Source organism: Proteus appendicitidis, assembly GCF_030271835.1.
Classification (GTDB): Bacteria; Pseudomonadota; Gammaproteobacteria; order Enterobacterales; family Enterobacteriaceae; genus Proteus; species Proteus appendicitidis.
In genome coordinates this window covers 2,185,761-2,243,431 of sequence record NZ_CP127389.1, presented here as the reverse complement: position 1 = coordinate 2,243,431, position 57,671 = coordinate 2,185,761, and the positions used below count along the sequence as shown (strand labels likewise).

The following is a 57,671-nucleotide window of genomic DNA, read 5'->3' as shown; positions in this document are numbered from 1 at the left end:
AAATTGCTAATGGTATTCAACATGTTAGAACCCATGTGGACGTTTCTGATGCATCACTCACAGCATTAAAAGCCATGCTGGAAGTGAAAGAAGAAATTAAACCTTGGGTTGATTTGCAAATTGTTGCTTTTCCGCAAGAAGGCATTTTATCTTATCCTAATGGTGACGCTTTATTAGAAGAAGCATTAAAATTAGGTGCGGATGTTGTTGGTGCTATTCCACACTTTGAATTTACGCGTGAATATGGTGTTGAATCACTGCATAAAACCTTTGCATTAGCACAAAAATACGATCGTTTAATAGATGTTCATTGTGATGAAATTGATGATGAACAATCTCGTTTTGTTGAAACTGTTGCCGCTTTAGCACATAAAGAAAATATGGGTTCAAGAGTGACAGCAAGTCATACAACCGCAATGCATTCTTATAATGGGGCTTATACTTCACGTTTATTCCGTTTATTAAGAATGTCGGGTATTAACTTTGTGGCAAACCCTTTGGTTAATATTCACTTGCAAGGTCGTTTTGATACTTATCCAAAGCGTCGTGGTATTACTCGTGTAAAAGAGATGCTAGAAAGCAATATTAATGTTTGTTTTGGTCATGATGATGTTTTTGATCCTTGGTATCCATTAGGCACAGCAAATATGCTCCAAGTTCTACATATGGGGCTGCATGTTTGCCAATTAATGGGTTATGGTCAAATTGATAATGGGTTACAGTTAATTAGCTATAACAGTGCGAAAACATTGGCTTTAACGGACTATGGTGTCGAAATAGGAAATAGTGCAAACTTTATTATTCTGCCTGCGGATAATGGATTTGATGCTTTACGTCGTCAAGTGCCTGTGCGTTATTCAATTCGTCACGGTAAAGTGATTGCACAAACAGAGCCTGCGAAAACAGCAATTATGTTAGATAAACCGACACCAGTTAATTATAAATAATCTAACAAGTTAGATCCTCGAATAACAGATAAAACGGATAAGTTGATTAATCACTTATCCGTTATTTTTTTATAAAGATTTAACACCTGTTTTCTTTTTATTTTGCTAAATATTTTGCCAGATAAATAAAAATTCGCTTATTCGCATTTGTGTAAAAATAAACCATTGCAGATTTACTCGATTCAACTAGAATAACGCACGGTTAGACCCTCTCCGTATTACTGCGGCTGCTATCCCTTTAATCTGAGAGGTTTTTTATGTCTATACAAAGAGATCGTGGTTGGCGCCAATGTGTTAACCGCAAAAATAAACATCAAGAAATGGGTTGTTCACGAGAGATGTTTAAACCAGAAAAAAAATGGTCTAATTTATATACTCGATCACTAAAAATGACCAGAGCTGAGCAACTTGGAATTGAATACCCAAGAATTTCTCGTAGTCAGCGTCGATTAAATGCGTTATCTGATAGTGAGTAATAATGAATATCTTATTTATTTGCAGTAAAAATCAATGGCGAAGCCCGACCGCAGAACTGTTGTTTGCAGATAGAGAAGGCATTAATACACTTTCAGCGGGTACGCGCAAAGATGCGCAATGTGTGGTTGATAATGAATTACTAAAATGGGCTGATTTAGTGCTTGTCATGGAATCTAAACATTTAAATCGATTATCTGCACATTTTCCGGCAGCCATGCGCTATAAAAAAGCCCATGTATTAGGAATATCTGATAATTATCGCTTTAATGATCCGGCATTAATTGAACTCCTCGAACAGAAAGTTCGGCCTTATTTACCAATGGAAGCACAGCTTCAAACTAAATAATGTTTTGATCTTGATAAAAAAACGCTCAGCCTAAAATAAGACTGGGCGTTTTTTATATCTGAAAATTTTATATATGGATAAATATCAGAAGAACGGATTAGATTTTCATTATCGGCTATTTTTTCTGATCAGCGCCGCTAATTGTGCAAGTTCTTCATCACTAGCACGTTCAGAATCATGCGATGAAAGATAACCCGGATATTTATCAAAGAAAATTTTCTGTTTATTTTCAATAGGCGCCCATTTTGTCATATCACCAGTACCGTGCATCGGACTAAGTTTGCTATGAACATGATCAACGCCAAATCCTTCAAAAAACATTCCTGAACGAGAAACATCAGGAAATGTTTTATCTAAGATTTTTGCCACTTTTTTTGTCGCAATCACTAATAAAGCTAAGGCTTCATCACTAAGATCAAAAGCGTAACTTGGATAGTGTTTTTTAGGAATAACAACGGTAAAGCCTTTGGTATTTGGAAATATAGACAGAAATGCAAGGTGGTGCTCGTCTTCCCAAATTTTATGGCAAGGTGCCTTTCCAGCAACGATTTGACAGAAAATACAATTATCCATAGTAACCTCTAGCCAAAAATGAGCTGATATCTCAGCAAAATTAATGCTAAAAAGATAGCTTTATGTGTAATTTTTTTCAAAACTTAACCAAGTAATGATAATAAAAATCAAAATGATAAGAATAAAAGGAAAGGGGGGAAGAAAGAAGATATTAAAAAGAAAAACCCTTAGCGAGTAACGAAACTTACTAAGGGTTCGGAATAGCTGCAAATTACAGAAGGTTTCTTTCCGCTAAATCAAGCGCAAAGTAAGACAGAATTAAATCTGCACCTGCGCGTTTTATTGAGCCTAAAGTTTCCATTACCACACGATCTTCATCGATTGCACCAGCTAATGCTGCAAATTTAATTTGAGCATATTCACCGCTGATTTGATAAGCGGCTAAAGGTAATAAAGTGCGTTCACGTACATCACGAATAATATCTAAATAAGCACCCGCTGGTTTTACCATCAGCATATCAGCGCCTTCTTGCTCATCAATTAATGATTCACGGATCGCTTCACGGCGGTTCATTGGATTCATTTGATAAGTTTTACGATCACCAATTAAGCGAGAGCCTGCTGCATCACGGAAAGGACCATATAAGGCAGAAGCAAATTTAGTCGAATAAGAAACAATACCGGTGTCGCTAAATCCTGCTTTATCAAGAGCGGCACGAATAGCGGCAACTTGACCGTCCATTGCTGCTGATGGCGCAATAAAATCAGCACCCGCTTGTGCAGCAGCAACCGCTTGAAGCCCTAAATTATAGATAGTTTCGTCATTATCAACATGTTCACCATGTAAAACACCACAGTGACCATGCGATGTGTATTCACAAAAACAGGTATCAGACATGACAATCATTTCTGGTACTGCATCTTTACAAATACGAGACATGCGAGAAACTAAGCCATCACTTTTCCAAGCATCACTTCCTGTTTCATCAAGGTGATGGGATACCCCAAAAGTCATGACAGTTTTAATGCCAGCCTTTGCAATACGTTCAATTTCATAAGCAAGACGTTTTTCAGGAATACGAACGACACCTGGCATGCTTTTAATCGGTTGGTAATCATCAAGCCCTTCTTCTACAAAGATAGGCAGAGCGAGATCATTTTTAGTCAGTGTTGTTTCTTGAAAGAGCGCGCGCAGGTTTTCGGACTGGCGTAGTCTTCTTAAACGCTGGATGGATTGTTCGTTGCTCACAATATCTCCTTTTTATGGCCAGTACTAACAAGTATTTACCGAGGTAGTATAAACCTTAATATCAATAGATAGAATACACGTCATACTTCAAACTGTAGCGTTGTTGGCTATGTTCATTCATTACTCGTCATACTTCAAATTGTAGCGTTGTTGGCTATGTTCATTCATTACTCGTCATACTTCAAACTGTAGCGTTGTTGGCTATGTTCATTCGCACTAGTCACATACTTATGTATGCTCCTAGCGACTCATTCACTTGTCGCCTAGCTACATTTTGAATTATTTAGAGTATAGGAAGTTAGTTATAGAATAGAAGAATAGAAGAATAGAAGAATAGGTGAGGGGGAAAGAAAAAAGAGCAGGATAATTTCTACTCTTTAAATTGATTGCTACTCATTTTTTAATGAGAAGATTATTTTTTTGTCTCTTCTTCTAATGCAGCGACCATTTGAATTTTACAAGCCGCAACAATTTGAGTTAAACCGTCTTGGAATTCTGCGCGAGAGCCAATTTCAGATTTGGCTTCACGTAAAGAATTAACAACTTCAATAGCACCTTCAGTGAATTGCGCTTCAGTTGCTTCTAGTTTTGCAAAATCAAATTTCTTCGCACTCAGAGAGGCCATTGCATCTTTAGCAATTTTCTCTGCTGGCTCTTTTGTATCATAAGCTTTAATTGAGATATCTTTAAAGGTATCGCAGTAATCATCAGCCATTTTTGTTGGGTTTGCGAACGCAACAGCAGGTAATAATAGCAGAGATAAGAGAAGTGGTTTCATTTTAGCCTCATGTTTATTTTTTAGTACATACTTATTGTAGTGTAACATATAAACAGGAGTGACGATAAATCAGAATAAGTGTAAAAATATAAATGGTTAATGTTTTTAACCCTATTGGTTTTAACTATTTTCGTTATAATTGCGTTTAGGGACAATAAGCTAGCAACTTTTGTCTTAATAAATTTTACAATTCACAATAAATAAAATAACTAAAAATATAATAATATTAGGATTTATCTTTATTTACATTTCAAATGGTCAGTTTTTATTTGTGTTAAAAATAATAAAATGTATGTTTTAAATATAAAGTTCAGAATAAAAAATAGTTAAATGATCATTAGCTATCATTAAGGTGATTTTAACACATTGTATTTAATAGGTTAATTTGTGCTCATGCGGGCAATGATAGCAAAGACTCTAATTTTATTATTTAATCTAAATAACATTAAAAATATTAAACAAAAAGAATGTTTGATGGTAACTATTAGTTAAAAACACCCAAAGAAAACAAACTCATTATCATTTGAGTAATATAAAAATAATTTGAATAGAAATATTGAAGTGGGTAAAAGAGAAAAAAATCCCCTCTACAAGGATAGAGGGGTAGCTAAATGAATAAAGAATGGTTTATTTCGAGATTGAGTATATAGGAAATTTGAAATCAAATTTTGTTTATTTGTGCAGCACAAAAAGGTTAGAAAACAGAATAAAAATATGTGCAAATACTCAATTCGAAAATAAACGGATTATTGACGATAGGCTGTCTTAATTTGGCTAATCGTATTACGGAATGTCTCTGCTTGTTTTTCGTCATCAACTTCTGCAATAGCACGTTCAATATTTAAAATAACACGCCCAGCATCTGCTTGACCTAATGCTTTTAACATATAGGTGACTAGTGTTTTTAAGCAAGCCACTTCTTCTGCCAATGTTTCTACATCTGCTTGTGTTTTAAACTTTTCGTTCATTATCTACGTTCCTTTGTCTTTAATTTATAAATCATATCAAGCTAGGTCATAAGAATAGCAAAGTCTCAGCGAGGTATGAATAGTGATAATGAAAGCATTTTATCATATCGAAATTGTTAGCATGATAAAGAGACAAAATAGCCAGTGATCCCATTTGTTTGTTGAAATCACGCTATACTTTGAACGTTATGCATTGAACGTTAATACAAACAAAATGTGGTAAAGCAACCATTGTGAGCAATAAGAAAAAATGCAGAAAAAGAAGGGAGAATAAGAATAATATGAATGAAGAACAACTATTACATGCCATCACTCATTATCCCGCACTTTATCAGCGCAAATCAGGAAATACACATAAGGGAACATTCGGCACATTAGGTCTTGTAGGTAGCTCAGAAGGAATGAGCGGTGCTATTGTATTAGCAGGTAAAAGTGCATTAAAAGCAGGGTGTGGGAAGGTATTTCTTGGTTTTGCTCAGTCACAACTTCCTATTCCTTTTATTGATAGTGCGCCAGAGCTTATGCTTAAAACAGCACAAACATTGATAAATCAGCAAGATATTTCTGCTTGGGCGATTGGGTGTGGATTGGGATTATCTGCAAATTCTGAAGAAATCTTATCAACAGTTTTAGTACAGCGTAATGAAAATAGACCTTATGTTTTTGATGCGGATGCATTAGTACTCATGGCCAATTTTAAATCAGAACTCTCACTTAATCAGCACTGTGTATTAACCCCACATCCTAAAGAAGCGTCTATTTTGCTTAATTGCACGCTAAATGATATTCAAAATAATAGAGAAGAAGCAGCGAAAGAAATTGCGAAGATTTATCATTGTTGGGCAATTATTAAAGGTCAACATACCGTAGTGACTTCTCCGAAAGGCGAAATCACAATTAATACAACCGGTAATAGTGGATTATCAACAGCAGGGAGTGGTGATGTGCTAACAGGCGTTATGGGCAGTTTTTTAGCACAAGGAATGTCAATGTCGGATGCGGTGAAAAGTGCCGTTTGGATACACGGAATGTCGGCAGATCTCTTAGTTAAAAAAGGTATTGGACCAATAGGATTAACTGCATCAGAATTGATTGATGCTATCCGAAATATTCGCAATCAAATATGGACGTTAACACAGCAACATAATGCAAACTATTTTGAATAATCACTTTTATTTTTTAGCTTAACGTATTAATAATTAAAGTAGGTTTATATTAAGATTAGGTTGTTTTTAGTTAATTCACTCACAGTAATCTTTGGGTTATTGCGATAAGATTAAGGCAAATGGAGAGTTGAGAGGAGTTATTATGTATAAAACGATTTTAGTGCCTATTGATATTGTGGAAGAAGAGTTAACCAGTAAAGCGGTACGACATGCTGTGTATTTAGCAAAAGAAACAGGAGCTAACTTACACTTAATTCATGTTCTTCCTATCTCTTCAGCAATCATTAATGCTTATTCATTGGGTTATCCAGAAATTAAAGATAAAGCGACAGTAAAAGCAGAAAATGATATGCAAATGTTGGTAGATTCGGTGGATTTGCCTGCTGAAAAGGTCGCTTATACGGTTACTTTTGGCTCCCCTCGTGATGAAATTTTAGTCACAGCAAAAGATATTCAAGCAGACTTAATTGTGATTGGTTCACGTAGACCTAATATTAGCACTCATTTATTAGGCTCTACGGCTGCGGGCGTTGTTCGCTATGCTGAAATTTCAGTGTTAGTTGTTCGTTAATATATTACTAATATGCTATGAGCATTCCTCATAGCATATTTTTTAGTTTTTTTGCGTAGCTTAACTTATTTATTCAATAAGCAGTTTATTGAATAAATAGTCTAGAACGTGGGTAAGAATGGAAAAATTTACCGAAGAACTTTTAAGGCTCGATCATTTTATTCTACGCATCTTACGCTATTATGTAATAGGCTCTATTTTCTTTTTCTTAGGTTTATTACCCGGCGTATTAGGGTTTTATTTAATTGAAGGGCATACCTTTATGGAATCTTCATTAAATGCAATCTCTATGTTAAGTGGTCAACCGGTAGAGCCAGCACCTGCAACCCCAACAGGGCGCTTTTTTATTGCAATCTATGGTTTATTTCTTCAGTGTGTTTTTATTTTATCAATTGGGCTTGTAGTGACACCTTTTATTCATCGACAATTGCATAAATGGCATCTTGAGGAAGATTAAATAAGCAAGCTGTGGGTTCAACGCTACAATAATAAACAGACAATAATCTGATAATGAGGAGTTGCTATGTACAAGACAATTCTAGTACCTGTTGATATTTCAGAAGATGAGTTAACGACTAAAGCCTTACAACACGCTGTTTATATTGCCAAATTAGAAGGTGCAAAACTGCATCTTTTCCATGCTATTCCTGATATTTCACGTTTCTCTATTAGTTATAGTTACCATTATGACATGCTCAGTTCTTTTGCAAATAAAGCACTTGAGCGTGTACAAGAACAACTGCAAGAATTAGCTAATGGTATCGATTTACCAACTGAACAAGTTGAATTTTCAGCCGTATTTGGTTCTGCGAGAGATAAAGTTTTAGAGCTTGCTGAAAAAATTCATGCTGATTTGATTGTAATAGGCTCTCGTCGTCCAAGTATTTCAACACACCTATTAGGCTCCAATGCATCAGGTATTGTCGCTTATGCCAAACAATCCGTATTAGTTGTTCGCTAAAATCTTTATAAATATTAGAAAATAGTATGAAACCCCTAGATATCTATTTAGGGGTTTTTTATTTTTGTATTTAAGCATTGCTATTTTAAATTGATCTGCGCGTGTGATTGCTTATTAATGCGGTTTTATTTTAAATACTCGGATCTTTATTGATTGAGAATGATAGTCATTCTAAAGTGAGGTGATTATTATTAATTAGAGATGAGTATTATGTTGAATAATAAAAATTTTGTTGTTATGGATGTTGAACAATTTCCTGTTATTACGATGAAAATTTTTCCAGAAACATTGGAAGATGCAAATAACTGGATTGCAGAAATGGATGTTGTACTAAACGAAAAAAGAAAATTTGCCTTGGTTTACCCATCTATCAACAAAAAAGATAAAGAGCATAAAAAAGAAGATATGGAGGGGATGAAAGCGGTTAGGCGCTGGCTTAAAGAGGGGAAAGCGCTTCTTAGTGAATATTGCGCTGGCATGATAATGACTGCCGATCCACAAAAAAATGATAAAGAGCAATTAGTACAACTCTCTTCTGTTATTTCTGCTGTTTATGGTGTTTCTGTATTTGTTGCAGAAACGCTGGATGGATCGTATATCCAAGCTGATGAATTAATGAAGTAATTAAATCTTATTAATTTCCTGCATTAAATTAGTTTATAAAGCACTTGTATGAGTGCTTTTTTATTAAAAAAGTGATAGCTATTTGATGATGCGATTTAAAAACAAGAATGGGTATTTATCATTGTATTGTACTTTCCTATGCCAATATTTATGGCTATCCATCGATAAAATTGATCTACTTACTGCCTAAAATATTTTATTTGTTCATAATAGTATTGAAAGATAATAGAGCGAGAAACGAGCTATGCTGATAAACTTTATATTAGCAGTGGCACGTTTTTGATTAAAACTAAGGCATAGTATGGATAATGAGATAATGGCGGAGTGTACAGCCATTTCACAAGATAAACAGCGGGAAATTACCAAGTTATGTATTCAAACTGCGTTGTTGTTATTGCAACATGGCGCAGAAAGTATGTTAGTCGAACAGCTTTCAACCCGTCTAGGTTTAGCTTTAGGTGTACATCAAGTCGAAAGCGCAATTTCTGCTAATGCAGTTGTATTAACCACGATTGTTAACGGGCATTGCCAAACATCAACACGAAAGATAGTCGATCGTGGCATTAATATGCATGTTGTAACCGAAGTTCAGCATATTGTTATTTTGGTTGAACATCATCTTGCAGATATTCATGAAGCCAGAAAACGCTTTGAGCATATAAAACCATTACGTTATCCACGTTGGGCGATTATTTTTATGGTTGCCTTATCTTGTGGTTGTTTCTCTAAATTAAATGGTGGTAATTGGGATGGCTTTTTAGTTTCTGCCATTGGTGGTGGTCTTGGTATGTTTGTACGCCAAGCATTAACACATCGTCAAATGAATCCATTAATTAATTTCTGTATTACGGCATTTGTGGCGACTTCAGTTTCAGGTCTATTATTAAAGCTCTCTTATTTTCAAACGACGGCGACTATTTCGATGGCTGCCAGCGTCTTATTGTTGGTTCCCGGATTTCCTTTAATTAATGCTGTTGCTGATATGTTTAAAGGGCACGTTAATACTGGCTTAGCGCGTTGGGCAATGGCAACAATGTTAACATTGGCAACCTGTTTAGGGGTTATTTTAGCCATGGCGGTATGGGGGTTAAGAGATTGGGCATAATAATGATAATTCTTACCCTAATTGAAGATATGATTTTAGCCGCTATTCCTGCTGTGGGTTTTGCGATGGTATTTAATGTGCCTTCAAGGGCATTAAAATATTGTGCATTATTAGGCGCAATAGGTCACGGCTCTCGTACGGTTTTAGTAATGAGTGGTATGAACATTGAATGGGCAAGTTTTTGTGCCGCGATTTTAGTGGGGTGCATTGGTATTCAATGGTCACGCTGGTGGCTTGCACACCCTAAAGTCTTTACTGTTGCAGCGGTTATTCCGATGTTCCCCGGAATAAATGCATATATAGCGATGATCTCAGTGGTGAAGTTAACGCAAATTGGTTATAGCGCGGAAATTTTTGAAGCTTTAGTTACTAATTTCCTTAAAGCTTCATTTATTGTCGGTGCGCTCTCTATCGGGCTATCCTTGCCGGGATTGTGGTTATATCGCAAGCGTCCGAGTGTATAATGACTTACATCGCGTGTTGCAGAGAGTTTAATGTTATGTCCAGTTCATTTTTATCGGAAATAATAATTTGAATTCGTAATTTATTCTCAGATTCTAAACTGGCATGCGCTTTAACATCTTCGTTATTCGCATGCTTTTTTGTTATCTCGACTAATTCATCCATCAAATTCAGCATATTCTCATTCATTTTTAAATTTCTCCAAATCATTGATGGACTAAACCATAGCAAATCCCTTTTGCGTTAATGTCGAGAATAACGGCTTTTTCTATCACCATTCACGCTTATTGTTTTATTTTTTATACAAAAAATAGCAAGAAAGATTGCCCAAAATAAATAAAAAAAAGGTAAGATTAGGCTAAACAAAAATAAGATTATCAGTTGGTTATTAAAGATAATTCTTATTAGTTTTAATAAAATAAAAAGTAAGGCAGATACCACTTTGAGAAAAATATTACACTATACCGCGGTTGTGTTGGGTTTGTTTTTTATTACGTTAAATGTGCAAGCTCAAGCACCGGAAAATTTTACAAAAGCGAAAGAGATAGCAAAAGAACGTATTTATTATGATCAAAATCAAAACTCACAAGGGACTCTTTATTGTGGCTGTGATTGGAAATGGGTAGGTAAATCGGGGGGACGTGTTGATTTAGCCAGTTGTGGTTATAAAGTTAGAACTCAACAAACAAGAGCGGAACGTATTGAGTGGGAGCATATTGTTCCTGCATGGGTTTTTGGTCATCAACGCCAATGTTGGCAAAATGGTGGCCGAGCTAATTGTGTGAAAAACGATCCTGTATTTGGCAAAATTGAAGCAGATTTACATAATTTAGCTCCATCTATTGGTGAAGTTAATGGTGATCGTAGCAATTTTAGTTTTGGTCAATTACCTGCACAAGCGCCTTACCAATATGGTCAATGCCGTAGCCGTGTTGACTTTGCTTCACGTACCTTTGAACCGCGTAATGAAGTTAAAGGACAAGTAGCAAGGGTTTATTTCTACTTACATGATCGTTATAACCTCTCGATGTCACGCCAGCAGCAACAGTTATTAATGGCTTGGGATAATGCTTATCCACCAACAGCATGGGAAAAAGAGCGTGATAGCCGTATTGCTCGTATTGTTGGATATCACAATCCCTTTGTGACAGGTGAAATGAAATGGCAATTAGGACATAAAAACAGTGGTGCGGGATTATCTGCAACAAATAGTACGCCAGTCACTAAAGCTAAAACTGAAACACCTAAGCAAGCCAATGCATCACAATCTGAATATATTAAAGGTAATGTGAATAGCAAGATCTACCATTTTGCGCATTGCTCAGGTTATAAAACAATGTCAGATAAAAATGCGGTTTTGTTTAAAACAGAGAGTGATGCCATTAAGGCGGGTTACCGTTTAGCTAATAACTGTAAACAGCCTTAATCGTAATTATTTAGATTACATCCAACGACGAACGTGGCGACAATATTGTTGCCACGCTTGTGGAAATAATTCACTTAAGATTTTCTCTTCACGTATTATCGTATAGCGATCAGTAATAAAATAAAACGCAATAGCCGCGCCCAAAAATCCCCAATTACCAAAAATAAAAAATAGCCCGATACTAATATCTAAGAAACCAAGATACATAGGATTGCGACTTATTTTATAAGGGCCATTTGTTACTAATTGTCGTGGTGTGTGATTGGGATTAGGCGATGTTTTTTGTTTAATAAAAAATGAGAGGCAATAAAAAAGCCAGATCCCAGAAGTGGTAATGGTGAGTAAACCGAGGTAAAAAAAGAAGCCCATTTTGAGAGAGCCAGAATGAAGTTCAAAGCCAATAAATGGAATTAGGTTAAGTAGTAACCAATAAATAAAAGGTAATCGCAAGAAATTCATTTACTCCCCCAAAAATAACACTTATTGTTATTTTTATGTTAAGTTCATCTCATTATAAATCATCTCAGTATTGAAAATATTTTTCTTTTGTCATTATACTGTCATAAAGCTTCGTTAATTTTCACTCTAACTCCATGATGGGGAATATGAATGATAGAAGCAATGGAAATATCTCGTTACTCACAGAAAACCGGCAACAACCGTTCATTGATGTTTAATGTTCAGGATTGTGACCGGTTTTTTTGTTTTCTGCGACTAAACAGAGTCTGAAGGGGACTCATCGGTAAGTGAATGGAATACAAACAGAGATGTCGATGACTTTTTGAAGACTAACAAGGGTAAATACCACTATGAGTAGACAAAAAGCAGCAACACGTTTACGCCGAGAAAATAAACGCACCTCACGTAAAGAACAACGTAATGGGGCGCATCGAGATAATGTTATGGTTTTACCGGGATTTGGGGATATCAATACTATTGGTATGGCGAGAGAAAAACGTGATGAACGTGTGTTATCTCCTCGCAATGAAGTACAACGCCAATATATGAATGCAATTAAACATCAAGATCTTATTTTTGCTACAGGAGAAGCGGGCTGTGGTAAAACCTTTCTCAGTACTGCAATGGCAGCCGATGCCTTAATTAACAAAGAAATAGAACGTATCATTGTTACTCGACCTGTGTTGCAGGCGGATGAAGATCTCGGTTTCTTACCTGGTGATATTGCTGAAAAGTTTGCACCCTATTTTCGTCCTGTCTACGACGTATTAGTTAAACGTTTAGGCGCTTCATTCTTACAATATTGTTTACGACCTGAAATCGGTAAAGTCGAAATTGCGCCTTTCGCTTATATGCGAGGTCGTACTTTCGAAAATGCATTTGTTATTTTAGACGAAGCGCAGAATGTTACTGTCAATCAAATGAAATTATTTCTCACCAGAATGGGGGAAAATGTCACCGTTGTGGTTAATGGAGATATTACACAGTGTGATTTACCTGCAAATGTACCGTCTGGATTAGCGGATGGTTTGATTCGATTTAAGGCTAATAATCGAGTGGGTGTGATTAAATTTATGCAAGAAGATTGTGTACGCTCTACATTATGTCAGCATGTATTAGCAGCTTATAACGATTAAATAGGATCTAAGATCGCTATGTAAAATAAACAGGCCACATATTAATGTGGCCTTTATCTTTATTGATTCTTATTTTTAAAATTAAGTTTTTTTGTGAGTTTATTTCTATTTTTTTATTTTTATTAGCTTTGGAATATTTAATTAAAATAAATAATTCCCAAATAAATCAGCTCATTTATAGACACTCCTTTTTTGATTGGTTATTAATAGATTAATTGTTATTGTTTTTTTATTTATGATTTTCTAATTATATGGTAATGCTAAATATTAATACATTTATATATTAACTAAATATAACCATAAATTTAATTTGACTTAAGTCACATATTTAAAAAAGCGGATAAATTCATTTGTTGGTTTTTTAAATTATGACTAATATCAAATTGACTAGGGTCTCCTTTCATCACCTTTAGTTAATGATGGCAATAATAGAAGCTTATTTTTGCTAATTAAATATTTGTCTATTCTTGGGGTTATATATGCTTAAAAATAAACTCCCACTGTCATTATTATCAGTGGCTATATTGTCGACGTCGGCATTTGCTGCAACCAACAGCGCTGGTGGAATAATCTCTTTCTCTGGTGCTATTAGTGATACCACCTGTACAATTAATGGAGGAAACAGTGCGGACTTTTCTATTTTATTAGATCCTATTACCGTAACAGATGCTGGAACAACGGCGAGTACTGTTATTGCCAAAAACCAAAAAGAGTTTGCTTTGACATTCTCTGATTGTGCTCCTGCATCTACGCCAAGTGGAAGTAATTTAAAGATACATTTCTCATCTGCAAATACGATTTCCACCAGTGGATTATATTTAGTCAATGATACCGCGAATGAAAATGATCCATTAGTGGCAAAGAATGTTGGCTTTAGTTTATCAACACCTGCGGCACCAACAGTTGCTATACCATTGAACGCAACTTTTGATACAGGTATTAAAGGCGATAAAACCGCCCCTGATTCAGATACTCTACGTTTAATTGCCAGTTACTATAAAACAAATGCGACAGCCGCTAAAACAGGGCCAGTACACTCTAACGTTATCTATACTGTTTCTTATTTATAATATAAAAAAACCAGACTCAATATTGGGTCTGGTTTTTTAGGATGTTTATAATGAAAAAGTTAATCGTTTTTTTAATGGCATTGATATTACCAACGAGTGTATTTGCTAATATTATTATTAATGGTACACGGGTTATTTATTATGAAGGAACAGATAGTGTTAATCTTCAATTAACCAACAATGGTGATTTAGCTTCACTCGTGCAAAGTTGGATTGATGATGGCGATATAAACTCTACGCCTGAAGATGCAAACTCTCCTTTTTATTTATATCCACCAATTGTAAAAATAGCAGGTAGACAAGGTCAGACATTAAGAATAAAAAATTCCAATGAAAAATCATCAGGAAATGTTGAACAAGTATACTATTTAAATATTCTCGATATCCCAGAAAATGCCGAAGCATTAAAAGGAAAAAGCTATTTACAATTAGCAATGAAAACAAGAATTAAAGTTTTCTATCGTCCAAAAGATTTAACTGATAAACCAGAACTTGTTAATGAGAAAATAACTTATCAATTAAATGGTGATAAAGTTTTAGTTAAAAATAACTCACAGTATCATTTCACGATAGCCTCTATTTCTACACAAGAGACACCCCGTATTACGCTTGTCGATTCTGAAATGATCCCACCGTTATCTTCTCGTGAGTTACCTTTAATTAATAAATTAAAAAGCAATTCCGCTGTTGTTATTTATGTTGATGATTTTGGTGTTTATAAATCACAGAATATTAAACTCTAATAGAGATAACATCGTGAATAATTCAAAATACCTCTCAGTTCTTATCTTTTTAGGAATGCAAAATTATACTCAAAATCTGTATGCAGAGGGATTTGATACATCTTTACTAGTAGGGAAATCAAAGAATGGCGATATTTCACGATTTTATATTGATGATAAAATACCAGAAGGAAAGCAACTTGTTGATGTCTATGTTAATCAGGCATGGAAAGGGCAATTTGAAGTCAATGTGTTAGGAAATAATGCAGGGATTAGTTTTGAATCGGATGATGTAAATAAGTTAGGTTTAAACTTGTCTTTGTCAGCAAAGCAAAAAATAACACAGCAAAAAACAATTTTATCTAATGAACTGGCGACGGGGGTTGCTTCAACATTAGATATTAATAGATTAAGACTAGATATCACAGCACCTCAGATTTCTGTCAAACAATCAGAAGTAGGATATGTTGATCCTAGCTATTGGGAACAAGGTATTTCTGCACTGATTTTATCTTATAATTTAAATTACTATAACTATAAAGAGAAAAAAGGAAATAAGAGTAATAACGAGAGTTTTTTTGCCAATATTAATTCAGGCATTAATTTAGGCACATGGCAATTTCGAGATGAATCAAACTATTCCTATTACTCTCATGGTAAAAGTCAATGGAAAAACAATACCCGTTATATTTATAAAGCATTAAGTCAAATAACTGCGGGATTAACGATAGGTGATTTTTATACGCCAGCCGCACTTTTTACTAGTATTTCATTTAGAGGCGCTTCATTGGCGACTGAAATGGGAATGCTACCTAATTCAAGTCAAGGATTTGCGCCTATTATTCGTGGCGTTGCACAAACAAACGCATTAGTTAGTGTTTATCAAAATGAAAACTTAGTTTTTCAAGAAAATGTGCCCCCTGGTGAATTTTCTTTTCGTGATATTCAGCCAACAGCTGGTGGTGGTGATCTGTTAGTGGTGGTTCAAGAAGCGGATGGCAGAAGAGAGTCATTTACTGTGCCATTTTCAGCCGTTCCCGATATGCTAAAAGAAGGTGTATATCGCTATAACGTGATGGTAGGGGAGTCACGTATTAATAATACCGATTATCGACCTAAATTTGCCCAAGGTGAATTCCATTATGGTGTTAATAACCTTGTTACGCTTTATGCAGGGGGAATTGCCAGCGAAGACTATTATTCGGCATTGATTGGTAGTGGTTGGAATTTCAAATTTGGGGCGATTTCCGCAGATATCACTCATGCAAGTGCAGATCTGCAAACAGGCAAAAAAACAGGGCAAAGTTTTCGTCTTGCATATAGTAAATATATGGATGCCACACTAACTAATTTAACACTGGCGGCTTACCGTTACTCTACCCGTGATTATTATAGCTTTGTGGATTCGATTTACTCTCATGATAATTACCAAGCTTGGAAAGATTATCAAAATGATCTTGCTAAACAGCAGGGAAATAATAATGCCGCTTCGGATTTAGATCTCACAACCTTTGATGCACTACGCGGTTCTAGAGCAAAAAATACGTTTACCATAAATCTTAATCAATATTTAGGTGGGCAGCGTGGTGTTATTTTCCTTTCAGGAACGCATCGAAATTATTGGAATACTGATGAGACTAATCGAGAGTATCAACTAGGTTATTCAAATAACTATAAAGATATTGCTTATAATCTTTCGGTATCGAAATTAAGAAATTACGATAATAAAGAAGAAACTCGTTATTATTTAAACGTCAGTGTGCCCATTTCATTTTTTGATAAAAGAGCAAATATTAATACTTCGGTTTATGTCACTGATTCACACTATCAGCAATCTACATTAAGTATGAGTGGAACAGCAGGTAAAGATGACTTGGTTAATTATACCTTAACAGGCTCTAACCAAACGGGTGGAAATAATTTAGTCGGTGCTAATGTGAGCTATCGCCATCCTTATAGCACTTTATCTGCCTCTTATACTGAAGCAAATAATTATCGCCAAGGTGGGTTGGGAACCCGAGGGACTATCGTTGCTATTCCTAGCCATATTGCGTTTTCTGGGGATACTGGGAAAACTTATACCATTATTGAAGCGCCTATGGCGAATAATATGATGGTCAATGGGAATAAAGCGACATTAACCAATAATCAAGGTGTTGTTTTAGTCGCGAATACGATCCCTTATCGAACGAATACCTATACATTAACAAATACAGAATATCCATCGAATGCAGAAGTTTTAGGAAATATAACGCATGTTACGCCTTATTTAGGTGCTGTTAATCATCTCACATTAACCACGGATCAGCGAAAAACGTTCATTATCAGAGCTTCTTTAGAAAATGATGAAAGCTTACCTTTTGGTACTGAAGTTTTAAATAATAAGAAACAGAGTATCGGTTATGTTGGGCAATCGAGTGTACTTTATTTAAAAAGTGATGCGTTACCTTCTTCTGTCTCGATTAAATTAAATGAAGCAGGAAAAACAGAGTGTGTGATTAATCATTTAGTTAATTCGATGGATAAAAATAGTAATATCTGTCGATAAAGGAAAGTCTTATGAAATCATCTGCCTTTATATTTTTAATGCTATTAGGAACAATAAGCCAGCAGGCAATTGCTAACTGTAAACCCACTAGCACTATTACTGCACCCAACATTAATTTTGATTTATCTGCAGATTTAAATAGTCTTTCAACAACGACCACAAAACCGAGTAGAACAACATTTCCGGGCACATTTACATGCACAGCAAGAGGAATATTATTTCCTAATACAGTGGGTATCGCTTCACCTTTTAATGATGGACGGACAGGGACAATTGGTTTTAATGGTGGTAAGCAGTTTGTCTCTATTACGTTAACGTCATTAGAAAAAGATAATGTAACGAATATTCAAGCGGGAACACATCCTGCTTCAGATTTAGATACTAACTTTACATTGAAATTTACGTTATTAAGTAGCAAACCCTCAAGTAATTACACAGAAGTTAGTGGCAGTACAGCAATTGTTTCACCAGTTATTTTAGCCTCTGATGCATCCAGTTTGGGGCTTGTTCAATGGTTATTGAATATTGTCACTAAATTAATTCAATTTTTATTAACGTGGCAGTGGCCGGTTGATCAAAACGATATTTTCTTACAGCCAATGCAAATTACATATAATCCTGTGATGACAACATGTAATTTTTCTAATGCAGGTTTAATTGTTTCATTGCCGTTAATTAGCGTCAAAGATGCAAAAACGGTAGATAAAGCAGGATATACCCCTTTTACATTAAACTTTACTTGCCAAGACTTTTTGAGCGGTTCAAAAGCATCACGTAACATTAATATGTTTTTATCAAGCCAGAATTTATTGGCAACGGACAAAACTATATTAACCAACACAACAGCACAAGGTGCAGGTGGTGTCGGATTCCGTGTAGTAAAAAGTGATAACACGGCAAGCCCGCTTATTTTATCTGACAATATTAATACACAAGGTAGTGCGACTAGTATTTTTAGTGTTAATCAAGGTGGCAGCATATCCTCTGCATTTTCGATAAATATGGGTGCTTATTATTACCCTTATAATATTAATTCAGTCACTCAAGGAAAAATGACAAGTACAGCAACACTTGTGATGTCTTACGATTAATAAGCCATAAAAAATGGAAGCGAAAATGAAAGGTGTTTTAATTCTATTATTCATGTTAATAACACATTTTACTTATGCAAGTGTGGTACTTGAGCGCACTCGTTTAATATTTCCTACCGACAACTCAATAATATTGTTACAAGTTTTTAATCAAAGTGAGCAGTCAACATTAATACAAAGTTGGGTGGATGAAGGAAATGTTGCTTCCACACCAGAAACAACAACGGCACCCTTTATTGTTATTCCACCTATGGCGAAAATGACTGCAAATGGTGGGTTACAATTAAAAATACAACAATTAGAAAATAGGTTACCTAAAGATAGAGAATCTGTTTTTTATTTAAATGTATTAGATATAGCACCTAAACCAGAAAATAAAGAAAACTTCAGTACGTTGCAATTAGCATTGCAAACACGAATCAAGCTTTTTTATCGTCCAGCGCAACTTAAGTTAACGACAGAGGACGTTTTTAAACAAATAGAAATAACTCATCATGGAGAATATTTAGCAATAAATAACCCTACAGCTTATTACTTTACAATTTCAAAGATGTATTTTGATGATAAAGAAGCACTATTAACAAATGCTATTATGGTGGCTCCTTTTGCAAAACAGCACATTCAATATCAAAAGCAAACTGATATGAACCAAGTAATTACGGTTATCTATATCGATGATGATGGAAATTATCAGCAAGATAAGAAGAATATACATTAATTATATTTGTACAATAAAAAAGGCCGCATACTATTAATGAAATTAATATGCAGCCTGTACAGCCAACGCTTAGTTTTTAATTTATTGCTTAGCTTACGTCTTCGTTATCCATAACATGGTGACGTTCAGCGTGATAGCCTTCTTCGTCATAACCAAAACGCCAATAAGGAATGGCATAAATCAAGCTACGATCGTAACCATTATCACGGCGTATATGACGTCTTAATGCACGAATAATTTTGTCTTCACCTGCAATCCAAAATGCGACATCTTCAGCAGGTAATTCCCACGACATAAATTCATTAATTAAGTTTTGAGTTTGTTCTTCAACAGAACCAATTAACCAGATTATCTCTAAGCCACTAGGACGTTTAATTTCTTGACGATGCGTTTCGTCTTCTACTCGTATAACGACTTTCCCTTGAACATTAGGCTGCATGGTTTCAATTAAAGCCATTAAAGCAGGTAATGAACTTGGATCTGCTGCCATATAGTAATGTGATGCGGGTGCTAATAAAGGATCAGGGCCACCGGGATTAGTGATCCCAATATAGTCGCCTTGTTTAGCATTTAGCGCAAAATGAATAGCAGGGCCTTCATCGTCATGTACTGCAAATTCAATATCTAACTCTTTTTGTTCAGGGCGAATAGCACGAACACTATAAGTACGTACAATCGATCTTGGTTCGCCTTCAGGCCATTTAGGACCTTTTTCAGAAAAGCCCGGCACTGTTGGTTTAACTTGGCCTTCTAAAGGTAAGAATATTTTTAAATGCGCCCCGGCAGTATCTGCTGGATAAGTATCTAAATCATCACTCGTAAAGGTGATACAACGCATTCCCGGTGTAACATCAGTAATACGCTTTACTTGAACTAGGCGAGGAGGCGCTGGTTTATAAATATTTTTTTCTTGAGGTGTTTTTTGGTTACTCACGTTTTTTTACCTGACTCATTTAATTGTTTTATCGACGTAGATATTATCATTTTCAATTAATAATGATAGTCATTATCAACATTAACGTTGGTTTAGTAAAGGAATGCGTATTTTTTACTTATATAATGTGATTAAGTTCAAATTAACAATAAAGAAAAAACTTAAAAATCAATGCAATAAGCTTAATGTAATAACTTAGGATCATTAATCAAAAAAGTCAGAAGTAAATAAAATACTAAATTACAATACTTCATGAGATGAAGAGGTGTTATTTTTTAAAGGAAGGCGTGTTTTTAGATGATTGTAAAAAAGGTAGGAAAATCAATTAATACAGTGAGTAAACTTAATAGTAGGTATACTCACTGTATTGTTATATTAATTCAGCACGAGATTAAGCTTTAGGATCTGGGCCAAATCTGTTGTCACCTCTAGTACCTTCAAGGCACATAAAGACAAAAACAATTAATCCACCAACAGCAGGAATAAATGCAAGTAAGAACATCCAACCTGATTTATCTTGATCGTGGAAACGACGAATAGTCACTGCAAGACTAGGTATGATAATTGCTAAAGAATAAATACCTATAATAATACCTGCAATTGAACCTAGTGAACTCATTTCACCTGTATTCATATCTACTGATGAAATTAAAATAGCGTATAAAACAGCAATAATAATGGTATTTACTAGAGTAAACATCCAATATTCTTTTCTACGAGCACGGCCTGAAAAGTTAGCGTAATTATTTTTAATGACTTCCAAATACCAATTCATGACTTCATCCTTAATTTAGTAGCAACAATACGTAAGCCTAGTGTAAGAGATCTTTCTTAGCAATTAAGATAAATCTAAATTATCAAAACATGTATTTTGAACAGACATCAGCCATATCCACACTTTTAATAGCGTGTGTCTTTATAGAATAATACAGATATGGATCTTCTAGGCGGCGATATCATAATTACTTTGGAAGCCTAATTCAACATTCATTCTATCTTATGTCTAGAGAAGATAGCTTTTTATAGGATTACTTATATTTTTATTTATCGCAATACATGCATAAAAAAGATTTTATCTCTTATGGTTAATCAAAAATGATGTATTTAAAATGATTTTATCAAGTAGTTTGGTTTAAATTTAGTTAATCATGGAAAAGTAAAAATATTTGCTTTTGTATTTTCTTTTTATAACAAAATATTTAGATCAACTTAGCTGTTAAAAGAGCATTCTAATAAGTATAGGTTAAGTTTTAATGCGATTAAACGGTAATCCACTGTCTTAAATAAAGATAAAAGGGCTGAAGATAACGCCAGCCCTTTCTTTACTTTTATTTTATAGCTTACCGTATTCGGCGCTAGTTAATTATATTGCTGTATGTACTTTGCCTTTACTTGACTTTCATTCCGGCTAACGTCATTAAAAAACGGAAGAGGGAAGACACGGCGAATAAGGCTAAAACACTACAAAACCAAATAGTAATCAACCATCCCCATTTTTTTAATAATGAGGGCTTACTTTGTATTTGTGGATCAGTGATAACCTTCTTCATAATTTGTTTTTCCTCTAAAGACGTAATAACTCCAGAATGTGTAAACGAGAATAATTGGAATAATAAACAGTGCGCCAACTAGCATAAATCCTTGGCTTTCTGGTGGTGCAGAGGCTTCTACAAAACTAATTGCCGGTGGAATAATGTTAGGCCAAATGCTAATTCCTAATCCTGCAAAACCTAAGAAAATTAACGCCAGCGCACCAAAGAAAGGAAGGTAATGCCCTTGTTTTTTCACTGAGCGTAAAATTAACCAAGTGCTGTACAACACCAAAAGAGGAACAGGTAAAAAGAAGAACAGGTTTGGTAATGTGAACCAACGTTCAGCAATTGCAGGTTGTGCTAATGGTGTCCATGCACTGACGACTGCAATAACGGCAAGCATAATGAGTGTAAGAGGTTTAGCGACCTTATATAGACTCTGTTGTAAATGACCTTCGGTTTTCATAATCAGCCAGCCACATCCTAATAATGAATAGGCGATAACTAATCCAAATCCACAAAAGAGTGCGAAAGGAGATAACCAGTCAAAATAGCCACCCGCAAAGGCACGATTAACAACTGGCAAGCCTTGTACAACGCTACCTACGACAACACCTTGCATAAAGGTGGCTAAGATAGAGCCAAAGATAAATGCTTTATCCCAAAAACCTTTGTGACTGGCATCGGCTTTAAAACGAAATTCAAAAGCAACGCCACGGAAAATTAATGCGACAAGCATTAATGTTAACGGCATTGCCAAAGCATCAAGAATAACCGAGTAAGCTAATGGGAAGGCACCAAATAATGCGGCGCCACCTAGGACTAACCATGTTTCGTTACCATCCCATACAGGGGCAACAGTATTCATCATTAAGTCACGATCTTGGTCACTTTTAATAAATGGATAAAGCATACCGATACCAAGATCGAAACCATCCATGACAATATACATTAGCGTACTAAATACGATAATGACGAACCAAATAACTGGTAAATCAATTCCCATGATGAACCTCCGGTGTACCTTTACGGATCAGTTTTAACATATAGGCATATCCAACACCGAATACAGAGCCATAAACAACTAAGAAGATCAGCAGGCTTATACTCATATGCATTTCACCATGTGCAGAGACGGCATCTCGTGTTCGCTGTATGCCATAAACAACCCAAGGTTGACGTCCTACTTCTGTTGTAAACCAACCGGCAAGAATAGCGATAAGACCTGAAGGTGCCATTAAAAAAGTTAAGCGTAAGAAAGCTTTAGATTCATAAAGTTTCTTTTTATATCGCAGCCAAGTTCCCCATACACCCACTAAAATCATTAACATACCCAGACCAACCATAACGCGGAAAGACCAGAAAACGATAAGTGAGTTCGGGCGGTCTTCTTTAGGAAACTCTTTTAATGCTGGAATTTGTTTTTCTAAGCTGTGAGTTAAGATCATGCTGCCAAGATAAGGAATTTCTATCTTATATTTCGTTTCTTCAGCATCCATATCAGGCACACCAAAGAGAATTAACGGTGTTGCTTCTCCTGGTTCATTTTCCCAGTGACCTTCAATTGCGGCAATTTTAGCGGGTTGATGTTTTAAGGTATTTAAACCATGGACATCGCCAATGAGTGCTTGAATTGGTGCTAAAATTAAAATCATCCATAAAGACATTGAAAGCATCTTTTTCATTGCAGATGTTTTATGACCTTTGAGCAGATGCCATGAAGCAGATGCAGCAATAAAGAAGGCAGAAGCAAGGAAAGCGGCAACACCCATATGAGCAAGGCGATAAGGGAATGATGGGTTAAAAATAACGGCTATCCAATCTACGGGAACGACTTGGTTATTTATAATTTCAAATCCTTGCGGTGTTTGCATCCAGCTATTTGAAGCCAAGATCCAAAACGTAGACATTAATGTACCTAATGCCACCATACAGGTTGCGAAAAAGTGAAGTTTTTCACCTACTTTATTCCAGCCAAACAGCATCACACCTAAGAAACCCGCTTCTAAAAAGAAAGCGGTAAGTACTTCATAAGTGAGTAGCGGACCTGTAATAGAGCCAGCAAAATCAGAGAAAAAGCTCCAGTTGGTTCCAAATTGATATGCCATGACCAAACCAGAGACAACGCCCATAGCAAAGTTAACAGCGAATATTTTTGACCAAAAATGGAATAACGCTAAATAATCCTTATTGCGGGTTTTTAACCATAAACCTTCCAATACTGCTAAAAAGCTAGCCAGTCCGATAGTAATTGCGGGGAAGATAATATGAAAAGAAACTGTGAACGCAAACTGGATACGCGCCAAGTCAAAGGCACTTAACCCAAGCATAAAAAACCTCGTTTTATTGATATAAACATGTAAATTGCAGGTAAATCGTGTGGATTAGTAGACCATATGACAGTAAGCTATAATAGTGACAATAAGTTTAAAAATGACTATAACAGTTTTGAGGTAAACAGTTTTATATGACTCGATATGAACAGCTTGCAGCGCAAATACGCCAACAAATTGAAGATAATATCTGGCAATCTGGCGACCGTTTACCTTCATTGCGGGATACGGTGAAACAATCAGGTTTAAGTTTGATGACTGTTTTACAATCGTATCAGTTATTAGAAAGCCAAGGATGGATAACAGCGCGACCACAATCAGGTTATTACGTTGCACATCGCAATAACCGTTTCGGTCAGGTGACAGCCAGCAAAGGGCTACACATGAGTGAAAATGTTGAAATAAGCACCTCGATTTTCAACGTACTTCAAGCGTGTAAAGATCCTGAAATTATTCCTTTTGGTTCCGCTTTCCCCGATCCCAGTTTATTTATTCAGCCTAAATTAAGTAGCGCGTTGGCTTCTGCTGCCAGACATTTAGCGCCCCAAAGTTCAGTGATTAATCTACCTCCGGGAAATGAAAAGTTACGCCGTAACATTGCACAACGCTATGCATTACAAGGAATTCATGTCTCTCCAGATGAAATTGTGATTACGGCTGGTGCAATGGAATCACTCAGTTTTAGTTTGCAAGCTGTTACTGAACCGGGTGACTGGGTCGTGATTGAATCACCTGCATTTTATGGTGCATTACAAGCAATTGAGCGTTTACGATTAAAAGCGATTGCCATTAGAACAGATCCAGTAACAGGAATTTGTTTAGATGAACTCGAAAAAGTGGTTGAACAATACGATATTAAAGCTTGTTGGTTGATGAGCCATTGTCAAAATCCATTAGGTGGAACAATGCCTGATGAAAATAAAGTAAGACTGGTGGATATATTAGCGAAGAAGCAGATAACGTTAATTGAAGATGATGTCTATGGCGAACTCTATAACAGCCAGAAAGCACCTATGCCAGTAAAAGGTTTTGATAAAACAAATAGCGTTTTACATTGCGCTTCTTTTTCTAAATGTCTTGCACCGGGATTTCGTGTGGGTTGGGTGGCAGCCGGAAAACACGCAACAAAAATACAGCAGTTACAAATGATGAGTACAGTATCTGCAAGTATGCCAACACAACAAGCTATTGCCGATTATTTGTCACAAGGTGGCTATGATACGCATCTTCGTCGATTAAGATTATTATTAGAACAAAGGCGTTATCGTATGTTACAAGCGATACAAACGCATTTACCTGAAGATGTAAAAGTGAATATTCCATCAGGAGGGTATTTTCTCTGGTTAGAGTTTGAATCAACATTTGATGCGAATAAACTCTATCATTTTGCATTAGAAAGAAGTGTCAGTATTGCACCGGGTTCAATGTTTTCCACCAGCTCTCAATTTAATCATGCATTTCGTTTAAACGCTTCTTTTCAATGGAATAGTCGTACTGAAAAAGGAATGGAAATTATTGGAGAAGGGTGCAGAAAATTACGACGTAAATAGCTGACGCCAGCGCACATTTTTAAAAGTTAGCTATTGATTTATTGACGGTAATCTCCAATGATTGATCCTTAACCTCATTATCAGACTGATAGCCAGATATTGAAGGAGGATACAATGAAGCTACGTTGTTTTGATCAACAAGAGTTACCGTTTATATCATGGAATAATCAAAAAGGCACAACGCAAGAAATTGTGTGTTGGCCGGTTAATAATGATTTTTCATGGCGAGCGTGTTTAACCTCTATCGAAGAGAATAGCTCATTAGGACAGTTTCCTGACATTGAACGGCAAATGGTGCTATTAGAAGGTAATGGCATCAATTTAAATAGCCCCGGTTTTCTTAATCATTCCGTTACCGACTCTTATCAGCCTTTTGATTTTTCAGGTGATATTCATGTTAAATCTGAACTAATTAAAGGTAGCGTAAAGTGCCTAAATATTATGGTGCGTCGTACATGTTGGAAAGCAGAGACGACCTTAGTAACACAACCGCTTATTTTACCTAGTTCTCATGCAGGATTAATTTATGTCACTCAAGGTGAATGGACTTTAATTGGTGCGACTTGCCAGCGTTTATCAAAAGGACAGGGGGCTTGGTGGTTACCTGATATTCGAGAAGGTGAAATAAGACCGTTAACCGCGAATTGTCAATTATTATGGGCAGATATTCGACCACTTAAATAGAGGGCATTCTTGTGGTCAAATTCTGATTAGAATAATAAATAGTGCTTAGGATTAAGGCTAATTTAAAGCCAGATTAATTGCCGCTAATGTGAGTAATCCACCCGCAATGCCATCGTTATAGCGGCGACGTTTTTCACTTAAACCGCCTTTTAAGCCAATATAGGCAAAAAATGTGCCGAGCAAACCATAAATAATTAAGCAAGTCGTGATAAATATCCCAGATAACAGCAATGATTGTGTTGCGATATCATTATGATTATCAATAAAGTTTGGTAAAATAGCGAGATAAACTAATAGCCCTTTAGGATTAAGAAAACTGGTTAAAAAACCTTTACGAAATAAGTGTGAGGTTTTTGAGGCATCGAGGGCTAATTGACCTTTTTTGCAGGCAGATATCAACATTTTGACTGCAAGATAACTGATATAGAACACGCCAACCCATTTAAGTAAATAAAATAAAATGGGTGATGCGGATACTAAGGCAGCAAGCCCTAGCGCGCTTAGTAATGCATGGGTTAAATAGCCTGATATAACGCCAGCGTTAGCAATCCATGCAGATTTCATACCGCCTGATAGCCCTTGGGATGAGATAAAAAGAATATCTGGTCCTGGTGTGCAGATAAGTGGTAGAACCGTTAATGCGAATAATAATAAAGTGTTAAATTCCATCTTTTCACCTGATAGAGATAGTTTAAGAGAAATATCGTTTTTACTGTGAAATTTAGCGGAAAGATTATATGATGTTTTCGAAAAAATCGGGTTGTTTTGTTGCTAACAAAAATAATTAATTGGCAATAAAATTCCACAAATAGAATTAAGGTTAATCTTTGATGTCAATAAAATTAGATAAGATAGATAAACATATTTTGCAGGTGCTTCAACGTGATGGCAAAATCCAAAACATTGAGCTGGCAAAAGAGGTTGGACTCTCACCTTCTCCTTGTCTTCGTCGCGTGCGTTTACTCGAAGAATCTGGTGTGATCACTCGTTATGTTGCTGTATTAGATGGCAGTAAGGTTGATGCAGGGTTATCTTTATTTGCAAGAATTTGGTTTAGAGCGCAAGATGCTGAAACTATTGAAGAATTTGTAAAGGCTATCAAGGTGTTACCTGAAGTGGTTGAGTGTCATTTAATGGCAGGCGAATGCGATGCGTTAATTCGAATTGTGACGAAAGATTTAGCAACGTATCGTCGCTTTCATGCTGATTATTTAACGCAAATTCCAAGCATCCAAAGTATAAAAACAGAAGTACCCATGGAAACGGTAAAAGTGAGTTTTGCTTTACCCCTTTAATATGATAACAACTCTCTTATTTGAGATAACTTAATACATATTACATAGCCCAGTTAGATTAAAAATATAATAAGAATTAAAGCAAAAAAGCTGAGACAAATAAGATTGTACTCAGCTTTTTTATTGTTATTTATATTTGCAATAGCGTGTTATTACTATTTTTTGGGTGATGTGATAAATGGTTTTGTTACAATTTCAGTAGCTTTAACAATAATATCTTTCCGGTATTTTGCATCTTGCTCTTGTTGTGTAAAGTAAACCACTAAAATTAATGGTGCATGGTTTTTAGGCCAAATAACGGCAATATCGTTAGTTGTACCATAATCACCACTGCCGGTTTTATCCCCAATACCCCAGTGTTTTGGTAAACCCGCTTTAATACTGTGATCACCCGTTGTATTGCCTTTTAACCAAGTAACAAGTTGTTGACGTTGAGATTGACCTAGTGCGTCACCCAATGTTAATGCTTGAAGGCTTTTCGCCATGGCAATTGGAGAGGTGGTATCACGAGGATCACCATGAATTGCTGTATTTAATTCAGGCTCTTTACGATCTAGACGATAAGTTACATCATTAATTGAACGTGCAAATTGAGTGACTTTCGAAGGTCCGCCTAAATAATCTAAGATTTTATTCATTGCTGTATTGTCGCTATATTGCAACGTAGCCGCGCTTAATTGCGCCAAAGACATTCCCGTTACTAAATGTTTTTCTGTAATAGGGCTGTAAGCAACTAAGTCGGATTTTTTAATCGTAATATTCTTATCTAATAATCCCGCTTGTCTTTCACTCTCTTTTAAAACAGCCGCAACAGCCATAACCTTACTTGTACTTGCCATCGCAAAGCGTTCTTCACCACGGTATGTTATTTGTGAATTATCTTCCGTGTTGATTAAAGCAACACCTAAACGACCTTGACTATATTTTTCAAGCGTACTTAATTGCTGTTCAATTGTATTATTGGTGTTAGCCCATAACATTGGAGATGCCAATAGATATATTAATGAAACTGCAATCGCGGTTGTTTGGCGAAATGTGGTTTTAAACATAGTCATTGTTGCTCATATTAAGTTAATAAAGAAAAGATCAATATAAATAGACAGTTATTGAGTAGAGATAGCGCTGTTTATTTATGAGCTGCAATATCCTATTTAATTGATTTATTGACAATCGATAATAAATCACCTTAGCCTATAGAAAATCTAATGGCTAAGAATATTATGCGAACCCATCTTCCCCTAAATGCATTGCGTGCATTTGAAGCTTCAGCAAGACACCTTAATTTTACCAAAGCAGCATTAGAGCTGTATGTCACTCAAGGTGCTGTTAGCCAACAAGTAAGAATGTTAGAAGAGCGACTTGGCGTGAGCCTTTTTAAGCGTTTGCCGCGTGGCTTAGAAATGACGGATGATGCCCAGATTTTATTTGCTGTATTAACAACGGCTTTTAGTGATATTGAGCGTGTATTTAAGCAATTTGAACGGGGTGAATATCGCGATGTTGTTTCAATTGCGGCTGTAGGTACATTTGCTGTGGGATGGTTATTACCTAGGTTGGCTGAATTTAGGCAACAATATCCAAGAATAGAAGTAAATTTAAGAACCAATAATAATGTGGTTAATTTGGCTACTGAAGGATTAGATTTTGCTATTCGGTTTGGTGAAGGTTTATGGCCATTGACACATAATAAAGCGTTATTTTCTGCGCCATTAACGGTGTTATGTTCATCAAATACTGCAAAACGTTTACAACATCCAACTGATTTAATAAATGAAAATTTATATCGTTCTTATCGAGAAGATGAGTGGTTACAATGGTTTGAAAAAGCAGAGATGCCGCCGATAAAAATCACGGGATCTATTTTTGACTCTTCGCGTTTAATGATTGAAAGCGCAATTTATGAAGGGGGCGTTGCATTAGCACCTGCAAAAATGTTTTCAAGAGAAATTAAAAATGGCCAGTTGGTACAACCCTTTAAAATAGAAGTCGAATTGGGAAAATATTGGCTAACATATTTAAAATCAAAGCCAATGACAGCCTCAATGGAAATATTCCAACAATGGCTAATGAATGAAGCATTAAAAGAAAACTGTGAATAATATCAAAATAAAAAAGCACTGATTAATTTCAGTGCTATTTGTTATTTTTACTTGCAGTCTGTTTTTTCAATTACAAAGAAAAGTGCTCTTTTACTATTTCTCTGCCTATTTCAATAGATGCGGTTGCAGCAGGTGATGGAGCATTACAAACATGCAGCGAGCGTTTGCCTTTTACAAAATGGAAATCATCGACTAGTTTTCCTTCACGAGTTAATGCTTGAGCACGAACACCAGCAGGCCCCGGATGAATATCTGCTTCACGTAAATCAGGAATGAGTTTTTGTGCATTTGCAGTAAATAATTTACGTGAATATGAGCGGCGAAGCTCTGCCATTCCTTCATCTAAATAATTTCCAGCGATTTTCCAAAATCCTTTATAAGTCAGGACTTCAGCAAGATCTTTTAAGTTAATATCGCTTTTTTTATAGCCTTCACGCTTAAATGCTAATACTGCATTAGGCCCAACATCACGATGCCCGTTATACATACGCGTAAAGTGTACACCTAAGAAGGGAAAATCAGGATTAGGAACAGGGTAGATAAGATGGTTTACTAAGTAGTTTTTATTAGTATTAAGCATAAAATATTCACCACGGAATGGGACTATTTTCATTCCGGTGTCATAACCTGCCATTTTAGCAATACGATCACTAAATAAGCCGGCGCAATTAATTAACCATTTGCCTGTAAATTGATTATTGGATGTGGTGACAGTAACAGTATCATCGGTTTCATTAATTGCTGTAACCGCTTGTCCAAACGCAAACTCACCGCCTCGAGATTGAATTATTTCAACGTGTTTTGCCGCAATTTCAGGGTAATTCACAATACCTGCATCAGGAACTAATAGAGCCGCAATACCATTGACATAAGGCTCTCTGACTTTAAGCTCTGCCTCAGTCATTTTGATAACTTCAAGCCCATTTTCAATGCCACGCTGATAGATATTTTCTAAAGCTTTCAACTCTTTTTCATTGGTAGCGACAATAACTTTGCCACAACGGTCATAATAGAGATTATGTTGTTGGCAAAATGCATATGTCGTCATGTTGCCTTGTTTTGCCAACCTTGCTTTAAGGCTTCCTGGTGTGTAGTAAATACCTGAATGAACAACATTACTGTTATGTCCACTTTGGTGAACCGCAGGGCCTGATTCTTTATCAATCACAAGCAATTTCAATTCAGGCTGACTCTCTTGTAGCGCACTTGCAACCCCTAATCCGACTAATCCCGCACCAATAATAATCACGTCATAAGTCATAATATTATCCATTTTATAAATTTTAAATTAACAGGGTTCTTGTTGTAATCGCTTTAATTTGCCACGCACATTGGTTAAATGAAGACGCATTCTATTGCTTGTTTCATCGTGATCTTGTTGGCGTATTGATTCAACAATTGCCTCATGTTCTGCAATCACTCGCTCAATTTCAGTATCTCGCCCTTTGTTTTTACTTAACGAATACATTAATACGCCAAGATAGAGTTCGTGTAAGTTATCTAAGATCCGGACAAAAAAAGGATTATGAGAGGCAACCATAATAGAACGATGAAATTGATAGTCCTCTTTATGACCAATGCTTTTGTTTTGTCTTGTTGCTAAAACAAAGGCATCGTGGGCAATTTCGATAGCGCGTAATTCTTCTGGTGTTCGACGTAAAGCGGCAATAGCTGCCGCTTCATGTTCAATGACCTCACGCATTTCAAGCAGTGAATCTATCTCTTCAGGGCAAGCAATTTCCATAACTAAGGGTTCATATTTACTGAGTATAGAATGGTCAATTACACGGCGACCGCCTCCTTGGCGAGAGGTTACTATGCCACTGGCTTCCAAGACGCCTAATGCTTCTCTGATGGGGACTCGACTGACGCCAAAGGCGTCAGCAAGTACATTTTCAGAGGGTAACTTTTCACCAATAGGATAAGTTCCGTTGCTAATATTTTGCTTTATCTGCTCAAGAATTTGATGCGACGCTTTTTGGCGTGAGATCTTTTGTATCATCTAATTTTCTCCAGATGCATGCCCCATATTAACTAACTGTTTTTTAGACCGTAATAAATGGAATGCACCGGTTAATAGGATCAGGGCGACACCTAAAAGGTCAGTATATAAGCCCGGTTTAATCATTAGAATTGCCGCTGCTGCAAATGCAATGCGCTCAAACCACGTTGTTTTAATCATCCAGAAGTTTGCCGTTGCGATACTGAGTGCATAAATTCCGATTAATGCACTAATAATCATTAATCCAATAGAAAGTACACCTAAATTATCACCTTGCATCAGTAAAGCAGGGTTATAGACTAAAATAAACGGAATAATAAAACCGGGAAGTGCTAAACGAACCGCATCCCATGATGTTTGCATTGGATCAGCTCTTGCAATACTGGCTGCGGTGTAACTGGCTAATGCGACTGGTGGTGTAATATTGGATAAAGCACCAAACCAGAAAACAAAGAAGTGAGCCGCTAAAGGCATAACACCCGCTTTAATTAAGATAGGTGACACTGTAACGGCTACAACAATATATAACGCCGTTGAAGGTAAACCCATGCTTAATACAATGCACACTAACATAACGACTAATAAGATCATCCATAATGTGTTATCTGTCATTGAGACGATATTAAATGCCAATGTTGCACCGATACCCGTCATTGTAACAACACAGATAATGACACCGATTGCAGCACAAGCGACAGTCACTTGAACAGAGCCTCTAGCCGCTTCAGCTAAAGCGTCAGCAACTTTAGTTAATGTCATACGGACTGATTTATCAGGCGTTATCCAACTTGCCACAATAATGGTCAAAATGCCTAAAAAGCCAGCATAAATAGGTGTTTTACCCACGAGTAAGGTACCAATAACAATCACTAAAGGCAGTAATAATAAACCACGCGCTTTTAATACCGCTTTAACTTGTGGAATATTCTCTTTACTTAAACCTTTTAATCCTTGTTTTTTGGCTTCGATATCAATCGCCATAATTAAAGCTGCGTAATATAACAACGCTGGAATAATCGCCGCAATAACGATAGTGGTATAAGAAATACCTAAAAAGCCAGCCATAATAAATGCAGCGGCGCCCATAATAGGTGGCATTATCATACCGCCTGTTGATGCTGTTGCTTCTACGGCACCAGCAAAACGAGGCGTTAATCCAATGCTTTTCATCAAAGGAATGGTAAAAGTCCCTGTTGTTGCTACGTTGGCAACAGCACTTCCACTTAATGAACCTGTTAATGCAGATGAAATAACAGCAACTTGAGCAGGACCACCACGGCGACGACCGGCAAGAGCCAGTGCTAAGTCATTAAACAGCGCTGTTGCACCACTCACACTTAAGAACGAGCCAAAAAGAATAAAGACAACAATCGCTGTCGAGGCTGTTGAAAGGGTGATCCCAAAAATACCTTCACTGGTCATAAATAAACGGTATAACAATCTTTCTACAGAGAATCCTGCATGACCGAAAATACCCATAAAATATTGACCAAATAAAGCATAGATAATGGCAAACGTTGCAAGCCCTGGAATGAAATACCCAGTGGTTCTTCTTGCAGCTTCAAACAGTACAATAATTCCTAATATAGCCATAACATAATCAGTCGTATTTGGAATGCTTTTTCTCACAACGTGAAGATCAACATAATTAAAGAAAAAATACCCATAACTGATTAATGTTAAAGCAATAAAAAGATAATCCCATCCATTAAATTTAGGCGTTGAAAAACGCTTAGAGAATGGAAACAAAATAAAGCCTAAAATTAAAATACCACTAAGAAAAATAGTATTACGGTAAAACTCTTGAGTATTTGATAATGCGTTAGAATAAATAGCGTAAAGCGAAATTAATATTGCAAGAGTCGTGGTAATTTTCAGGTAAATACCTGCAAGTTGGCGATTGCCGGAGCTTGCTTCTTTATCTAATGCAGGCGGCTCTACCGGAGTTAGGTGGTCATTGTTAGTCATAACTCACTCCTGTTATTTATTATTAGTCTGCGTTTGAGCTTCTGGTGGAATAAGATAATCAGGGATCTCTAATCCGATTTCTTTGTAGTAGCGGTAAGCCCCTAAATGCAATGGTACAGAAACACCTTTTAATGCGTTTTCTGTGGTGATGTACTTGGCTGCGCTATGAACTTGGTGAACCTCAGGAAGGTTCTCAAACATGGTTTTTGTCAACTCATAAACCAGATCATCATCAATACTGGTTGTGGTCATTAAGATATTAGGTTGAGCAATCGTATTGACCATTTCAGTTTGACGGGGGTAGGTGTTGGCGGGAATTTCAAAGCGAAACCATGAATTCGCCACATGGTTGATATCATCGAGTTGCTTATCTGTCACTTCGAGTAGTTTTGCACTGACACCACTGGCATACATATCGGTGACGGCTGAGGCGGGAACTCCCGCAGGTAATGCGCCACCATCAAGGCGACCATCCCGCATGGCAGAAACGGTATCACCGTATCCAAGATATTCGGGTGTGATATCTTTTTTAGTTAAATTCACGCCTTGAAGAATAATAATCGTGGATTGTTCAGTACCGCTAGCTTGAGGACCGACAGAAAAGCTAGTCGCGCGAATATCCTCTAATGTGCCAGTTTTTACTTTGTTATCCATTAAAACAAAGTGTTCAACATTAGGCCATAACATAGAAATTGAACGCAGATCTTTTTCTGGTTTGCCTTCAAAATTACGAACGCCTTCATAAGCTTCTACGGCTAAAAGGCTTTGCAAAATTGAAAGTTGGGCTTCATTTTTCTGCATTAGATAGATATTTTCTATCGATCCTGCTGAAGATTGTCCTGTTACTTGAACGCCTCTGTCCTTAAGATGCGTACTCCATACGTTTGCTAAACCCACTCCCATCGGATAATACGTTCCTCCTGTTGAAGCGGTTGCTACAGAGAGAAATTGTTTATTAGCATTCTCTTTTTTGCCGATTACTGCTAATGAGACAACAGCAATAACAGCAACAATACCGATGGCAAGCTTTGTTTTTCTTATTCTCATGATGTTGTTCCTGTACATAAAAATGCAGGTGAATGTTTCACAGCAACTTGTATACAACATGACAACTTTTATAGAAAACAGGTGAGTTAAGAAATTGTGAAGTGAAGTGATTAAATTAAAACAATATGATAACAATTTGTGATCAGTATAGTAATTATGCAATTTTTAATCATAATTATGGTGATAGTCATAAAAGACAAAAGAAAATATCAATAACTTGCTAGAGAAACGATAAAATGAGCTAAAAAATAGCCTATTTGTCGATAATAAAAAAATAAAATGAAAAAAATAGAAGGAGTAGCGGATCGTTAAATAACCGAATAAAAAAAGGGAAAAATAGACCATTTTAGTGTTAAGAGAATAAATAAGGTTTATTGGTAATTTCAGATCTTATAAAGCAATAGAAAGGACGCCTGTCGCAATCAGCACAAATATCGCTGACCAAATTAATGCAGAAATAGCACTAGTAATGTAAATACCGTAGAGAGGTAGTTTTAATAAACCAGCACTAAAGGGCGTTAAATAACGAAACACAGCAAGGAATCGAGAAATAAATAAAATATAGTACGTTTTATTTTTTAATAATTGTTGAACTCGATTTATTTTTGATTGATAACGCATAACCCATGCTTTAAGTCGAGGAAATCGATAAATTGAACGCCCTAATTCATAGCTTAAAATTGAACCTAATAAGGCACCAAGGCTGGTTGCTAACCAAAGAAAGATAGGTGAATAAAGAGGTAAGCAGGCACCAAAAATAAAGATCAACATCAAAGATGCTGGTGGCAAAAATGAAGAAATACCAATAGTCGATTTTCCTGCCGTGATTAATGTAATGGAAAGAAACAGTGTAATAGGAGATAAATGACCCAATGAGTCTAATAGAGTGTGAATAATTTCCATTTTAGTATCTCCAGCAACAAAATAAATGATAATAATAGAAATAAGCTTTAAGATTATCAGGAGCCAATATTATGATTTCTATTTATTTTTAATTAACATTTTAGCCCATTCTACCGGATTGTTTTTTATTGGTAATTTTAATTTCTGACTTAATGAGTATAACGTCGGTGCGGGTATATCTGAAAGGGATTGCAGAGTTGAACTCATTAATACGTTTTCAGGTGCACCATCAGCAATTAATTCTCCTGAAGATAAATGGATAACTCGCTGAAAATGACGTGCTGTAAAATCAAGATCATGGCTAATCGCAAGCACAGATGTACCTAATGTTTTTTGCACCTGAAGCCAGTTCTCAAAGCAAGTTAGCCAATGCGCATCGAAATCACGAGTCGGTTCATCAAGCAATAATATTTGAGGTGATAAAATACTTAAACTTGCGACGGCAACCATTCTACGTTGACCTGCGTGTAAATCTAAAGGGTGAACATCAGCGACATTACTTAAACCACAAAGCATTAATGTTTCATCTAAACGTTTTTTAATCTCTTCTTTAGAAAACTTACGTTGTTTCAGACCAAAAGAGACTTCTTTTTCTACTGTGTTATGAAATATTTGTCGTTCAGGCTCTTGAAATAATACACCAATATATTGGGCGCGTTGCTGTGCTTTCATTTGAGATAATAACTGATTATTGAGTTTTATCTCTCCTTCATTAGGCGTTAACAATCCAGCAATTAAACGTAATAGGGTTGATTTCCCCGCACCATTATCACCAACGAGTGTTATCCATTCACCTTGATTTAACGTTAAAGATAATTGGGAAATACAAGGGGGAACATCTTCATCCCAACGATAAGTGACTTTATCAAGCTGTAACATAAAACTCCTTAAAAGCCTTAAGTAAAGCTTTATCGTTATTTACAATATTTTTGTTCCAATGATGGTTTTCAATTAACCAATTTAACGCTAGCCATGCATCAGGAGCATTAATTGTTGCAAATAAGAAAGGAAATATATCTTCTAAGGTGCCTGTTGCTTTTGTTTTTCCGGCTTCTAACAATAAAAATTGTTCACTAAGTGTTATTGCGGGCAATAAATTGCGTTCAAAAATAATCACACTACATTTGTGCTCTTGTGCGTACCGCTTAATACGTTGCTGTAATTGTTGTGTTGCATTAGGTGTTAAACGACTAAATGCTTCATCAAGCAATAATAATTTAGGGTGCATGGCAAGGGCGCTTGCAATGACAACACGCTGGGCTTCTCCACCTGAAAGTGTAGAAGGGTGGCGAAAACGCAGGCTGTCACATTGCGTTAATATCATTGCTTCTTTTACGCGAAATCGAACTTCATTCTCACTTAAGCCTAAATTTTCAGGGCCAAAAGCAATCTCTTGCTCTACGGTAAAAGCACAACCTGAAAGTTGTAATTGAGGAGATTGTTGAACGAGTTGTCTACCGGGGGCTAGAGAGACTAATCGGCTTTTATCTAGTGCAATATTTTGTACAATTCCCAAACCTTGCACTGAGCCAGTTAATAAATCGGGATGCCAACCTGCTAGTAGTTGAGCTAGAAGACTTTTTCCACTGCCATTTCCTCCGAAAACAACAAGCCATTCGCCTTGTTTTAATTGCAGATCAATAGGGCCAATAATAGGTTGCTCGTCGCCTTTAGGGGAAAAACTAAATTGTTGAAGATTTATTACCATAGCCAAATAACTCCTTCAACAAAGATAAGCAGTAAAATAAAATAGCGTAACATCTCTTGTAATGGTGTATCGACAGGAGGAGAAAGGGTGGTTCGTTTTGCAATAATACGGAATCCTCGCATATCTAATGCAGCACTACGAATAGTTAAATCACTTAATACATGGCTAATAAGTGGCAAGATAATGGCAGGCAATGTTATTAGGCGTTGCCAGAATGAACCATCAAGAGGGACCCCTCGCGCTAATTGTGCTTCTCTTATATTGTGCAATTGCTGGCGCAATTGTTCTACAAGTAACAAAGGTCCTGCTAATAAATAGGAAAGACTCATAGGTAGACGGCTAGCAAATAAGGCTCTAATAAATTGTTCGGTTGAAGTGTACTGTAACCACAATTGAGCGCCGCTTATTATTGCTAATAATCTTAGCCATAGCGTTATTGCCATCGTTTGTTTACTGGTATCTAAAATGCCACCTGTTAACCAATAAGCAAGCCAACCGCCATGAACTAACCATAAGCCTATTGCCATGGGGATCATCAACCACGCAATAAAGCGCCAACGCCAGCGAGAGGCTTTCCAAAGTAATAAGCTAATAAAAGTACCACTGCTGATAATCAGCAGTGGTAAGCTTAAAGATAAAAAAAGCACACTAGCACTTAGCCAAAGCCATAATGCCAATGAGGTAAAGGGATGCATTATCAGCGCACCTTAGCCATTGCAGGGAAGTTGCGCTGTGTTCTTTGTGGTAATTGACGCACTAATAACCAAGCAATAATCGCTGATAATATTTTATCGGCAAGATTTGCACCTAATACGGTAATGGCAACAGACTCAATAAGCCCTTCACCCACAGCATGAAAATAAGCAACAAAGAAATCTGCGCCACTGCCGGTTGCACCACCGAATAAATAAGTACGAATTGGAACGGCGACAATCATTAACGCTAAAGTAATAATAATGCCTGAGCCAATAACGCGAATTAACGAGCGAAAGCCACCGGCACGAGCCAATAAGCCTGCACTTAATCCTATCATCATAGCAACAGGAGCAAATGCGGCAGCCATTGGACCACTAATTAATCCCCATAATAGGTTAGTTAATAATCCAGCAAATAATGCAACCCATGGGCCACCTAATAAGGCACAAATCAGTGTGCCGATAGAGTCTAAAAAGATAGGAAGTTTGACCATTGAGGTGATTTGACCACCGATCATATTTATTGCAATAGAAACAACAATGAGCACAAGAGTACGGCTCGAAATTAGAGGCGTTGTAGACATAGTTTAAAAACCTTTACAAAGGATAGTGACTATTGGTTTTATTGTTTTGCATACATAGCTATTTTTTATAAAAAGCTATTTACGCGGTGTGATGACCAGCTCCTCATAACCAGAGTGTTCACAAGGCTGACGGCTAAAAGTCACTTGCTCTAACTCACCAATAACGAGTTCTAGCGTTGTGCGCACTGTACAGCCAGGCATCATATGTCCACCACACATTAATCCATTTTCATCGGAGACGGCTAAATGCAAATGTTCACCTTGGTCGTCTAATGTTCCAATGAGTGAAACAATTTCAAATTTACCCGTAAGATAGCGATTTTCTTCACGACCTGCAAAGCGTAATACCACATCTGTTAAACTGCCCACACAACCCGCAATAAATGCTGATTTCAGATTTTGTTCTTTAATAATCTGTCGTAATGCCATAATCACATCTTCATTAGGGAGAAGGCGAAGAGCAATAAATCGAGCATGAGAAGAAAGATGAGATGATTGTAGCATGGTGTTATCCTAAAGATTAAATAAGGCAACGATTTGAATTTAGTAGTTAATCAGATATTAATCGATATTTCCTAAATCTAGAATATCTCTTTTTCATTATTTACGGAATATGTTAAATAGGGAATAGGCAACCTATACATTTTTAATAAAAAAGTGTTTGCTACATAAAGAATTGGTAAGTTATCGATTGACTGATGTAAATAGAAAAATAACACTTAGATTAAATAAAAATCCACCATTATTGGTCTATAGCGGTTGATTATTTAAAAGTAAATTATGTAACGTAAAAGGATAATTATGTCTCGTAAAATAAAAAATATACTTATATTTCTTTCATTAATTATTGTTGTTTTAGGTTTATATTTCAAAAAAGACAAAGTTGAACCAATGTCAGATGAAGCGGGTAGAAATACAGAATATGCATTAACACCTATTGATGGCGATCAGTCATTGGTAGAAAAAAAGGCGACACTTGAAGCGTTAGAAAAACTCGCTAAGACAGGAAATAAAGAGGCTATATATCAATATTTAAATAGTCCAGATTCCCCGAAGAGATCACTAAAAACAGAAGCTCTTATACAGCCTTTTATTGAAAGTAAAGATCCCAAAATGATGTATTTAAAATATACATTAATAAGAGAAGATATTAATCTACTTCTTGATGCGGCAAATGCAAATTATCCGGATGCGGTATATCTTCTTTATCAAATTTATAATGGCGATAAAGAGAGCGATCTTCTCAGGAAAGATGCCTTATTAGCTGAAGTATATTTAACGTTATCGGCAGATTTGGATCATCAAGATGGATTAATTAAAAAAATTGAGGAGTTAACTCAGAATAATAGCAATAATTTACCATACTTTAGTGAAACACTTAAAAAATATATAGATAAACTATTAGAAAAATATCCTGATTCTTATCAAGCGATGCTAACCGTTGCTAATGTTTATTCAAATTCCAAAAGTTGCTTTTATGATCCTAATAAAGCCTTTGAGCTAGTAAGGTCTGCTTATAAAATACAACAGTCTCCAGAAAGTAAACTAAGCCTTGCTAAGCTATATGCTAATGGTGAGGGAACAGTACAAGATTTGAAAAAAGCGGTTGATTTATTACAAGAAAATATAAGAGATAATAAATTATTAGAAGAGAGTCAATATACATTAGCCCGCATCTATTTTGAGTTTGATATTTCAGAATATATTACAAAAGAGCACATTGTTGATATTTTAAAAGAGAGTCTGAATAAAAATAAAGCTAACACATTTAACCAAGATTATCGCCTCGCACACTATTACGCCGATATACTTTTAGACCAAGATGCCATTAAAAATAACGAATATGCTTTTTCATTATATAAAAAAGCAAGTTATTACACCTATGCCGCTTATCTTCACCAAGCCATTGCAATCATAAAATATAAAAATAGAATAAATAATGATGTTTTTATTTATGTCATTAAAGCGTTAGAAGATGATTTAGAAAATGGGGTACTCACTAAAAAAGAGCGAAAAGAAGGTTATGATCTTCTTTTTAAATATGGAATGAATTCTCCAAGAGTGATTGATTTTATTGTTGAACGTGCTTTGTCTGACGAAGGAGTCAGAACGCAAATTCAACCCCTATTAAATAAAAATATCAATTTGGCGTTTAAATATACAATAAGAAATATTATTTATGAAAACTCTGCCCAAACGATTAATGAAGAAAAATTAAGAAAATATTATAAAGATATTTTTAAATTGGCTGAATTAGGTTCTTCTGATGCGATGCAATTTATTGTCACAACAAGATATGTTGATGAAAATATGCCTGGAAGACTTTATCAAGATTATAATTTTGATAATTTAACCAATATTACTACTAAAGAACGTTTTGCTTGGCGTCATAAGTGTGCAGATTTGGGGAATAATATTTGCTTAAAAGATTTATCTTTAATTTATCAAGATGGTAAAGATGGCATTCAAAAAGATACGATAAAAGCACAAGAATATGAAAAACGTATTAGTATCGATTTATCTAGCCCTGAATTAGAATTGTATGAAATAGTGACAAGAACTCGCGAGGGAAGAGATAACGATCTTAATCGTTTAATGAAACAAGAAGAGAGTGATAGGAAACTACTTGAATTAGCAAGGTTTTATTCTTATGAAGATCGCCAAAAAAGTTTTATCTATGCTGAAAAAGCTTATAATTTAGGAAATAAAAAAGCGAGCGAATATCTTTATAACTACTATATGGAAAACATTTGCAAAGATAAAGATAATATCAATAAAGCAACAAACTATTTTAAAGAGTGGATAGAAACAGAAAAACCTCGTAGTAACGAATTTACCTATAATAGCGCTAGAATAATTGCTGACTATTATTTAGAGGCGCCTTGTTCAATAGAGAAAAACTTAGATAAAGCCATTGAGTGGTATCAATTGTCTTTAGGTTATCCATTCGGTATAGATAGTCGCATATACACTGAATTAAATAAAATGTACTCCAATGGGGTGGATAACGTAAGTCAAGATCCTGCGGTAAATATGTATGTTTCTGCGCTAAAAAATCATAATGATTATGTAATAGATATGAATATCAGATTAGGAAAAATGAGTTTTGCAGAGCCTTCTTTTTCAAAACTCTATGAAGCATATCTGTTTAAAGGTGATGCTAAAGAAGCATACTATTATGGTTTATTACTGAATAGGGATGTAAATAATGTCGCTATGTTTTATTCTTTATCAGAGAGTGAGCGTAAAAATATTGAGACTCGTGTCGCTGAGTATTTAAATCAAAATAAACAGTAGCGCTATATTAGAAAGCCCTCAGTAGTCTTTAATACTATTGGGGGCTTTTATCTAATTAGTTTAGAATACACTAAATAATCAAATTATAATCAATATGTTCCATTAATTTAGCGTTATCACTATAATCGACAGGAATAGCAAGAACAGCAGGACCATCAACAGCCATTGCTTCATGTAAAACGCTACGTAATTGAGAAGCACATTCAACAGAAAACCCTTTAGCTCCGAAGGATTCCGCGTAACGTTTAAAATCAATTGCGCCAAATTTCACACCAGAATAACGACCATATTTTTCCTTTTCTTGCATTTCGACCATATTATAAGCGTTATCCACCCAGATAATATGTAGGATATTTGTATTTAAACGAACCGCAGTTTCTAATTCCATGGATGATTGCATAAAGCCACCATCACCAGAAACAGAAATAATTTTGTCAGAAGGACGAACAAAAGAAGCACCAATACCCCAAGGTAATGCCACACCCATTGTTTGTTGCCCATTAGAAATCAACATTTGTCTTGCTCTAAAACTATAAAGATAACGAGCGAGCCAAATATGAAAACTTCCCATATCAATACAGAGAGTGACATCGTTATCAATAATATTTTGCATCTCATGGATGATGGTTAAAGGGTGAATAGGAGAACCATGACGAAAATAATTATTTTGTTGCAGAATTTCTCTTTGGTGGCGTATTTTTTCTAAAACCTGACGAGTATTATCTGAGAGTGTTATTTGTGATGTAGAATGTTTAGTAAAATGCTGAGTTAAATTATCAATCGTTAATTTGATATTGCCGGTTAATTCTAAATCAGGGCAGTAAGCTAAATCGATTTCAGCTGGAATTTCATCAATATGAATAATATTGGCGTTATTGTGATTCCACAATGAAGGTTCATATTCGATAGGGCTATAACCTAAGGTAATCACTAAATCAGCGTGAGATAATAACTCATCACCGGGTTGGTTGTTAAATAAACCGATACGACCGGCAAATAAAGGGAAATGGCGTTGCGCTATTGTTCCTGCTGATTGATAAGTACCTACAATCGGCAGCGGGCAAATATCAAGTAGCTTTTGTAATGCTAATGCATTTTCTGGGTAGCTCGCTTGTAGCCCTAATAAAATAACCGGGCTTTTAGCATTTAGAAGTAATTTAACGGTTTCTTGGATAGCCTCATTATTTGCACTACCCATATTGGGTTTTGATTTAGGTGCTAATATTGGGCTATTAACTTCGTTATTTAAAATATCCATTGGAAACGTTAAAAAAGCCGAGCCTGGTCTTCCTGATTCCGCATGACGAAAGGCATTAGCCATGGTTTCAGAAATTGATTTTGAGGAATCAATTTCAGCACAAAATTTAGTTATAGGATTAAACATGGTAACAGTATCCATGCTTTGATGAACCAATTTTAATCTATCTGAAGATTTTACTGATCCTCCCAATGCTACTAATGGATCACCTTCAGATGTTGCTGTTGCGATGCCAGTTGCAAGATTAGAACATCCTGGGCCAGATGTTGCGATAGCGACTCCCGCTTTACCTGTTAAACGCCCAACTGCGGCTGCCATAAATGCGGCGTTAGCTTCATGACGAACGACCACGGTTTCAATACTGGAATCGACAAGAGAGTCAAATATACGATCGATCTTTGCACCCGGAATACCAAATACTTGTTTAATGCCATGTTGTTCTAATTGTTTGACGACTAAATCTGCACCACATTTCCAATGAGGAGTATTCATATAACCTTCTTTGATTTTGCAAGTGAATAAAAAATTGTCTTGAGAATAAACTGACGTGTTTTTTGAATTAATTTTCGGCTTGTTCTATTGCATGATGGAGATCGTCTGGCATTAAGTTAGCTTGAAGGAAAGCGGATTGACTGGGTAGTCCAATGGTAAGGCGGGAAATGATACCGATTTGTAATGTGCCCTTTTTTAAGTAGTAATCGAGAACGTGACCACCACCTTGGCGTTGTTGATTTATATAATGTTCATGAAAACCAGCAACATTTATTCCTTGAGTAAATTGTGGGGAACGAAAACCAGCAATAGTTCCTGTTTCATTGTGAAAGGTGAAAACAGGTTGATTTTCGATAGCTTTTAGCATTGGTAAGTAGGGCGGCTCTTGGCGAGGTACTGTGCGTGTTTTAACTAATTCAAATTCACCCGTAATTTTAATTGCACAAAAAAGATTATCGGAAGGAACATACTGATTGATTGTATTATGTATTTCTTGTTGTGAGGCACCATAAGAAAATGAATGTTCAATATCAGCATTAAAAAAGGTCATCACAGCAAAAGGGGATTTTTGAGAGTCTAATGCTTTACGGGCGCTACCATCAGAACGCAATTGGAAAACGTTATTATCAAAAGCAACTAGTTCACCATCAAGTTGCTCAAAGGTACCTAAACCAAAATCACCCTGTTTTAATAAATCAGCAATAGTCACATCACTATCATAAACGCCAGCAATTAAACTGCTCATTAATGAATTTTGATAAACAGTACATTCGGGATGTTTATTAATATAATTATTTAGATTGGTTATTATTTCTTGGTTACATTGACAACTATCGCTTTTATTGGGGGCTATATCGCTATTATCTCGCATATTATAATTGAAACTATCGTTCATAATAAAACTGATCCTTATTTGAAAAAGATAGTCATTAATCGACCATCGATTTAATTATTAATCTCATTGATAAGAAATTCAAATGTTTTTGTTGTTATTAAAATATTGATGATAATTACTCATTTTTTAGATTTGTATGGTTATTATTTTATAAGATTATTTGTATGGATTTTTTTAAGTCATTTTGGTGGTGGTTGCTTTATAAAAGTAGAAATCATAAATAGTTGTTATCGTCACTTACGATACATAATTAATTATATAGGCAACCATTATGAATATAGTATTCACATATCTAAAGGCTCATCTGGCTAATGATGCTGCAGCTGCTGTTGATGTGGCAGATTATCATCCTTCTTTTAAAAATTTGAGTTTTGCAAGAAGGATATTGAATATAAAATTAACAACTGCTGAGTGTAGTTTTTGTTATAAAAATAAGGAACAAGAACTTAATAAAACTAAAGCCATTGAATACAAAAAACTGCTTGAAAAATTAGATGGAATTGAGCAAAAAAAAACATATCACGATAAAGATATTAGACATAAAGATTTTAAAACTTTAAAAAATTATCATTATGAAGTTATTAAAGAAAATAAGAATTTTTCAGATTATGATCTTTCTAATGTTGATTTAAATAGTGTATATCTGGAGGGGGCGAAATTTATAAATAGTGATTTGAGAGGAACTGAAATCTGTATAAATGATGCTGATTTTTCGAATGCCAAACTCGATGGTGCAAAAATAAAATTTAAGAATATAAAATATATGGATAAAGATTTTATGGATGAAAAACTAATCGATAATCCAGCTAAGAAAACAATATTTAATACGCTTAGAAGTATTGATGATAAATATTCGGATATTAAAATAAAGCTCGTTAAGCAGTTAATCACAGAAGCGAAGTATCATAATAATCGCTATGCAAATTCAACACATATTAATTCATTTTTAGATTACATTTTTTCAAAAGAATATTATTTGGAAGATAAAGAGATTAAAAATTCCGTTGAATCTTTGCTTGGTAAATTAACTTTGAATGAAGATAGTAAAGAAAAGATAAATCCAAAGTACATATCGTTATATCTGGATATTATTTCCAAGTCTTTTAATGATCAAGAACAGAGTGATTTCATGTTGAAAAATAATGGGATATTTATTAAGTTAATGGCAGTCACTCTTTATCATGAAAAATTAGATATCCAAGAAAAATCTAGAACTTTATATGAAAAATACCTTAAGTTGGAAGAGGTGAAACCTTTTTTTGAAATGCATAAAACGGATAATAATGAAAGTGTCGTTTGGGATAGTAAAGGAGCAGGCGATAATAATATTATCATTATTAATGAAAATAAAACGATGGTGATAAGCTATAATGAATTAAATAAAATGCTATTTGCCGACGCTAAAAAAGCGGATACAAAGTGGAATTCATTTTTCCTTTATAACGATAAACAGTTTCAGGAGGTTAATGAAAGCAATCTTTATGCTTTATTTAATAAAGACTTTATGATCTTTAAAGATAATTATAATGCTTTTGCTCTTATTGAGAAATTTAATAAACTAGCATCAAATTTTGGCGACTATAGTGAAATATTCAAATTTGCTTTCCTTGATAATTATATTCAGGATTATGACAGATTAAGTGATCGTAATAATAATGAGAAAACTAAAATGTATTCGGTTTTAGAAAAATTAATAGATATCCCAAAGAGCAATATTTTGATGACATCACTCAAAAATGAACATTATCAACAAATATGTGATATTTTTGAATTGAATGGGTTAACAGATAAAGAAAAGTCTAAATACTTACTGTGCCTTGCAATTATATTTGTTAAATATGCATCTAACGATGTATTTGGTCTAGGGGATGGGTCGCCTCGATCATTGAAATTCTATGCTTATGCATTAATACGTAAAGCTAATGAATTAAATAAAAAATTAATGGGCTATGATTATCATGATTTTGTGTCTGATTTATTGGGAAATGGTTATAAGAGCACTGAAACAACCGGTCTTTTTTTCCGAATGAGAGCATATGGAGAAATGCACTGTGCTTCTATTTTTAATAAGATGATGCCATCACAGTGGAAATAATACTTATTTAAAGCGAAATTATAAAAACCCCAAAAGCTGGAGATCAACTTTTGGGGTTTAATTAAGAAAACGTATTTTTTGTAATAACGAGAATTACACGTTAAATAAGAAGTTCATCACATCGCCATCTTGAACGATATATTCTTTACCTTCTGCACGCATTTTACCGGCTTCTTTTGCGCCTTGCTCACCGCCATAAGTAATAAAATCGTTATAAGCGATAGTTTGAGCGCGGATAAAACCTTTCTCAAAGTCAGTATGGATTTTACCTGCAGCTTGTGGTGCTGTTGCACCTACTGGTATTGTCCATGCACGAACTTCTTTAACGCCCGCAGTGAAGTAAGTTTGTAAGTTCAGTAATGCGTAACCTGCACGGATAACACGGTTTAAACCAGGCTCTTCGATGCCTAAATCTTGCATAAACTCTTCACGCTCAGCATCTTCTAATTCAGCAATGTCTGCTTCAATCGCGGCACAAACAGGAACAACCACAGAGCCTTCTGCTTCGGCAATTTTGCGAACCGTTTCAAGGTAAGGGTTATTTTCAAAACCATCTTCATTAACGTTTGCAATATACATTGTTGGTTTTAACGTTAAGAAGCTTAAATAACGAATAGTCGCTTTTTCTTCTTCCGTTAAATCTAAAGCACGTAACATACCTGCGTTTTCTAAATGCGGTAAGCATTTTTCTAACACTTCCATTTCTGCTTTAGCAATTTTGTCGCCACCTTTTGCTTTTTTCTGATTACGGTGCATTGCACGTTCACAGGTATCTAAGTCAGAAAGAGCTAATTCAGTATTGATAGTTTCGATATCTTCAGCAGGATCAACTTTACCTGCAACGTGAATGATATTGTCATTTTCAAAACAACGAACCACATGGCCAATCGCTTCAGTTTCACGAATATTTGTTAGGAATTGGTTACCTAAACCTTCACCTTTAGATGCGCCTTTGACTAAACCCGCAATATCAACAAATTCCATTGTTGTTGGTAAAATACGCTGTGGTTTAACAATCTCAGCCAATTTATCTAAGCGAGGATCAGGCATTGGAACAACACCTGTGTTTGGCTCGATAGTACAGAATGGGAAGTTGGCTGCCTCAATACCTGCCTTAGTTAAGGCATTAAATAGTGTAGATTTCCCTACGTTAGGCAGACCGACGATACCACATTTAAATCCCATAAACGTTCACCTTGTCACATAAAAACAACAGGAGGGAGTATTCCTGTTGTGTGCTGTTAAAAAAAATTTGGCGCTATTATAGAGCAAATCCCTGTTTGATTAAATCATCAGGGAGTCATCGCACAAAAGAAGAGGGTATTTTACCCTCTGAATATTGAAATTGTTTAATCTATCAATGTAATGATTATGCTTTAAAGCTATGTAAGCGGTTTATTGCTTTCTCATAACCATCACGCATTAAAATATCTGTACACGAAAGTGCTTCATCAATAGCATCATCAATTAATTTTTGTTCACTCATTGGCGGTTTGCCTAATACAAAGCCAACCACTTTATTTTTATCACCCGGGTGACCAATGCCAATGCGTAAACGATAGAAATTTGGATTATTGCTAAACTTACTTTGAATATCTTTTAATCCGTTATGACCGCCATTGCCACCACCTAACTTCATTTTGACAACGCCAGGTGGTAAATCGAGTTCATCATGAGCAACTAAAATTTCATCAAGTTCTATGCGATAGAAATTTGCCATTGCTTGTACCGCTTTACCACTTAAATTCATAAAAGTAGTAGGCACTAATAAACGAACATCATTACCGTTTAAATTAATACGTGCGGTGTAACCAAAGAATTTGCTCTCTTCTTTTAGAGATTGCTGATGACGTTGAGCCAATAAATCTACATACCAAGCACCCGCATTATGGCGAGTCTGGGCATAATCTGCACCGGGGTTTGCTAACCCGACGATAAGTTTAATTTTACTCACAATAGCCTTTCACTGTTATCGTCTTAAAAGAAAGGTCATAGTTTACCTGTCTAAGCTCCGAAGCACAAAATAGATTACATAGAATGTTTTTTTACAATGATAAGCAGAGGAAATATCATCTTTTTGATTTAACAAAAAGAGCGAAAATGACAAAACTGGTACTATTTTCTTCTTTTGAAAGAAAAAAACACATTTTTTGTTAAGAATTGTCAATAAATTTCGGAGCGATGTGATCCCTTCGACAATAACTTCTTAGTATTTATGTCTATAATAACTGCAAAGAACAAAAGGTTATTCGATGTATTTTTTTGTTGAATCGTCTGACGACGCGCTTGGAGGTGCAACATGAAATATAAACATGCGTTTGCAGTTGGTAATTTATGTATGGCTACGGGGATGATTGTAATGCTCGGTAGTCTTGGTTATACGCTTCTTACTCATATTTTCCCATTAGGGTTGCCTGAATTCTTATCAGATATCTCTTTAATGGGGATCTTTATCGGTGCTTTGGTCTGGTTAGCCGGCGCCCGTATTGGTGGTAGAGAAACAATAGCAGAAAGATATTGGTGGTTACGTAACCATGATGAACGTTATCGTCGTCATGACAATCACCGTTATCCATAATGTTATTATCACAAATAAATATCAGAATAGATAAAAACAACAATAAAATTAAAAACTGATATTCAGTGAATAATAGTTGTCATTATGCGTTGTAATACACACCTATAGACCCGTTTAATGATAACGGGTTTTTTGTTGCCTAAATTTTTAATCTAGAATAAACAACAAAAAACCCGCTATAACATAGGCTATAGCGGGTTTAGTTATCTCAAATTGCAATGAATGTTATAACAAATTAATGTTCAAACATCGCAGAGATTGACTCTTCATTGCTAATGCGACGAATTGCTTCAGCCAACATGCCTGAAAGGGTCAATGAGCGGACTTTATTTAATGCTTTGATTTCTGCTGATAACGGAATTGTATCGCAGACAACCACTTCATCAATAACAGAGCTTTTGATGTTCTCAACAGCATTACCAGAGAAGATTGGGTGAGTCGCGTAAGCAAATACACGTTTAGCACCACGTTCTTTCAGCGCTTCAGCTGCTTTACACAATGTACCGCCTGTGTCGATCATATCGTCAACAAGGATACAGTCGCGGTTAGCAACATCACCAATAATATGCATAACTTGAGAAACGTTAGCACGAGGGCGACGTTTATCAATGATAGCCATATCAGTGTCATTCAGAAGTTTAGCGATAGCACGAGCGCGAACAACACCGCCAATATCTGGAGAAACAACAATAGGGTTGTCCAAATCTTTTTGAAGCATATCTTCTAAAAGAATCGGGCTGCCGAAGACATTGTCAACCGGTACATCAAAGAACCCTTGGATTTGTTCTGCGTGTAAGTCACAGGTTAAAACACGGTCTACGCCTACACTAGATAAGAAATCCGCAACAACTTTTGCCGTAATAGGAACACGGGCTGAACGAACACGGCGATCCTGACGGGCATAACCGAAGTAAGGAATAACAGCAGTGATACGACCAGCGGAAGCTCGACGTAATGCGTCAACCATGACCACTAATTCCATTAAATTATCATTAGTAGGTGCGCAGGTTGATTGAATGATAAATACATCACCACCACGTACGTTTTCGTTGATTTGCACACTGACTTCACCGTCGCTAAAACGACCTACAGCCGCGTCTCCTAGGCTAGTGTAGAGTCGGTTGGCAACACGTTGAGCCAGTTCCGGGGTTGCGTTACCAGCAAAAAGCTTCATATCGGGCACGAGAAAAACCTCAGGCTTGCGTCCAGAGAGAGATATTGTTGACCTGTAAAGAACGTGTTTATGAACATAGGGTTTGTAAACATCATCTTACGGGTGCAATAACACAGGTATCCTTGAGCGGAATAAATGCAGAGGAGAAATGTTGACGCCTTGCGCTACAAATCCATGCACCCACTCAGGGGCGTTAATTAACACTTCACTAGCGGCAACTTGTGAGTCGAACTCGCCGAACACACAGGCACCTGTCCCAGTTAAGCGTGACGGTGCATATTCTAACAGCCACGAAAGCAGATATTCAACCTCACGAAAACGTTTTCTTGCGATCATTTCACAGTCATTCTCGAACGGAGCCTTTAATAATGCGCCAAGAGAGCGAATAGGAGAATTACGTTTTAATTCTGGATCTGTGAAGATTGTCGGTGTTGGGATGGAAATTCCGGGATGTGCGACCAAATACCATTGCTCTTTTGGCTCTGCGGGGGTCAAAATTTCACCAACGCCTTCAGCGAACGCCGCATGACCTTTTACAAAAACAGGGACGTCTGCACCTAAACTAACGCCTAATTCAGCTAACGTTTCATCACTTAAACCGGCTTGCCAATGGTAATTAAGTGCAATTAAGGTAGTTGCCGCGTTAGAGGAGCCTCCACCTAAACCACCTCCCATCGGCAGTTTTTTATCAATACTGATATCTGCACCGTGATACTGCAAAGCAATATTATGCTGCTGACAATAATCACGCAGTAATTTAGCGGCTTTAATAATTAAATTATTTTTATCTTCCACGCCTTCAATCGGTGTCAAGATAGTTAACTGGGTATCATTACGAGGAGTGATGGTTAACGTATCGCCATAATCTAAAAACTGAAATAACGTTTGCAGATTATGATAACCATCAGGGCGTTTCCCCGTGATGTAGAGAAAAAGGTTTAATTTGGCAGGAGAAGGCCAACTTAGTGTCATTGCTGTATATCCCAGTTATCCATTTTTAATTTGATAATGCGTTCACCTTGTTTTAATTCAAGGCGTTGTGGCAGGTTGGGGGTGATACTTGAATCATAAGCTTGGTAAGTGACAACCCAATCACCTTCAGGTGCGGGTAATGTGACGGATTTTAATAAGTGGTTGGCATCTAGCTCGAAGTCAGTTGCATCTCCAGGTAAACCCACAAGCCAAGCACGTAGATTTTTCAGTGGAATAACCATTCCTGTGAGTTGATAAATCATCTCCGTCGGATTATCGCTATAATATTTTTTGCCTTTATTATCGGTGACTTCAATTACACCCGGCATCACATTCAAATCAAGTTCTGTTGTGCCTAAAGGATTGGTTAACAATAAGCGATAACGTTCATCCGCTTTGTCTTGCCAATAGAAACGGGCATAGGTTTTATTGGTATCTTCAATATAGGCAAAAGCGCCTCGTGTTTCGTATTGTGAAATATTTTTTAATGCTTGTTGGCGAGCTTGCCATTGCACATCGTTATCAGATGCCGATCCTTGTGTCTTTATCTGATTTAGATTACAGGCACTCAGCAACAACGCCGTTAGCGGGATAAGGCGCAGGAGTTGTTTGGTTGAAAAAAAGCGTGAACGCATAGCTGAGACATTCCTTTAATTCGTTATTAGTTAAAAAAAAGAGTATCATAAACCTTATGATATAACGATATTTCGTTAAATTGTGTATAGAAATCTCCTATCACTCAAGTAAGCTCTTTTATTGAATCTGTTCATCAAGTAGAATGGCGGAAATGAAGAGTCCATACTAAATGCGCTGTTTTAGGTTTATACTAAGTCAAGTCGCGAGGCGGTATTTATTCATAACTCGATATAGTTGATATGACGTTATTAGCATTAGGTATTAATCATAAAACAGCCCCCGTTGCTTTACGCGAGAAAGTTTCTTTTTCTCCCGATACCATGGGTGATGCCTTAAATAACCTCTTACAGCAACCCGCTGTCAGAGGCGGTGTTGTGCTGTCTACTTGTAACCGTACTGAGCTTTATCTGAGTATGGAAGACAAAGAAAATAGCCATGAACAGCTTATTCGCTGGTTATGTCAATATCACCAAATAGAGCCAAATGAACTGAAAAGCAGTGTTTATTGGCATCAAGATAATCAAGCTGTCAGCCATTTAATGCGAGTGGCAAGTGGCTTAGATTCTCTAGTATTAGGTGAACCTCAAATATTAGGGCAAGTTAAAAAAGCCTTTGCCGATTCTCAAAGCTATCACTCACTCTCTTCAGAGCTGGAACGTTTGTTTCAGAAATCTTTTTCAGTTGCGAAAAGAGTGAGAACAGAGACACAAATTGGTGCCAATGCGGTTTCTGTCGCTTTTGCAGCTTGTACGCTCGCGCGTCAAATCTTTGAGTCGTTATCTTCTTTGACGATCTTATTAGTGGGCGCAGGCGAGACAATAGAGTTAGTCGCTCGTCATCTGCGTGAACATCAAGTCAAAAAAATCATTATTGCTAATCGAACAAAAGAGCGCGCTCAACGTTTAGCGAATGAAGTTGATGCCGAAGTGATTACATTATCAGAGATTGATGAATGTCTTGCACAAGCTGATATTGTCATTAGTTCTACGGCAAGCCCTTTGCCTATTATTGGTAAAGGAATGGTTGAAAGGGCGCTTAAAAAACGGCGTAATCAGCCAATGTTGCTGGTGGATATTGCAGTTCCTCGTGATATTGAACAAGATGTTGAAAAGCTAAATAACGTTTATCTGTATAGCGTTGATGATTTAGAAGCAATTATTCAACATAACCGTGAACAACGCCAAGCGGCTGCAATTCAAGCAGAGCATATTGTTCAGCAAGAAAGTGGGCAGTTTATGGATTGGCTACGGGCGCAAGGTGCTGTAGGTGCAATTCGAGAATATCGAGACAGCGCTGAAATGTTACGTGCAGAAATGACAGAAAAGGCCATCACATTGATACAAAACGGAGCGGATGCAGAAAAAGTTATCCACCAGCTCTCTCATCAATTGATGAATCGCCTTATTCACACACCAACAAAATCTCTTCAACAGGCTGCCAGTGATGGTGATATTGAACGCCTGAATCTATTACGTGAAAGTTTGGGTATTACCCATAATTAACTTTGTCTAACAGGATCTTAATCTACGAATGAAGCCTTCTATTGTCGCTAAGTTGGAAGCTCTACAAGAGCGTTATGAAGAAATTCAGGCACTTCTGTCAGAAGCCGATGTTATTGCCTCTCAGGAGCGTTTTCGTGCGCTTTCAAAAGAATACTCTCAATTAACTGACGTCACGGCTTGTTTTAGCCAATGGCGAAAAGTGCAAGACGACATCGAAGCAGCAGAAATGATGCTTGATGATCCTGAAATGAAAGAGATGGCACAAGAAGAGCTGAAAGAAGCGCAAGCATTAAATGATGATTTAGAACAACAGTTACAAGTACTGTTGTTACCTAAAGATCCTGATGATGAATTTAACTGTTTCCTTGAAATTCGTGCGGGAACAGGGGGAGATGAAGCGGCATTATTTGCTGGTGATTTATTCCGTATGTATAGCCGTTATGCCGAATCACGTCGCTGGCGTATTGAAGTCATGAATGCCAACGAAGGTGAACATGGTGGCTATAAAGAAGTCATTGCAAAAGTTGTTGGTGATGGCGCTTATGGTGTATTGAAATTTGAATCAGGCGGCCACCGCGTTCAGCGCGTTCCAGAAACGGAATCTCAAGGTCGTATTCATACCTCTGCTTGTACGGTTGCGGTATTAGCTGAAGTGCCTGAAGCTGAATTACCTGAAATCAGCCCAAGTGATTTACGTATAGATACATTCCGTTCTTCAGGGGCGGGTGGTCAGCACGTTAATACCACTGATTCTGCTATTCGTATTACGCATATTCCAACAGGAATTGTGGTGGAATGTCAGGATGAACGTTCACAGCACAAAAATAAAGCCAAAGCGATGTCAGTATTAGGCGCACGTATTCGTGCAGCTGAAATGCAAAAACGCCAAGAGGCAGAAGCTTCTGAGCGTCGTAACTTATTGGGTTCTGGTGACCGTTCTGACCGAATTAGAACGTATAATTTCCCGCAAGGGCGTGTAACAGATCACCGTATCAATCTCACATTTTATCGTTTAGATGAAGTGATGGAAGGAAAATTAGATCCATTAATTCAGCCTATTGTGACCGAATATCAAGCCGATCAGCTTTCTGCACTTTCTGAGTTGAATTAATGAATTATGAACAATGGCTGCGTGAAGCAGCCTTGCAATTAATTGAAAGTGACAGCCCTAAACGCGATGCTGAAATCTTACTTGGGTACGTAACACAACGTACTCGCACTTATTTAATTGCCTTTAATGAAACGGTACTTTCATCAGACGAGTTAGCTCAATTGTCGCAATTGCTTACTCGACGTATTAAAGGTGAACCCATTGCTTATTTAGTCGGTGAAAGAGAATTTTGGTCACTGCCTTTAAAAGTTTCACCTGCAACATTAATTCCTCGTCCAGATACAGAATGCCTTGTTGAAAAAGCATTAGAAAAACTGCCATCAGAGCCAACCCGTATTCTTGATTTAGGAACAGGAACAGGCGCGATTGCGTTAGCAATGGCATCAGAGCGCCCAGATTGCCATATTATTGGTGTGGACTTTCAAGCTGAAGCAGTGGCATTAGCACAAGAGAATGCGACCAACTTAGCATTAAACAACACAGAATTTATGGAAAGTTGTTGGTTTAGTTCACTCTCTGGGTATCAATTTGGTATGATAATCAGTAATCCTCCCTACATTGATGAGAATGATGAACATATTCATCAAGGGGATGTTCGTTTTGAACCTTTAACTGCATTAGTTGCTGGTAAAAATGGTTTTGCTGATATCGAAATTATCATTGAAACTGCTAGGCGGTTTTTAACTGATAATGGATGGGTATTACTGGAACACGGCTGGCAACAAGGTGAAGGTGTACGCAATATTTTTATTGATAAGGGTTACTGCTGTGTGGAAACTTTCCGTGATTATGGCGGTAATGAGCGAGTGACAGTAGGTCGTTGGAATTATGATAGAAACCATAGCTGATTACGAATTTAATAAAGCCCCTTTAGTTAAGGGCATGATCCTTATCTCTCAGGCTATTCGACCTGATTTTCCAACCACTTCTGTTGGTTATCAACTGGCGCAGTTAGTTGAACAAGCAGAAGCTGAAATTCCTCAACAAGGAAATACCAAAGAGCAGATAGAAGCACTGCTAAAACTGTTTTATCAGCAGTGGCACTTTAGTGGTGCCAGTGGTAAATATTGTCTTTCTGATACTTTATGGTTAGATAAAGTATTAGCAACTCATGTAGGCTCTCCTGTTTCACTGGGTTCGATTCTTATTTATATTGCGCAAGCGTTAAATTTGCCGTTAGTGCCAGTTATTTTTCCTACACAGCTTATTATCAGAATAGATATTCCTAATGAACAACCACTATTTTTAAATCCAATAAATGGTGAATATCTATCGCAACATACCTTAGAAGTTTGGTTAAAAGGAAATGTAGGCAGCTCTTCTGTATTATTAGAGGCAGATTTAGAAGAATCAGAATACAGTTCTATTATTCGTAAACTTTTGGATACATTGAAAGTTTCTTTAATGGAAGAAAAGAATATGGAGCAAGCATTAAAAGCCAGTGAAACGGTATTAATGTTTGATCCTGAAGATCCTTACGAAATACGTGATCGCGGACTTATTTTTGCTCAGTTAGAGTGTAACCATGTGGCAATTTCTGACTTAAACTATTTTGTTGAGCAATGCCCTGAAGATCCGATTTCAGAGATGATCAAAATCCAAATTCATTCGATAGAACAAAATCCTATCGTTCTCCATTAAAGATTTAAGAAACGTACTTCGTTAATACAGTACATTACAAATAGTATAGGGATAAATATGCAACATAAAGTGGTGAATATTGGTGATATCAAGGTAGCAAACGACCTACCATTTGTGCTTTTTGGTGGCATGAATGTATTAGAATCGCGCGATTTAGCCATGCGCATTTGTGAGCATTACGTCACTGTAACTCAAAAATTAAATATTCCTTATGTATTCAAAGCGTCTTTTGACAAAGCAAACCGTTCTTCAATCCACTCTTACCGTGGTCCGGGCTTAGAAGAAGGAATGAAAATTTTCCAAGAGTTAAAAGAAACTTTTGGCGTTAAAATTATTACTGACGTTCATGAAGCAGCGCAAGCTCAACCTGTATCAGAAGTTGTCGATGTTATCCAATTACCTGCATTTTTAGCGCGTCAAACCGATCTTGTTGAAGCGATGGCAAAAACAGGTGCCGTGATCAACGTAAAAAAACCACAGTTTGTAAGCCCTGGTCAAATGGGAAATATCGTCGATAAATTTAAAGAAGGCGGTAATGACCAAGTTATTCTATGTGATCGCGGCAGTAACTTTGGTTACGATAACTTAGTTGTTGATATGTTAGGCTTCCATGTCATGATGCAAGCTTCTCAAGGTGCGCCAGTTATTTTTGACGTAACACATTCACTGCAATGTCGTGATCCGTTTGGCGCTGCATCAGGTGGACGTCGTGCACAAGTTGCAGAATTAGCTCGTGCAGGTATGGCGGTTGGTCTTGCAGGGCTATTCCTTGAGGCTCATCCAGATCCAGATAATGCGCGTTGTGATGGTCCTTCTGCATTACCACTGGCAAAATTAGAGCCTTTCTTAGCGCAAATTAAAGCGATTGATGAAGTGGTAAAAAGTTTCCCAGAGCTAGATACCAGCAAATAACATGCACTATGCAACTTCATACGGTTGTTAATATGTTCGGCGCTGATCTTCAGCGCCGTTATCACGAAAAAATTCATAAAATCACCCTTCATGGCGGTTTCAACTGTCCTAATCGAGATGGCACATTAGGGCGGGGTGGCTGTACTTTTTGTAATGTCTCTTCTTTTGCTGATGAGCAAACGCAATACCACTCAATTGAAGAACAAATTGCATTACAAGCTAAAAATATTAACCGCGCACACCGTTATCTTGCTTATTTTCAAGCCTATACCAGTACTTATGCCGAAGTAGAATACTTACGTACTTTATATGAAACCGCATTATTACAAGCGGATATGGTTGGGTTATGTGTGGGAACTCGACCAGATTGTGTTCCTGTCAGCGTATTAGATTTATTGCAAGGTTATCGTGATAAAGGCTATGAAGTATGGCTAGAA

60 protein-coding genes (2 of these 60 cut by a window edge) are annotated in these 57,671 nt (G+C 36.4%); 30 read left to right on the top strand and 30 right to left on the bottom strand.

The genetic code is table 11. The features are described 5' to 3' along the window. The 3 genes from QQS39_RS10510 to QQS39_RS10500 all read left to right on the top strand — a co-directional run. Positions 1 to 947 carry the 3' portion of a cytosine deaminase gene (locus QQS39_RS10510; protein ID WP_285804479.1) on the top strand. It extends 331 nt beyond the left edge of the window, so the window shows 947 of its 1,278 coding nt (coding positions 332-1,278); its start codon lies beyond the left edge, outside the window; it ends in the stop codon at positions 945 to 947. 257 nt (positions 948 to 1,204) lie between these two features. After that, positions 1,205 to 1,423 carry a hypothetical protein gene (locus tag QQS39_RS10505; protein WP_285804478.1) on the top strand — a complete coding sequence of 73 codons (219 nt, stop codon included), beginning with the start codon at positions 1,205 to 1,207 and terminating at the stop codon, positions 1,421 to 1,423. 2 nt (positions 1,424 to 1,425) lie between these two features. Then, the gene (locus QQS39_RS10500; protein ID WP_285804477.1) at positions 1,426 to 1,770 is read left to right on the top strand and encodes a low molecular weight protein tyrosine phosphatase family protein; all 345 of its coding nucleotides are present in this window, start codon (positions 1,426 to 1,428) and stop codon (positions 1,768 to 1,770) included. Positions 1,771 to 1,878: 108 nt separating this feature from the next. On the opposite strand, the gene QQS39_RS10495 is transcribed toward QQS39_RS10500, so the two are convergent. The 4 genes from QQS39_RS10495 to QQS39_RS10480 form a co-directional block, all read right to left on the bottom strand. Beyond that, on the bottom strand, positions 1,879 to 2,343 hold the full coding sequence (locus QQS39_RS10495; protein ID WP_151435317.1) for an HIT family protein: 465 nt from the start codon (positions 2,341 to 2,343) through the stop codon (positions 1,879 to 1,881). A 211-nt stretch (positions 2,344 to 2,554) separates the two neighbouring features. Then, on the bottom strand, positions 2,555 to 3,532 hold the full coding sequence (hemB, locus tag QQS39_RS10490; RefSeq protein ID WP_072064069.1) for a porphobilinogen synthase: 978 nt from the start codon (positions 3,530 to 3,532) through the stop codon (positions 2,555 to 2,557). 412 nt (positions 3,533 to 3,944) lie between these two features. Then, positions 3,945 to 4,310: a hypothetical protein gene (locus QQS39_RS10485; RefSeq protein WP_151435316.1), complete on the bottom strand. Its 366-nt coding sequence runs from the start codon at positions 4,308 to 4,310 to the stop codon at positions 3,945 to 3,947. Positions 4,311 to 5,056: 746 nt separating this feature from the next. Then, a complete protein-coding gene (locus QQS39_RS10480; protein WP_006536484.1) occupies positions 5,057 to 5,278 on the bottom strand; it encodes a DUF2594 family protein in 222 nt (73 codons plus the stop codon). Between the two features lie 281 nt (positions 5,279 to 5,559). Between QQS39_RS10480 and QQS39_RS10475 the strand changes: the two genes are divergently transcribed. From QQS39_RS10475 to QQS39_RS10445, 7 genes are all read left to right on the top strand, one after another. After that, complete coding sequence (locus QQS39_RS10475; RefSeq protein ID WP_285804476.1) at positions 5,560 to 6,444, top strand: NAD(P)H-hydrate dehydratase; 885 nt, start codon at positions 5,560 to 5,562, stop codon at positions 6,442 to 6,444. A gap of 142 nt (positions 6,445 to 6,586) precedes the next feature. Beyond that, positions 6,587 to 7,015 carry a universal stress protein gene (locus QQS39_RS10470; RefSeq protein WP_036912874.1) on the top strand — a complete coding sequence of 143 codons (429 nt, stop codon included), beginning with the start codon at positions 6,587 to 6,589 and terminating at the stop codon, positions 7,013 to 7,015. 118 nt (positions 7,016 to 7,133) lie between these two features. Beyond that, on the top strand, positions 7,134 to 7,472 hold the full coding sequence (locus QQS39_RS10465; protein WP_072064066.1) for a hypothetical protein: 339 nt from the start codon (positions 7,134 to 7,136) through the stop codon (positions 7,470 to 7,472). A 66-nt stretch (positions 7,473 to 7,538) separates the two neighbouring features. Further along, positions 7,539 to 7,976: a universal stress protein gene (locus QQS39_RS10460; RefSeq protein WP_151435314.1), complete on the top strand. Its 438-nt coding sequence runs from the start codon at positions 7,539 to 7,541 to the stop codon at positions 7,974 to 7,976. 210 nt (positions 7,977 to 8,186) lie between these two features. Continuing rightward, on the top strand, positions 8,187 to 8,600 hold the full coding sequence (locus tag QQS39_RS10455) for a hypothetical protein (RefSeq protein ID WP_285804475.1): 414 nt from the start codon (positions 8,187 to 8,189) through the stop codon (positions 8,598 to 8,600). 301 nt (positions 8,601 to 8,901) lie between these two features. Continuing rightward, the gene (locus QQS39_RS10450) at positions 8,902 to 9,705 is read left to right on the top strand and encodes a threonine/serine exporter family protein (protein ID WP_099075539.1); all 804 of its coding nucleotides are present in this window, start codon (positions 8,902 to 8,904) and stop codon (positions 9,703 to 9,705) included. Next, positions 9,696 to 10,169 carry a threonine/serine exporter gene (locus tag QQS39_RS10445; protein WP_285804474.1) on the top strand — a complete coding sequence of 158 codons (474 nt, stop codon included), beginning with the start codon at positions 9,696 to 9,698 and terminating at the stop codon, positions 10,167 to 10,169. Before QQS39_RS10450 ends, QQS39_RS10445 begins: the two co-directional genes overlap by 10 nt. A gap of 4 nt (positions 10,170 to 10,173) precedes the next feature. On the opposite strand, the gene QQS39_RS10440 is transcribed toward QQS39_RS10445, so the two are convergent. Then, positions 10,174 to 10,356, bottom strand: a complete 183-nt coding sequence (locus QQS39_RS10440; protein ID WP_036912881.1) for a hypothetical protein — start codon at positions 10,354 to 10,356, stop codon at positions 10,174 to 10,176. Between the two features lie 253 nt (positions 10,357 to 10,609). Between QQS39_RS10440 and QQS39_RS10435 the strand changes: the two genes are divergently transcribed. Continuing rightward, a complete protein-coding gene (locus QQS39_RS10435) occupies positions 10,610 to 11,593 on the top strand; it encodes an endonuclease (RefSeq protein ID WP_285804473.1) in 984 nt (327 codons plus the stop codon). Positions 11,594 to 11,608: 15 nt separating this feature from the next. Here QQS39_RS10435 and QQS39_RS10430 read toward each other — a convergent pair whose 3' ends face one another. Continuing rightward, positions 11,609 to 12,052, bottom strand: coding sequence for a methyltransferase family protein (locus tag QQS39_RS10430; RefSeq protein ID WP_285804472.1), 444 nt, complete (start codon positions 12,050 to 12,052; stop codon positions 11,609 to 11,611). A gap of 350 nt (positions 12,053 to 12,402) precedes the next feature. Here QQS39_RS10430 and phoH point away from each other — a divergent pair, with 350 nt between their 5' ends. From phoH to QQS39_RS10400, 6 genes are all read left to right on the top strand, one after another. After that, positions 12,403 to 13,188, top strand: coding sequence for a phosphate starvation-inducible protein PhoH (gene phoH, locus QQS39_RS10425; protein ID WP_151435310.1), 786 nt, complete (start codon positions 12,403 to 12,405; stop codon positions 13,186 to 13,188). A 479-nt stretch (positions 13,189 to 13,667) separates the two neighbouring features. After that, positions 13,668 to 14,258, top strand: coding sequence for a fimbrial protein (locus QQS39_RS10420; RefSeq protein WP_100160253.1), 591 nt, complete (start codon positions 13,668 to 13,670; stop codon positions 14,256 to 14,258). Positions 14,259 to 14,308: 50 nt separating this feature from the next. Continuing rightward, positions 14,309 to 15,001 (top strand): fimbrial biogenesis chaperone, encoded by a 693-nt coding sequence (locus QQS39_RS10415; protein ID WP_285804471.1) that lies wholly within the window; start codon positions 14,309 to 14,311, stop codon positions 14,999 to 15,001. A 13-nt stretch (positions 15,002 to 15,014) separates the two neighbouring features. After that, entirely contained in the window at positions 15,015 to 17,528 is a 2,514-nt protein-coding gene (locus QQS39_RS10410) for a fimbria/pilus outer membrane usher protein (protein WP_349497254.1), read from the top strand. Positions 17,529 to 17,539: 11 nt separating this feature from the next. Continuing rightward, positions 17,540 to 18,619: a fimbrial protein gene (locus QQS39_RS10405; RefSeq protein WP_151435307.1), complete on the top strand. Its 1,080-nt coding sequence runs from the start codon at positions 17,540 to 17,542 to the stop codon at positions 18,617 to 18,619. A 25-nt stretch (positions 18,620 to 18,644) separates the two neighbouring features. Further along, the gene (locus QQS39_RS10400) at positions 18,645 to 19,337 is read left to right on the top strand and encodes a fimbrial biogenesis chaperone (protein WP_265576309.1); all 693 of its coding nucleotides are present in this window, start codon (positions 18,645 to 18,647) and stop codon (positions 19,335 to 19,337) included. Between the two features lie 88 nt (positions 19,338 to 19,425). Here QQS39_RS10400 and QQS39_RS10395 read toward each other — a convergent pair whose 3' ends face one another. The 5 genes from QQS39_RS10395 to QQS39_RS10375 form a co-directional block, all read right to left on the bottom strand. Beyond that, positions 19,426 to 20,271 carry a siderophore-interacting protein gene (locus QQS39_RS10395; protein WP_151435305.1) on the bottom strand — a complete coding sequence of 282 codons (846 nt, stop codon included), beginning with the start codon at positions 20,269 to 20,271 and terminating at the stop codon, positions 19,426 to 19,428. Between the two features lie 391 nt (positions 20,272 to 20,662). Then, positions 20,663 to 21,046: a DUF805 domain-containing protein gene (locus tag QQS39_RS10390; RefSeq protein WP_151435304.1), complete on the bottom strand. Its 384-nt coding sequence runs from the start codon at positions 21,044 to 21,046 to the stop codon at positions 20,663 to 20,665. A 613-nt stretch (positions 21,047 to 21,659) separates the two neighbouring features. Beyond that, positions 21,660 to 21,821: a DUF2474 domain-containing protein gene (locus tag QQS39_RS10385; protein ID WP_109372179.1), complete on the bottom strand. Its 162-nt coding sequence runs from the start codon at positions 21,819 to 21,821 to the stop codon at positions 21,660 to 21,662. Then, a complete protein-coding gene (gene cydB / locus QQS39_RS10380; protein WP_285804470.1) occupies positions 21,802 to 22,809 on the bottom strand; it encodes a cytochrome d ubiquinol oxidase subunit II in 1,008 nt (335 codons plus the stop codon). Before cydB ends, QQS39_RS10385 begins: the two co-directional genes overlap by 20 nt. Beyond that, entirely contained in the window at positions 22,799 to 24,133 is a 1,335-nt protein-coding gene (locus QQS39_RS10375) for a cytochrome ubiquinol oxidase subunit I (protein ID WP_196736270.1), read from the bottom strand. The genes cydB and QQS39_RS10375 overlap by 11 nt, the downstream gene beginning before the upstream one ends. A 137-nt stretch (positions 24,134 to 24,270) precedes the next feature. Here QQS39_RS10375 and QQS39_RS10370 point away from each other — a divergent pair, with 137 nt between their 5' ends. Together QQS39_RS10370 and QQS39_RS10365 are read left to right on the top strand one after the other, a co-directional pair. Beyond that, positions 24,271 to 25,686, top strand: coding sequence for an aminotransferase-like domain-containing protein (locus tag QQS39_RS10370; protein WP_151435301.1), 1,416 nt, complete (start codon positions 24,271 to 24,273; stop codon positions 25,684 to 25,686). Between the two features lie 114 nt (positions 25,687 to 25,800). Next, entirely contained in the window at positions 25,801 to 26,370 is a 570-nt protein-coding gene (locus tag QQS39_RS10365) for a HutD/Ves family protein (protein WP_285804469.1), read from the top strand. A gap of 57 nt (positions 26,371 to 26,427) precedes the next feature. Here the strand turns inward: QQS39_RS10365 and QQS39_RS10360 are convergent, their stop codons facing one another. Continuing rightward, positions 26,428 to 27,039, bottom strand: a complete 612-nt coding sequence (locus tag QQS39_RS10360) for a LysE family translocator (RefSeq protein ID WP_151435299.1) — start codon at positions 27,037 to 27,039, stop codon at positions 26,428 to 26,430. A gap of 161 nt (positions 27,040 to 27,200) precedes the next feature. Here QQS39_RS10360 and QQS39_RS10355 point away from each other — a divergent pair, with 161 nt between their 5' ends. After that, positions 27,201 to 27,665 (top strand): Lrp/AsnC family transcriptional regulator, encoded by a 465-nt coding sequence (locus QQS39_RS10355; protein ID WP_023582027.1) that lies wholly within the window; start codon positions 27,201 to 27,203, stop codon positions 27,663 to 27,665. A gap of 155 nt (positions 27,666 to 27,820) precedes the next feature. Here the strand turns inward: QQS39_RS10355 and bla are convergent, their stop codons facing one another. Continuing rightward, positions 27,821 to 28,714: a class A beta-lactamase gene (gene bla / locus QQS39_RS10350; protein WP_285805892.1), complete on the bottom strand. Its 894-nt coding sequence runs from the start codon at positions 28,712 to 28,714 to the stop codon at positions 27,821 to 27,823. Positions 28,715 to 28,885: 171 nt separating this feature from the next. On the opposite strand from bla, the gene QQS39_RS10345 reads away from it, so the two are divergent. Continuing rightward, complete coding sequence (locus tag QQS39_RS10345) at positions 28,886 to 29,764, top strand: LysR substrate-binding domain-containing protein (RefSeq protein WP_151436750.1); 879 nt, start codon at positions 28,886 to 28,888, stop codon at positions 29,762 to 29,764. Between the two features lie 70 nt (positions 29,765 to 29,834). On the opposite strand, the gene lhgO is transcribed toward QQS39_RS10345, so the two are convergent. From lhgO to QQS39_RS10295, 10 genes are all read right to left on the bottom strand, one after another. Further along, entirely contained in the window at positions 29,835 to 31,037 is a 1,203-nt protein-coding gene (gene lhgO / locus QQS39_RS10340) for an L-2-hydroxyglutarate oxidase (RefSeq protein WP_285804468.1), read from the bottom strand. 15 nt (positions 31,038 to 31,052) lie between these two features. Next, a complete protein-coding gene (locus QQS39_RS10335; RefSeq protein WP_196736266.1) occupies positions 31,053 to 31,766 on the bottom strand; it encodes a FadR/GntR family transcriptional regulator in 714 nt (237 codons plus the stop codon). Next, entirely contained in the window at positions 31,767 to 33,734 is a 1,968-nt protein-coding gene (locus tag QQS39_RS10330; RefSeq protein ID WP_196736265.1) for a TRAP transporter permease, read from the bottom strand. It abuts the gene before it with no gap. A 12-nt stretch (positions 33,735 to 33,746) separates the two neighbouring features. Next, on the bottom strand, positions 33,747 to 34,781 hold the full coding sequence (locus QQS39_RS10325) for a TAXI family TRAP transporter solute-binding subunit (protein ID WP_151435295.1): 1,035 nt from the start codon (positions 34,779 to 34,781) through the stop codon (positions 33,747 to 33,749). A 390-nt stretch (positions 34,782 to 35,171) separates the two neighbouring features. Beyond that, on the bottom strand, positions 35,172 to 35,684 hold the full coding sequence (locus tag QQS39_RS10320) for a DedA family protein (RefSeq protein ID WP_285804467.1): 513 nt from the start codon (positions 35,682 to 35,684) through the stop codon (positions 35,172 to 35,174). Between the two features lie 78 nt (positions 35,685 to 35,762). Further along, positions 35,763 to 36,563, bottom strand: coding sequence for an energy-coupling factor ABC transporter ATP-binding protein (locus QQS39_RS10315; protein WP_151435293.1), 801 nt, complete (start codon positions 36,561 to 36,563; stop codon positions 35,763 to 35,765). Continuing rightward, positions 36,550 to 37,392, bottom strand: a complete 843-nt coding sequence (locus QQS39_RS10310) for an energy-coupling factor ABC transporter ATP-binding protein (RefSeq protein WP_285804466.1) — start codon at positions 37,390 to 37,392, stop codon at positions 36,550 to 36,552. The genes QQS39_RS10315 and QQS39_RS10310 overlap by 14 nt, the downstream gene beginning before the upstream one ends. Next, positions 37,386 to 38,087, bottom strand: a complete 702-nt coding sequence (locus QQS39_RS10305; RefSeq protein ID WP_285804465.1) for an energy-coupling factor transporter transmembrane component T — start codon at positions 38,085 to 38,087, stop codon at positions 37,386 to 37,388. The genes QQS39_RS10310 and QQS39_RS10305 overlap by 7 nt, the downstream gene beginning before the upstream one ends. Positions 38,088 to 38,089: 2 nt before the next feature. Continuing rightward, complete coding sequence (locus QQS39_RS10300; protein ID WP_151435291.1) at positions 38,090 to 38,671, bottom strand: ECF transporter S component; 582 nt, start codon at positions 38,669 to 38,671, stop codon at positions 38,090 to 38,092. A gap of 75 nt (positions 38,672 to 38,746) precedes the next feature. Continuing rightward, a complete protein-coding gene (locus tag QQS39_RS10295; protein ID WP_151435290.1) occupies positions 38,747 to 39,175 on the bottom strand; it encodes a PPC domain-containing DNA-binding protein in 429 nt (142 codons plus the stop codon). A 297-nt stretch (positions 39,176 to 39,472) separates the two neighbouring features. On the opposite strand from QQS39_RS10295, the gene QQS39_RS10290 reads away from it, so the two are divergent. Beyond that, a complete protein-coding gene (locus QQS39_RS10290; RefSeq protein WP_285804464.1) occupies positions 39,473 to 41,968 on the top strand; it encodes a tetratricopeptide repeat protein in 2,496 nt (831 codons plus the stop codon). A gap of 70 nt (positions 41,969 to 42,038) precedes the next feature. Here QQS39_RS10290 and alsS read toward each other — a convergent pair whose 3' ends face one another. Together alsS and budA are read right to left on the bottom strand one after the other, a co-directional pair. Next, the gene (gene alsS / locus QQS39_RS10285) at positions 42,039 to 43,718 is read right to left on the bottom strand and encodes an acetolactate synthase AlsS (protein ID WP_285804463.1); all 1,680 of its coding nucleotides are present in this window, start codon (positions 43,716 to 43,718) and stop codon (positions 42,039 to 42,041) included. Between the two features lie 67 nt (positions 43,719 to 43,785). After that, a complete protein-coding gene (gene budA, locus QQS39_RS10280) occupies positions 43,786 to 44,613 on the bottom strand; it encodes an acetolactate decarboxylase (RefSeq protein WP_285804462.1) in 828 nt (275 codons plus the stop codon). 271 nt (positions 44,614 to 44,884) lie between these two features. Here budA and QQS39_RS10275 point away from each other — a divergent pair, with 271 nt between their 5' ends. Continuing rightward, positions 44,885 to 46,708, top strand: a complete 1,824-nt coding sequence (locus QQS39_RS10275) for a pentapeptide repeat-containing protein (protein ID WP_285804461.1) — start codon at positions 44,885 to 44,887, stop codon at positions 46,706 to 46,708. Between the two features lie 93 nt (positions 46,709 to 46,801). Here QQS39_RS10275 and ychF read toward each other — a convergent pair whose 3' ends face one another. Both ychF and pth read right to left on the bottom strand, forming a co-directional pair. Next, positions 46,802 to 47,893 carry a redox-regulated ATPase YchF gene (gene ychF / locus QQS39_RS10270; protein WP_023582042.1) on the bottom strand — a complete coding sequence of 364 codons (1,092 nt, stop codon included), beginning with the start codon at positions 47,891 to 47,893 and terminating at the stop codon, positions 46,802 to 46,804. Between the two features lie 184 nt (positions 47,894 to 48,077). Further along, the gene (pth, locus tag QQS39_RS10265; protein ID WP_072068240.1) at positions 48,078 to 48,662 is read right to left on the bottom strand and encodes an aminoacyl-tRNA hydrolase; all 585 of its coding nucleotides are present in this window, start codon (positions 48,660 to 48,662) and stop codon (positions 48,078 to 48,080) included. Between the two features lie 345 nt (positions 48,663 to 49,007). On the opposite strand from pth, the gene ychH reads away from it, so the two are divergent. Then, positions 49,008 to 49,286, top strand: coding sequence for a stress-induced protein YchH (gene ychH / locus QQS39_RS10260; RefSeq protein ID WP_088495425.1), 279 nt, complete (start codon positions 49,008 to 49,010; stop codon positions 49,284 to 49,286). Positions 49,287 to 49,521: 235 nt separating this feature from the next. On the opposite strand, the gene prs is transcribed toward ychH, so the two are convergent. The 3 genes from prs to lolB all read right to left on the bottom strand — a co-directional run bounded on the left by prs (position 49,522) and on the right by lolB (position 52,067). After that, a complete protein-coding gene (gene prs, locus QQS39_RS10255; RefSeq protein ID WP_036912921.1) occupies positions 49,522 to 50,469 on the bottom strand; it encodes a ribose-phosphate diphosphokinase in 948 nt (315 codons plus the stop codon). Between the two features lie 87 nt (positions 50,470 to 50,556). After that, positions 50,557 to 51,432: a 4-(cytidine 5'-diphospho)-2-C-methyl-D-erythritol kinase gene (ispE, locus tag QQS39_RS10250; protein ID WP_285804460.1), complete on the bottom strand. Its 876-nt coding sequence runs from the start codon at positions 51,430 to 51,432 to the stop codon at positions 50,557 to 50,559. Further along, on the bottom strand, positions 51,429 to 52,067 hold the full coding sequence (lolB, locus tag QQS39_RS10245) for a lipoprotein insertase outer membrane protein LolB (RefSeq protein ID WP_151435284.1): 639 nt from the start codon (positions 52,065 to 52,067) through the stop codon (positions 51,429 to 51,431). The genes ispE and lolB overlap by 4 nt, the downstream gene beginning before the upstream one ends. 240 nt (positions 52,068 to 52,307) lie before the next feature. Here lolB and hemA point away from each other — a divergent pair, with 240 nt between their 5' ends. The 6 genes in view from hemA to mnmL are tightly spaced (at most 57 nt apart) and all read left to right on the top strand, a layout consistent with a single transcriptional unit that may run on beyond the window. Beyond that, positions 52,308 to 53,570, top strand: coding sequence for a glutamyl-tRNA reductase (gene hemA, locus QQS39_RS10240; RefSeq protein ID WP_151435283.1), 1,263 nt, complete (start codon positions 52,308 to 52,310; stop codon positions 53,568 to 53,570). Between the two features lie 28 nt (positions 53,571 to 53,598). Next, entirely contained in the window at positions 53,599 to 54,681 is a 1,083-nt protein-coding gene (gene prfA / locus QQS39_RS10235; RefSeq protein WP_088495429.1) for a peptide chain release factor 1, read from the top strand. Continuing rightward, positions 54,681 to 55,529, top strand: a complete 849-nt coding sequence (prmC, locus tag QQS39_RS10230) for a peptide chain release factor N(5)-glutamine methyltransferase (protein ID WP_285804459.1) — start codon at positions 54,681 to 54,683, stop codon at positions 55,527 to 55,529. The genes prfA and prmC overlap by 1 nt, the downstream gene beginning before the upstream one ends. Further along, on the top strand, positions 55,513 to 56,322 hold the full coding sequence (gene sirB1, locus QQS39_RS10225; RefSeq protein WP_265576330.1) for an invasion regulator SirB1: 810 nt from the start codon (positions 55,513 to 55,515) through the stop codon (positions 56,320 to 56,322). Before prmC ends, sirB1 begins: the two co-directional genes overlap by 17 nt. A gap of 57 nt (positions 56,323 to 56,379) precedes the next feature. Continuing rightward, the gene (gene kdsA, locus QQS39_RS10220; RefSeq protein WP_109372214.1) at positions 56,380 to 57,234 is read left to right on the top strand and encodes a 3-deoxy-8-phosphooctulonate synthase; all 855 of its coding nucleotides are present in this window, start codon (positions 56,380 to 56,382) and stop codon (positions 57,232 to 57,234) included. Positions 57,235 to 57,242: 8 nt separating this feature from the next. Then, positions 57,243 to 57,671, top strand: the 5' end (the start) of a protein-coding gene (gene mnmL / locus QQS39_RS10215; RefSeq protein ID WP_285804458.1) for a tRNA modification radical SAM protein MnmL/YtqA. It continues 501 nt past the right edge of the window; the window shows 429 of its 930 coding nt (coding positions 1-429); its start codon is at positions 57,243 to 57,245; its stop codon lies beyond the right edge, outside the window.

What these genes read in the sequence shown, in the direction of transcription:
- QQS39_RS10505 (WP_285804478.1), top strand. Translation starts at nt 1,205, where the DNA reads ATGTCTATACAAAGAGATCGTGGTTGGCGCCAATGTGTTAACCGCAAA.
- QQS39_RS10500 (WP_285804477.1), top strand. Translation starts at nt 1,426, where the DNA reads ATGAATATCTTATTTATTTGCAGTAAAAATCAATGGCGAAGCCCGACC.
- QQS39_RS10495 (WP_151435317.1), bottom strand. Translation starts at nt 2,343, where the DNA reads ATGGATAATTGTATTTTCTGTCAAATCGTTGCTGGAAAGGCACCTTGC.
- QQS39_RS10485 (WP_151435316.1), bottom strand. Translation starts at nt 4,310, where the DNA reads ATGAAACCACTTCTCTTATCTCTGCTATTATTACCTGCTGTTGCGTTC.
- QQS39_RS10480 (WP_006536484.1), bottom strand. Translation starts at nt 5,278, where the DNA reads ATGAACGAAAAGTTTAAAACACAAGCAGATGTAGAAACATTGGCAGAA.
- QQS39_RS10475 (WP_285804476.1), top strand. Translation starts at nt 5,560, where the DNA reads ATGAATGAAGAACAACTATTACATGCCATCACTCATTATCCCGCACTT.
- QQS39_RS10470 (WP_036912874.1), top strand. Translation starts at nt 6,587, where the DNA reads ATGTATAAAACGATTTTAGTGCCTATTGATATTGTGGAAGAAGAGTTA.
- QQS39_RS10465 (WP_072064066.1), top strand. Translation starts at nt 7,134, where the DNA reads ATGGAAAAATTTACCGAAGAACTTTTAAGGCTCGATCATTTTATTCTA.
- QQS39_RS10460 (WP_151435314.1), top strand. Translation starts at nt 7,539, where the DNA reads ATGTACAAGACAATTCTAGTACCTGTTGATATTTCAGAAGATGAGTTA.
- QQS39_RS10455 (WP_285804475.1), top strand. Translation starts at nt 8,187, where the DNA reads ATGTTGAATAATAAAAATTTTGTTGTTATGGATGTTGAACAATTTCCT.
- QQS39_RS10450 (WP_099075539.1), top strand. Translation starts at nt 8,902, where the DNA reads ATGGATAATGAGATAATGGCGGAGTGTACAGCCATTTCACAAGATAAA.
- QQS39_RS10440 (WP_036912881.1), bottom strand. Translation starts at nt 10,356, where the DNA reads ATGAATGAGAATATGCTGAATTTGATGGATGAATTAGTCGAGATAACA.
- QQS39_RS10430 (WP_285804472.1), bottom strand. Translation starts at nt 12,052, where the DNA reads ATGAATTTCTTGCGATTACCTTTTATTTATTGGTTACTACTTAACCTA.
- phoH (WP_151435310.1), top strand. Translation starts at nt 12,403, where the DNA reads ATGAGTAGACAAAAAGCAGCAACACGTTTACGCCGAGAAAATAAACGC.
- QQS39_RS10420 (WP_100160253.1), top strand. Translation starts at nt 13,668, where the DNA reads ATGCTTAAAAATAAACTCCCACTGTCATTATTATCAGTGGCTATATTG.
- QQS39_RS10415 (WP_285804471.1), top strand. Translation starts at nt 14,309, where the DNA reads ATGAAAAAGTTAATCGTTTTTTTAATGGCATTGATATTACCAACGAGT.
- QQS39_RS10405 (WP_151435307.1), top strand. Translation starts at nt 17,540, where the DNA reads ATGAAATCATCTGCCTTTATATTTTTAATGCTATTAGGAACAATAAGC.
- QQS39_RS10400 (WP_265576309.1), top strand. Translation starts at nt 18,645, where the DNA reads ATGAAAGGTGTTTTAATTCTATTATTCATGTTAATAACACATTTTACT.
- QQS39_RS10390 (WP_151435304.1), bottom strand. Translation starts at nt 21,046, where the DNA reads ATGAATTGGTATTTGGAAGTCATTAAAAATAATTACGCTAACTTTTCA.
- QQS39_RS10385 (WP_109372179.1), bottom strand. Translation starts at nt 21,821, where the DNA reads ATGAAGAAGGTTATCACTGATCCACAAATACAAAGTAAGCCCTCATTA.
- cydB (WP_285804470.1), bottom strand. Translation starts at nt 22,809, where the DNA reads ATGGGAATTGATTTACCAGTTATTTGGTTCGTCATTATCGTATTTAGT.
- QQS39_RS10375 (WP_196736270.1), bottom strand. Translation starts at nt 24,133, where the DNA reads ATGCTTGGGTTAAGTGCCTTTGACTTGGCGCGTATCCAGTTTGCGTTC.
- QQS39_RS10370 (WP_151435301.1), top strand. Translation starts at nt 24,271, where the DNA reads ATGACTCGATATGAACAGCTTGCAGCGCAAATACGCCAACAAATTGAA.
- QQS39_RS10365 (WP_285804469.1), top strand. Translation starts at nt 25,801, where the DNA reads ATGAAGCTACGTTGTTTTGATCAACAAGAGTTACCGTTTATATCATGG.
- QQS39_RS10360 (WP_151435299.1), bottom strand. Translation starts at nt 27,039, where the DNA reads ATGGAATTTAACACTTTATTATTATTCGCATTAACGGTTCTACCACTT.
- QQS39_RS10355 (WP_023582027.1), top strand. Translation starts at nt 27,201, where the DNA reads ATGTCAATAAAATTAGATAAGATAGATAAACATATTTTGCAGGTGCTT.
- bla (WP_285805892.1), bottom strand. Translation starts at nt 28,714, where the DNA reads ATGTTTAAAACCACATTTCGCCAAACAACCGCGATTGCAGTTTCATTA.
- QQS39_RS10345 (WP_151436750.1), top strand. Translation starts at nt 28,886, where the DNA reads ATGCGAACCCATCTTCCCCTAAATGCATTGCGTGCATTTGAAGCTTCA.
- lhgO (WP_285804468.1), bottom strand. Translation starts at nt 31,037, where the DNA reads ATGGATAATATTATGACTTATGACGTGATTATTATTGGTGCGGGATTA.
- QQS39_RS10335 (WP_196736266.1), bottom strand. Translation starts at nt 31,766, where the DNA reads ATGATACAAAAGATCTCACGCCAAAAAGCGTCGCATCAAATTCTTGAG.
- QQS39_RS10330 (WP_196736265.1), bottom strand. Translation starts at nt 33,734, where the DNA reads ATGACTAACAATGACCACCTAACTCCGGTAGAGCCGCCTGCATTAGAT.
- QQS39_RS10325 (WP_151435295.1), bottom strand. Translation starts at nt 34,781, where the DNA reads ATGAGAATAAGAAAAACAAAGCTTGCCATCGGTATTGTTGCTGTTATT.
- QQS39_RS10320 (WP_285804467.1), bottom strand. Translation starts at nt 35,684, where the DNA reads ATGGAAATTATTCACACTCTATTAGACTCATTGGGTCATTTATCTCCT.
- QQS39_RS10315 (WP_151435293.1), bottom strand. Translation starts at nt 36,563, where the DNA reads ATGTTACAGCTTGATAAAGTCACTTATCGTTGGGATGAAGATGTTCCC.
- QQS39_RS10310 (WP_285804466.1), bottom strand. Translation starts at nt 37,392, where the DNA reads ATGGTAATAAATCTTCAACAATTTAGTTTTTCCCCTAAAGGCGACGAG.
- QQS39_RS10305 (WP_285804465.1), bottom strand. Translation starts at nt 38,087, where the DNA reads ATGCATCCCTTTACCTCATTGGCATTATGGCTTTGGCTAAGTGCTAGT.
- QQS39_RS10300 (WP_151435291.1), bottom strand. Translation starts at nt 38,671, where the DNA reads ATGTCTACAACGCCTCTAATTTCGAGCCGTACTCTTGTGCTCATTGTT.
- QQS39_RS10295 (WP_151435290.1), bottom strand. Translation starts at nt 39,175, where the DNA reads ATGCTACAATCATCTCATCTTTCTTCTCATGCTCGATTTATTGCTCTT.
- QQS39_RS10290 (WP_285804464.1), top strand. Translation starts at nt 39,473, where the DNA reads ATGTCTCGTAAAATAAAAAATATACTTATATTTCTTTCATTAATTATT.
- alsS (WP_285804463.1), bottom strand. Translation starts at nt 43,718, where the DNA reads ATGAATACTCCTCATTGGAAATGTGGTGCAGATTTAGTCGTCAAACAA.
- budA (WP_285804462.1), bottom strand. Translation starts at nt 44,613, where the DNA reads ATGAACGATAGTTTCAATTATAATATGCGAGATAATAGCGATATAGCC.
- QQS39_RS10275 (WP_285804461.1), top strand. Translation starts at nt 44,885, where the DNA reads ATGAATATAGTATTCACATATCTAAAGGCTCATCTGGCTAATGATGCT.
- ychF (WP_023582042.1), bottom strand. Translation starts at nt 47,893, where the DNA reads ATGGGATTTAAATGTGGTATCGTCGGTCTGCCTAACGTAGGGAAATCT.
- ychH (WP_088495425.1), top strand. Translation starts at nt 49,008, where the DNA reads ATGAAATATAAACATGCGTTTGCAGTTGGTAATTTATGTATGGCTACG.
- ispE (WP_285804460.1), bottom strand. Translation starts at nt 51,432, where the DNA reads ATGACACTAAGTTGGCCTTCTCCTGCCAAATTAAACCTTTTTCTCTAC.
- lolB (WP_151435284.1), bottom strand. Translation starts at nt 52,067, where the DNA reads ATGCGTTCACGCTTTTTTTCAACCAAACAACTCCTGCGCCTTATCCCG.
- hemA (WP_151435283.1), top strand. Translation starts at nt 52,308, where the DNA reads ATGACGTTATTAGCATTAGGTATTAATCATAAAACAGCCCCCGTTGCT.
- prfA (WP_088495429.1), top strand. Translation starts at nt 53,599, where the DNA reads ATGAAGCCTTCTATTGTCGCTAAGTTGGAAGCTCTACAAGAGCGTTAT.
- prmC (WP_285804459.1), top strand. Translation starts at nt 54,681, where the DNA reads ATGAATTATGAACAATGGCTGCGTGAAGCAGCCTTGCAATTAATTGAA.
- kdsA (WP_109372214.1), top strand. Translation starts at nt 56,380, where the DNA reads ATGCAACATAAAGTGGTGAATATTGGTGATATCAAGGTAGCAAACGAC.